Genomic DNA, 55699 nt, shown 5'->3' on the forward strand with positions numbered 1-55699 from the left:
GACGGCACCAATGTGCTGTGGAATCTGCCCAATGATTTCCCGCAGATGCTGGAAGACGAAGGCATCCGGTGCAAAATGTTCGCACCGATCAAACCGATTTTCTCACCTCATTACAATAATCGCGATCACCGGAAAATCCTGGTGGTGGACGGCAGAGTGGCTTTCACCGGCGGAATTAATCTGGCGGATGAATATATCAACGAGAAAGAACGTTTCGGCCACTGGAAGGACGTGGGCATTATGGTGCGGGGGGACGCGGTGGAGCGATTCACCTATATGTTCCTGGAAATGTGGAATGAGTCGGAGCGGGAACCGGATACCCGTGAAAAATATAAGCTTCCTTCAGACGCTTCCGTGTCCAGTGACGGGTATGCCATCCCTTACAGTGTCTGCCCGCTGGGGCCTGAGCGTGTGGGGGAGAGAGTCTATCTGGAGATTATCAATACCGCGCACACTTATGTACACATTATGACTCCCTATCTGATATTGGATTATCAGATGCTGATGGCGTTGATTTATGCTGCGAAAAGGGGAGTGGAGATTGTAATCATCATGCCGCATATACCGGATAAAAAGTATGCCTTTGTGCTGGCGAAGACTTATTATAATCAACTGCTGGAATCTGGTGTGAAGATTTATGAGTATGAACCTGGCTTTGTACATGCCAAAGTATTTGTGTCTGATGACGTCAAGGCAGTGGTGGGGACGGTTAACCTGGATTACCGCAGTCTGTATCATCATTTTGAGTGCGGCCTGATTCTGTATCGGAACTCCGAGATAGCCGTAATCGAAAAAGATGTACAGGATACGCTGAAAAAATGTATGGAAATGAACACGGAAGATTATAAGAAAATGAAGCTGATAGACAGGGCACTGGGAAGACTGATGCGGATTGTGGCTCCGCTGATGTGATGACGCTGCAGAGAGGAAGTTGTGTTGTACAGGTAAAGAAGAAACGGGGGCAGGTGACTACCTGCTCTTTTTCTTATCCGTCGTATTGTATGGATTTGAGTGAAAGATAAATCCGGCGGGGAACATTCGGCGGAGAATGTCGTTTATAAGGGTAAGGCAGTCACAGTACAGGAATCGGGAGGAGCAGAATTGAGAGATACGGAAATACTGGATTTGTATTGGGCAAGAGAGGAAAGGGCGATTTCCGAGACGCAGAATTCCTACGGAAATTATTGTTACAGTATAGCCTGGCATATTTTATATTCGAAGGAGGATTCCGACGAATGTGTAAACGATACCTGGCTGCGGGCATGGAATGCCATTCCGCCGAAGAGGCCGGGCCGTTTTGCTGTGTTTCTGGGAACAATCACAAGGAATCTGGCTTTGGACAGATGGAAGGAAAGACATACCATGAAGAGAGGAAACGGTGAAATGACAGTGGCTCTGGATGAGCTGGCAGAGTGTATTCCTGATGTGAGGAGTACGGAAGAGGCAGTGGAGGCAGCAGAGCTGGAACGGATGATGAATGAATTTCTGCGTACTTTGCCGGAGCGGGAGTGTAATGTATTTCTGAGGCGTTACTGGTATGTGGAAGAGTACAGTGAAATTGCAGAGCGATATGGCATGAAGCTGAACACAGTGAAGACTTCCCTTTTCCGCACACGGGCGAAACTTCGGAGCTATCTGGAAAGTGAGGGCGTGATCTTATGAGTCGGATTTACAACGGAGGAAAAAACATAGACGGTGCCATGCGGCTTATGGAAGTGCTGTCCGGGGTGGATGAGGAGCTTCTGGAGCGATGCAGGCGGGATGTGAGAACTGAGAAAGGAAGCGGCAGGAGGAAGCATGACAGAACTGTCAGCTATGATGTCAGTGGGGTTGTCAGCCACTCTGTCGGAGCAAATGACAGGAATGAAATCGCAGCTTTCGGAAGGAAGAGACGGAAATTCCCGGGAAGGTATGGGGGAACGTGGGCCGCGGTACTCTGCCTGGCTGTGGTGGGAGCTGTCAGCTGGGGAGGATATAAGTTGACTGGTGTAGTCAATGACAGTGCAGCCGGAGGACAGGGATACAATTCCGGAGCAGCGTCGGAAGCCATAGAGCTTGCACCGGAAGAGGGCGCAGGGCAGCAGACGGGAGACATGGTACAGGATATGTGTGCCAGTATGGTGGAAGACGGAGAAGGAATAGAGGTTACGGGAGGACAGGAGAGCGATGGGGCCGGTGCCCCGAACCCGGATAAGGAAGAAGCAGGACATTATGGTGTCAGCGGAGATTCCGGTGACGGAGACAAAGCGGCAGGCGAAGAAGCCGTCCCGGAGAAGGAAAGGGTACAGAATGAGGCCTGTCAGGAGAATCTGTCCGCAGAGAACACAACCGATTCGACGGCATGTAAAATCCCGGAACACACAAAGCTGACAGAGGAAGCGGCAAGAAGTATGGAGGGTCTGGGGGAGTTTATTCCCGGAAAGCTTCCGCAGGGATATGCTTTTGAAAGTGCCTGCTGCTATTCCGGGAGCCCGGAGATAAGTCTGGGAATTACCTGGACGAGGGGAATGGATTCCATTATGCTGTATCTTTCAGCACCGGAAACGGTACCTGCCTCTGTGGATATCAACAAACCGGAGACTTATGATGAAAGGCTTTATGAAATTCCCCATGCGGAGACAGTACCGCAGGAATACAGGGAGAGTATGAACGATCCCGTGTTTGCCTGGGAGGATATGAGTCTGGAGGTGGTCAGAAGCCGTGTCGTTGCGCGGGAAGATGCGGGAGATACAGATACTCCCCGGGGGAATTTCAGCGTGCTTTATTCCAATGGTGTGGTGCTGCGTTTCAGTGGACGGGGCACGGCGGAGGAAATCTGGGAGCTGTTGTGTTCCTGTGTGGATTCGGACTGACCTGAAAGGTAAAGTCTTAAGATTTTTTCACTTGCGTCTCTTTCGGAAGGTAGAGTACAATGATTAGCATGGACAGGAGCCCTGTATCTTTCTGATGAAGGTACAGGGCACAACCTGGATTGCGGCGCCGTGGCTGGCAGTCGGCGTGAATGGAGACAAAAGGATGAGAGAAGCTTTTCTGGATAAACTGAGAGTGGCAGCTACCTGTGCCGTGGTGCTGCTGCATACGGTTACCGGCGTGATGGACTCCGCTGACATGAGTCTGTACCCTACAGAGTACAAAATATTTCAGATGATATTGGATTTGGTCTGCTGGAGTGTTCCCATGTTCGTTATCATATCCGGCTATCTGTTTCTGAACCCGGCGCGTCGAATCGGCGTGGGTAAAATGCTGAAAAAATACTGCAGACGGATTGTGCTGGCATTGTTTCTGTTCGGGGTACCCTATGCCTGTATGGAGCAGATCGCGCTGGAAGGTGGCTTCCGATGGGGAATGATCGGGAAGGCATTTGTGATGGTGCTGAAAGGGCAGGGCTGGTCCCACATGTGGTATCTGTATCTGATTTTGATTCTGTATCTGCTGACTCCGGCACTCCGGTATCTGCTGGCACGGATTCCGAGAGCGGTCATTTGGGGAGCAGAGCTTGTGATCTTCACCGGATGCAGTGTCCTGCCCTGGGTATCCTGGGTCTGGGGGCTGGAATTGCAGCCGGTTTTACCGGATCAGGTAATTTATCTCTTCTATTATATATGCGGCTATTTATTTGTGACGGGGAGACAGGAAGGGCTTTTCGGGAAAGGCGGAAGGACTTTGCGGAAAAAAGGCATTGTCATGCCCGGCATTCTGCTGACGGGCATTCTCCTGTCGGCGGCGGGCATGGTCTGCAGCAGACTCTCGGGAACCTATACCGTACAGATGGCTTACGCCTATCCTTTTACGGCGCTGCTTGCTCTGCTGCTGTTCGGCTGGGGAATGACATGGCCGGCACAGAAAGAAGCGCAGAGGACAAAAGCCGCCGGCTTCTGGAAGCAGGCGGCAGCGCTGAGCTTCACAGTGTATCTGGTGCATCCTGTCTTTATCAATGTTGCCTATAAGGCGCTGCATGTGACGCCATTATCCTTTGCAGTGGGGATTTCGCTGCCGCTGTTTTTCCTGGGAACTTTGGTTTTGTCTGCCGCCTCCGCATGGATATTGCGCAGGACAGCGATTTTGCGCGATTATGTGCTGTAAATGTACAACGGCTCAGCTGTTCCGTGGGCTCCCCGGACGGCATCTATTTCCGCTGCCAGCGTCCGGCGGCTCCGCAGGGCAGAATCAGACCGCTCAGCTCCACAGGCAGACCGATTTCCTCCGCTTCCGCATGGCCGCCGAAAGGTTTTACAATGGCGGTATGCATCATATAGGAAAGTACTGCCGGCTGCAGGCCTGTGGTATAGGAATTGATCAGGAAAAACAGGGCGTCTTCGGACAGAAGCTGTGTGGAGAGACGGATAAAGTCCCAGATATTTTCTTCCATTTTCCAGATTTCACCTTTGGGTCCGCGGCCGTAAGAGGGCGGGTCCATAATGATTCCGTCGTATTTGTTGCCCCGCCGGATTTCCCGTTCCACGAATTTGACACAGTCGTCCACCAGCCAGCGGATGGGGGCTTCCCCCAGCCCGGAGGCTGCCGCGTTCTCTTTCGCCCAGCCAACCATGCCCTTTGACGCATCCACATGGGTTACGGCGGCGCCTGCCGCCGCGGCGGCGAGAGTGGCGCCGCCTGTATAGGCGAAGAGATTCAGGATCTTAACCGGCCTTCCGGTACGGACTTCCCTGCGGATAAGCCCGGAGAACCACTCCCAGTTCACAGCCTGTTCCGGGAAGAGGCCGGTGTGCTTGAAGCTGAAAGGCTTCAGACGGAAGGTCAGGGAAGCGCTCTCCGCCGTCTGTTCGGACGGAAGGTCAGTAAGGGGTTCCGCATTTTCCTTAAAGCGATAGGAGATACTCCACTCATCCGGCAGATGGAAGAATTCCCATTCTCCGCCGCCTTTTGCGCTTCTGTGATAATGGCCGTTTTTCCGTTTCCAGCCGCTGTGGTCATAAGGGGTGCGCCAGATGACCTGAGGGTCCGGCCGCACCAGAATATAGCTGCCCCACCTTTCCAGTTTTTCTCCGCCGGAGGCGTCCAGAACCGCGTAGTCTTTCCAGTTGTCTGCAATCCACATCATAGTTTATGTCTCCTGAAATCTGAAGTTGTAGTTTTCCGTTCGAAAAAACAGAATAAGAAACATTCAAAGCTTGAAATTTATTCCGCTTTGCTTCAAGACGGCATTTGCAGTGTGCCGTGACTTGATTTTTTTATCGACAGTGACATGCCGCCCTGAAAGCGGACTGTACCAGATATCATGGTCGCCTTTCCCATGTCTGACGAAGGTACATCCATTCTGTGAGAGGATATTGCGTACCCGTTTTTCATATTCAGCCATTTACTACCATCCTTTCGTGACGCTCTGACCTGAAGGTCAGGGAAAGGGGCTGGGCAGAGGGTGAATTCAGTTCCAGGAGTTCAGGCACTGCAAACCTTGTACGTTCCAGAAGTGCATCAAATGATCCTGATTCCAGGACAAGACCGGGGATATCGTTGCTGGTGGCAATCCATACACCGGATTCATCGTCCCACGTGAAATTAATAATATATTCCATAGTAAAATACCTCCAAACAAAGTTTTAAATGCTTTAAGTTTAACCATAACGAACAAGATTCATGCTTCATCCAGGTATGGGAGGATGAACACATCCACATTAAACACCATAGAGGGCGGACAGACATCGCCGACGCTGCGGCAGCCGGAAGCTGGTTCGGCATCGTGCCGGAGATGGGGACAGTCTACTGCGGGCTGTCCTTTTTATGTGACAGAGTTTCGCGGATATGTTTCTTCAGGGCTTCCCGGCATCCGGCATCCAGCGTCAGGTAGAATTCAATCAGCTGCCTGTCAAAGTCGTCCATGTTGTGCTGCCTGCACAATTCATCCAGAAACGTCTGCGGCAAGTCTGAAAACATTTCACCATCCCCGTACATGAGCCAGTCATAATTCACATTGAATTCCCGGCAGATTGCTTTCCGCATTTGTTCCGTGACATTGCGGTTCCCTTTTTCGATATTAGACATTGCGGCTTTTGTCACTCCGACTTTTGAGCCGAATTCTTCAAGCGTAAGCTTTAAGGCAATTCTGACTTCTCTTATTTTTTTGCCTTCACTCAAGGATATAACCTCCTTTCACATATGAGGGTAGCACAGAAAAAGAAAAAGGTCAATCAAAAAGTTTTCAATGAATACAAAAATGATTGGTAAAGTACATAAAGAATATCCTGATGTATTCAGGGAAAATCCTGTAGTAAAAAACAGGAGATAAAAGGATGAAGCTGGTAATTGGCGCGGAGAGAATAACGACGGAGCAGTCCGGACAGAACACTGAAGGATTGCAAAAAAATACAAAAAAAATACAAAATATGAAAAAAAGATATTGCAAAGTCAGGAATTTCCATGTATACTAATAAACGCTGTGGCATGATAGCTGTGAAGCGAGAGGTTGCCGGCTGCCAGCGATGACAGACGGGTTTTCCGTGGAGCGAATGTCAAGTTACAAAACTGACGACAAGTCACTGTACCAATTCAGGGTCTGCAAACAGGCAGAGACAGTGTGAGGCCGGAATTCGAGAAGGTTGCGTAAGAAATCAGGACACACACGGGAGAGTGTACAGTCACCGCTTGTCGTACTAAAAATGAAAATGTGAATTTTCATTTCGTTAAAAGTGCGAAAAGGAGGCGACTTTTTTTATGGCAAGTCAAGTAATGAGAATTACCCTGAAGGCATATGAGCATCAGTTGGTGGATGCTTCTGCGAAGAAGATTATCGAGACTGTGAAGAAGACCGGATCGGAGGTAAGCGGCCCCGTGCCCCTTCCTACCAAGAAAGAGGTTGTGACAATTCTGAGAGCCGTACACAAGTACAAGGACTCCAGAGAGCAGTTCGAGCAGAGAACTCACAAGAGACTGATTGATATCATTGCCCCGACACAGAAGACAGTGGATGCGCTGCAGAGACTGGAAATGCCTGCAGGCGTATACATTGACATTAAAATGAGAACCAAATAAGAAAATAAAACCTCTACTTAGACGTATGAACACATTCCCCGGAAGGGGAGGGCGCGGAGAATGCGCCTTCGCGGTTATGACGCAACGATAACTGTGTGGTCCGCTATGTAGATGAAGCCTCAGGGCAGAAAGAGAGGAAAAATGAAGAAGGCAATATTGGCGACAAAAGTCGGAATGACCCAGATTTTCGGCGAAGACGGCACTTTGATTCCGGTAACGGTTCTTCAGGCAGGACCCTGTGTGGTAACGCAGGTCAAGACTGAGGAGAACGACGGATACAGCGCAGTGCAGGTGGGATTTGTTGAGAAGAAGGAAAGAATTATCAATAAGGACGCAGGCGGCAGGAAAGAAGTGATCCACAGACACGGCGTGAACAAAGCCGAGCAGGGACATTTCAAGAAGGCCGGCGTAAGCGCCAGAAGATATGTGAGAGAGTTCAGATTTGAGAATGCCGGGGAGTATACCCTGGGTGCGGAAATCAAGGCCGATGTCTTCGCGCAGGGCGACAAAATTGACGCTTCCGCGATCTCCAAAGGTAAAGGTTTCCAGGGCGCAATCAAGAGACTGGGACAGCACAGAGGACCTATGAAGCACGGTTCCAAATTCCATCGTCATCAGGGTTCCAACGGCGCCTGCTCTTCCCCCAGCCGTGTGTTCAAGGGAAAAGGCATGCCCGGCCATATGGGATGCGTAAAAGTAACCGTACAGAATCTCGAGATTGTGAGAGTGGATGCCGAGAAGAACCTGCTTCTGGTAAAGGGTTCAGTGCCCGGACCCAGGAAGGGACTGGTAACCGTCAGAGAATCTGTTAAGGTAGAAAGCTAATTCGTGCGAAAGGAGGGCCAATTCAGATGGCAAGCGTATCTGTTTATAATATGGAAGGCAAGGAAGTCGGTACGATTGATTTGAATGATGCAGTATTCGGTGTTGAAGTAAACGAGCATCTGGTACACATGGCAGTTGTACAGCATCTTGCAAATATGCGTCAGGGAACGCAGAAGGCAAAAACCCGCGCTGAGGTATCCGGCGGCGGAAGAAAGCCCTGGAGACAGAAAGGAACCGGTCATGCAAGGCAGGGTTCAACCAGAGCTCCTCAGTGGAAGGGCGGCGGCGTAGTGTTCGCGCCCGTGCCCAGAGACTATTCCTTTAAGATCAACAGGAAGGAAAAGAGAGCGGCGCTGAAGTCAGTGCTGACCAGCAAAGTGCAGGGCGGTAATCTGATCGTGCTTGACGAGCTGAAGCTCGATGGAATTAAGACCAAAAACTTCGTGGCAGTGATGAACAACCTGAAGGTTCAGAAGGGGTTGGTGGTGATTGCCGAGAATGATACCAATGTGGTAATGTCCGCAAGGAATCTGCCGGATGTGAATACCGCGGCGGCAAATGCAATTAACGTGTATGATATTCTGAATGCGAAGACGGTGGTGCTGACAAAAGACGCCGTGACAAAGATCGAGGAGGTGTACGCATAATGGCAGACATCAAATACTATGACGTAATCCTCAAACCGGTGATTACCGAGAAGAGTATGAACGGTATGGCCAGGAAGGAATACACCTTCCTGGTACATCCGGAAGCAAATAAGAGTCAGATCAAGGAAGCTGTGGAGAAGATGTTCGAGGGCACGAAGGTAGAGCGTGTCAACACAATGAACTGCCAGGGCAAGAACAAGAGGCGGGGCATGGTGACCGGCAAGACAGCGAAGACCAAGAAGGCAATTGTGAAGCTGACTGCAGAGAGCAAGGATATCGAAATCTTCGCAGGTCTGTAATGGCCTTCCGGGTCAGAGGACAGAGCCGGCGGGAATACGTTCACCCGGTTCTGAACCATGACAGATTTAAGTATGCGGCCGGGTAAAGGGCCGCGCAAAGAATCATAGAAAAGGAGATATAAGAAAATGGGAATCAAGAAATATAATCCCTATACACCTTCCAGAAGGCATATGACGGGTTCTGATTTTTCCGAAATCACAAAGGATACCCCCGAGAAGAGTCTGTGCACTTCTCTGAAGAAGAATGCGGGACGCAACAATCAGGGTAAGATTACCGTGAGACATCACGGCGGCGGTTCCAGAAGGAAATACAGAATCATCGACTTCAAGAGAAAGAAAGACGGTATCATGGCCACTGTGGTCGGCATTGAGTATGATCCCAACAGATCCGCGAACATCGCGCTGATCTGCTATGAGGATGGCGAGAAGGCATATATCATCGCTCCTCAGGGACTGACAGACGGGATGAAGGTTATGAACGGGCCTCACGCTGAAGTGAGAGTGGGAAATTGCCTGCCTTTATCCGAGATCCCTGTAGGTACTCAGGTACACAATGTGGAACTGTATCCCGGCAAGGGCGGCCAGATGGTTCGCTCCGCAGGCAACAGTGCACAGCTGATGGCCAAGGAAGGAAAAAACGCAACGCTTCGTCTTCCCTCCGGCGAAATGAGAATGGTTCCCCTTGTATGTCGTGCAACTATCGGTGTTGTCGGAAACGGTGATCACAATCTGATTAATATCGGTAAGGCCGGTCGTAAGCGCCATATGGGCATCCGTCCCACGGTACGCGGTTCCGTGATGAACCCCAATGACCATCCTCACGGCGGCGGCGAGGGTAAGACCGGTATCGGACGTCCCGGTCCCAGCACCCCCTGGGGTAAGCCTGCTCTTGGTTATAAGACGCGTAAGGCTAAGAAGTCTTCCAACAAGATGATTGTGAGAAGACGCGACGGCAGGGCAATCAAGTAATAGTTGAGGAGGAGAGACAATGGCTAGATCACTTAAAAAAGGACCTTTCGCAGATGAAAGCCTGTTAAAGAAAATAGATGCTTTAAATGCTTCAGGACAGAAGCAGGTTATCAAGACCTGGTCCCGTCGTTCTACAATTTTCCCTTCTTTTGTGGGACACACGATTGCAGTTCATGACGGAAGAAAGCATGTGCCTGTATATGTTACCGAGGACATGGTTGGCCATAAGCTTGGCGAATTCGTCGCTACCAGAACCTATCGCGGTCACGGTAAGGACGAGAAGAAGTCCAAGGTAAGGTAATCGATAAGGAGGGTAAAATCTATGGCTAAAGGGCATAGAAGTCAGATTAAAAGAGAAAGAAATGCGCAGAAGGACACCAGACCTTCGGCAAAGTTATCTTATGCAAGAGTGTCTGTACAGAAGGCTTGTTTTGTACTGGATGCCATCAGAGGCAAAGATGTGGAGACAGCACTTGCTATTTTGGAATATAACCCCAGATATGCTTCCGGCCTGGTCAAGAAGCTGATTGAGTCGGCCGCTGCAAACGCCGAGAACAATAACGGTATGAACAGGGATAACCTCTATGTAGCCGAGTGCTATGCGAACAAGGGACCTACGATGAAGCGTATTCACCCCAGAGCACAGGGCAGGGCTTACAGAATCGAGAAGAGAACAAGTCATATCACTGTTGTACTGGATGAGAGGGAGTAGGGAAAGGAGCGGACGAATAAATGGGACAGAAAGTTAATCCTCATGGCTTAAGAGTCGGAGTTATTAAAGAATGGGATTCCAGATGGTACGCTGAAGGTGAGTTTTCAGATTATCTTGTCGAAGACTTTCAGATCAGAAAGTACCTGAAAAAGAAACTGTACAGCGCGGGTGTTTCCAAGATTGAGATTGAGAGAGCATCCGACAGAATAAGAGTCATCATTCATACTGCGAAACCCGGTGTGATCATCGGAAAGGGCGGCGCTGAAATCGAAGTTACCAGGACCGAACTGAGCAAGATGACCGATAAGAAGGTCCTGATTGACATCAAGGAAATCAAGAGACCGGACAAGGATGCTCAGCTGGTGGCGGAGAACATTGCGCAGCAGCTTGAAAACCGTATTTCTTTCAGACGTGCGATGAAGTCCTGCATGGGCAGATCCATGAAGGCCGGTTCGCTGGGAATCAAGGCATCCTGTTCCGGACGTCTGGGCGGCGCCGATATGGCACGTACAGAGTTCTACAGCGAGGGTACGATTCCTCTTCAGACACTGAGAGCAGATATTGACTATGGCTTTGCAGAGGCCGATACCACATATGGTAAGGTCGGTGTCAAAGTCTGGATTTATAAGGGCGAGATACTTCCTGCAAAAGGAAATCAGACGGAAGGGAGTGATAAATAATGTTAATGCCTAAAAGAGTGAAACATCGTAAACAGTTCCGCGGCAGTATGGCCGGGAAGGCTACAAGGGGCAACACCATCACTTACGGCGAGTACGGTCTGGTAGCTGCAGAGCCCTGCTGGGTGAAATCCAATCAGATTGAGGCTGCACGTATCGCTCTTACCCGTTATACAAAGCGTAACGGTCAGGTGTGGATTAAGATTTTCCCTGACAAGCCCGTTACAGCGAAGCCTGCGGAGACTCGTATGGGTTCCGGTAAGGGTTCCGTGGAATATTGGGTGGCAGTTGTAAAGCCCGGCCGTGTGATGTTTGAGATTGCCGGAGTGCCGGAGGAACAGGCAAAAGAGGCATTGCGTCTGGCAATGCATAAGCTTCCCTGCAAATGTAAAATCGTTGCAAAGGCAGATTTGGAAGGCGGTGTTGAATAATGAAATCCAGTAAATTTGTAGAAGAATTAAAGAGCAAATCCGCGGAAGAGCTGAACAGCGAGCTTGTTGCTGCCAAGAAAGAGCTTTTCAACTTGAGATTCCAGAACGCAACCAATCAGTTGGATAATACTGCAAGAATCAAGGAAGTAAGGAAGAACATTGCACGTATTCAGACAATTATTACCGAGAAGGCCAGGGCATAAATTGGCTGCGGCGTTCTTAATGCAAGCGGCAGTGAAAGGAGAGCAATCGTGGAAAGAAATTTGAGAAAAGTCCGTGTTGGTAAGGTTACCAGCAATAAAATGGATAAGACAATCGTTGTAGCCATTGAAAATCGTGTAAAACATCCCCTTTACAAAAAGGTTGTAAAGAGTACCTATAAGCTGAAGGCCCACGACGAGAAGAATGAGTGCAATATCGGAGATACTGTGAAGGTTATGGAAACGAGACCTTTGTCCAAGGATAAGAGATGGCGTCTCGTGGAAATCGTAGAGAGGGCAAAATAGGAGGAAGATCATGGTTCAGCAGGAAACAAGACTGAAGGTTGCCGATAATACCGGTGCAAAAGAATTGCTCTGCATCCGCGTTATGGGCGGCTCTACAAGAAGATATGCGCATATTGGCGATGTGATTGTTGCTACTGTGAAAGATGCAACACCAGGCGGCGTTGTAAAAAAGGGTGATGTCGTGAAGGCAGTTGTAGTCCGCACCGTAAAGGAGACCCGCCGGAAAGACGGTTCCTACATCAGGTTTGATGAGAATGCCGCTGTAATCATCAAGGAAGACAAGACACCCAGAGGAACCCGTATTTTTGGGCCCGTGGCGAGAGAGCTTCGTGAGAAACAGTTCATGAAGATCGTATCTCTTGCTCCGGAAGTATTATAAGGAGGTGCCGTATGTCAGCAATGAAGATTAAGAGGGGCGATACAGTGAAGGTAATCGCCGGCAAAGACTGTAATGCAGAAGGAAAGGTGATTTCCGTTGATATCAAAAAGCACAGAGTGACCGTAGAGGGCGTGAACATGATTACAAAGCATGCGAAACCTTCTCAGGCCAATCCCAACGGCGGTATCATTCAGAAGGAAGCTCCTATTGATATTTCCAATGTCATGCTTGTCTTCAAGGGAAAACCGACCAGAGTCGGCTTTAAGATGGAGGGAGACAGGAAAGTTCGTTTCGCCAAGGCTACCGGCGAAGTGATTGACTGAGTAACAGGAAGGAGGAGCAGAAAGTGGCAAGATTAAAAGATGTGTACCGCGAGACAATCGTGGACGCAATGATGAAGAAATTTGGATATAAGAATATAATGGAAGTTCCGAAGCTTGACAAAATCGTTGTCAACATGGGCATCGGTGAAGCGAAGGAAAATCCAAAGGTTCTTGAGAATGCCGTATCTGATATGGAGACAATTACCGGCCAGAAGGCTGTTCTCACCAAAGCCAAGAAGTCCGTGGCTAACTTTAAAATACGTGAGGGTATGAATATCGGCTGCAAGACTACTCTCCGCGGCGAGAAGATGTATGAGTTTCTCGACCGCCTGGTGAATCTGGCATTACCCCGTGTTCGTGACTTCAGAGGTGTCAATCCCAACGCGTTCGACGGCAGAGGAAATTATGCTCTGGGTATCAAGGAGCAGTTCATCTTCCCTGAGATCGAGTATGACAAGATTGACAAGACCAGAGGAATGGATGTAATCATCGTAACCACGGCCAGAACCGATGAAGAAGCGCGCGAGCTGTTGACACTGTTCAATATGCCTTTCGCAAAACAATAAGGAGGTAAATTTTACATGGCTAAGACATCACTGAAAATAAAGCAGCAGCGCAAACCCAGATTTTCCACTCAGGCTTATACGCGCTGCAAGATTTGCGGCCGTCCCCACGCTTATCTGAGAAAATATGGCATTTGCAGAGTTTGCTTCCGCGAACTGGCCTATAAGGGACAGATACCCGGTGTCAAGAAGGCAAGCTGGTAGGAAGGAGGAAAAAACAATGACAATGAGTGATCCTATTGCAGATATGCTTACAAGAATTCGTAACGCAAATTCTGCCAAGCATGATACAGTGGATATCCCTGCTTCCAAAATGAAGCTGGCAATTGCACAGATCCTTCTGGATGAGGGCTATATCAGCAAATATGATTTGATTGACGATGGTAATTTCAAAGCCATTCATATCACACTGAAGTACGGCGGCGACAAGAGTGAGAAGATTATTTCCGGTATCAAGAGAATTTCCAAGCCCGGCCTTCGGGTATATGCCGGTAAGGATGAACTGCCCAGAGTGCTCGGCGGTCTGGGAGTTGCCATCATCTCCACCAACCAGGGAGTTGTCACGGATAAGAAGGCCCGCGAACTGCAGGTTGGCGGCGAAGTTCTGGCGTTTGTCTGGTAACAGTGTGAGAAGATTTTCTAAGCGGTCAAAGGACGCCCGCTAAGAAAATCTATGTCTCACACGGAAGAATGCCAAGGACGGGCATTCTTCTGGAGTTGCAGCGGCTGTTGGATTTGCGGTAGCTGTGCGAGATAATGGAGAAGTAGATTCCATGGAAGATAGTTTTTATAAAATATAGGAGGTACGGGCATGTCACGTATAGGTAGAATGCCAATCGCGGTTCCCGCAGGTGTCACTGTGGAGATTGCAGAAAATAATAAAGTGACCGTCAAAGGTCCCAAGGGGACTCTGGAGAGAGTCTTACCCGCCGAGATGGAAATCAAGATGGAGGGTACGCAGATAGTGGTTAACAGACCCAATGATCTGAAGAAGATGAGATCGCTGCATGGTCTGACCAGAACCCTTATCAATAACATGGTAACAGGCGTTACCGCAGGCTATGAGAAGAAGCTGGAGGTAAACGGTGTGGGTTACAGAGCGGCCAAGGCCGGCAAGAAGCTGACCCTGAGCCTGGGCTATTCTCATCCCGTGGAAATGGAAGATCCCGCAGGCATTGAGACCGTTGTGGAAGGTCAGAACGTAATCATTGTCAAGGGGATTGACAAAGAAAAAGTTGGCCAATTCGCTGCTGAAATCAGAGACAAGAGGAGACCTGAACCTTATAAGGGCAAGGGTATCAAGTATGCCGATGAGACGATCAGACGTAAAGTTGGTAAGACCGGTAAGAAATAGCAGATAAGGAGAGTATGAAGATGGTTAACAAGAAATCAAGAAAAGAAGTTCGTGTTAAAAAACACATGAGAATTCGTAACCGCTTCAGTGGTACTGCAGAGAGACCCCGTCTTGCGGTATTCAGAAGCAATAATCATATGTATGCTCAAATTATCGATGATACTGTTGGGAATACATTAGTATCCGCTTCCACCCTGGAAAAGCCGATCAGGGAAGAGCTTACGAAAACCAATGACGTTGATGCGGCAGCATACCTGGGCACTGTAATCGGCAAGAGAGCAGTAGAAAAAGGTATCACCAAAGTTGTCTTTGACAGAGGCGGCTATATATATCAGGGTAAAGTTGCAGCATTAGCTGACGCAGCCAGAGAAGCTGGCCTGGAATTCTAGGAAAGGAAGAGGAATACACACCATGAAACACACAATCATAGATGCAAGCCAGTTTGAATTGACTGATAAGGTTGTAACCATCAAGCGTGTAACCAAAACCGTAAAGGGCGGACGTAACATGCGTTTTACCGCTCTGGTGGTTGTAGGCGATGGAAATGGTCATGTAGGCGCCGGGCTTGGCAAGGCAGTAGAGATTCCTGAAGCCATTCGTAAGGGAAAAGAAGATGCAATGAAGCATATAGTGGAAATTGCATTAGATGAAAATAATTCCATTACACATGATTTTATCGGTAAATACGGTTCTGCAAACGTTCTGCTGAAGAAGGCTCCGGATGGTACAGGTATCATCGCAGGCGGTCCTGCCCGTGTGGTATGTGAACTTGCGGGTATCAAGAACATTCGTACCAAGTCTCTTGGATCGAACAACAAGCAGAATGTGGTCCTGGCAACCATTACCGGTTTGAGTCAGCTGAAATCCCCGGAGGAAGTAGCTAAGAGCCGCGGCAAATCCGTTGAGGAAGTTCTGGCATAAGAAGCTTCCGAAGTTTGTAACAGTTCAGACAGGTTACAGAACTGTTAACGAAGTTTTGCAGTAGCTTTGAAAGGAGAATAGTAATGGAAGATAAAAAGTTAAAGATTACTCTGGTGAAGTCTACCATCGGCGCGGTACCGAAGAACAGGGCAATTGTCGAATCTATGGGACTCCGCAAGCTGGGCAGGTCCGTAATACTTCCTGACAATGACGCCACAAGAGGACAGATTCGCCTGGTCAGCCATTTGTTAAAAGTAGAAGAAGTATAAATGAAAAGGAGGTGTTAGAAATGGAATTATCCAATTTAAGACCTGCAGAGGGTTCCAAGCACAGCAATAATTTCAGGAGAGGCCGCGGGCATGCTTCCGGGAACGGCAAGACAGCCGGTAAGGGACACAAGGGCCAGAAAGCGCGTTCCGGGGCACCCAGAATCGGTTTCGAAGGCGGACAGATGCCTTTGTACAGACGTATCCCCAAGAGAGGATTTACCAACAGGAACTCAAAGGATATCGTTGCTGTCAATATAAATGTTCTGGAGCGTTTTGAAGAAGGCGCAACTGTGGATGTAAATGCACTTATTGAAGCTGGTATTATCAAAAATCCCAGAGACGGAGTAAAGATACTCGGAAATGGAGAACTTACCAAAAAGCTCAATGTAAAAGTAGATGCATTCAGTGCATCTGCGAAGGAAAAGATTGAGGCACTTGGTGGAACAGCAGAGGTGATGTAATGTTTACAACACTGAAAAACGCATTCAAAATTAAAGATCTGAGAGATAAGATCCTTTTTACCCTGGCCATGCTGATTGTGATTCGAATCGGATCACAGCTGCCTGTGCCGGGGGTAAACGGTGAATATTTTAAGAGCTGGTTTGATGCTCAGTCAGATGGTGCATTCAGCTTCTTTGATGCGATTACAGGTGGTTCGTTTATCAATATGTCCATTTTGGCGCTGAACATCAGTCCTTATATTACTTCCTCCATTATTATGCAGCTGCTGACAATCGCCATTCCCAAACTGGAGGAGATGCAGCGTGACGGTGATGACGGAAGGAAGAAAATTGCCTCCATCACAAGATATGTGACAATAGGACTGGCACTGATTCAGTCTACTGCGATGGCAATCAGCTTCGGCAGACAGGGGTATTTGACGGATTACGCTGTGATGAGTACAGGGGAACGGGCGTTAAGCATTACCTGTGCCGTGGCGACACTGACAGCCGGCAGTGCTTTCCTGATGTGGATCGGTGAGCGGATTACGGAAAGAGGCATAGGAAACGGTATTTCCATTGTCCTGGTGATTAATATCATCTCGAGACTTCCCGAAGATCTGGGCAACCTGTTCCAGCAGTTTGTGTTTGGAAAGGCACCTGCCACGGCGGTTCTGGCGGTGGTGATTATCTTTGCCGTGATTGTTGCCATGGTATTGCTGGTTATCATCCTGAATGACGGTGTCCGCCGGATTCCTGTACAGTATGCCAATAAAGTGCAGGGCAGGAAGATGGTGGGGGGACAGACTTCCAACATTCCCCTGAAGGTGAATACCGCGGGCGTGATTCCTGTTATCTTTGCACAGTCTTTGCTGCAGCTGCCCATAATCATTTCTTCTTTTACAGGATATTCGGGCACGGGAGTGTGGGGCGAGATTTTAAAGTATATGAATTCCAGCTATTGGTGCAGACCGGAACAGCTGAAATATACGGTTGGTCTGCTGGTTTATATCGTATTAATTGTTCTGTTTGCTTATTTTTATACCTCCATCACTTTCAATCCGCTTATGATAGCCGATAATATGAAGAAACAGGGCGGATTTATTCCGGGTATCAGACCCGGAAAGCCTACCAGTGATTATCTGAATAAGGTGCTCAATTATATCGTGTTTATTGGTGCCATAGGTCTGACAATCATTGCGGTACTGCCGTACTTTTTCAGCGGTGTATTCAATGCCAATGTGTCTTTCGGCGGCACCAGTCTTATCATTATTGTCAGTGTGGTACTTGAGACCATGAAGCAGGTGGAATCACAGATGCTTGTCCGCAATTATAAGGGCTTCCTGGAGAAATAAAGATTTGGTCTGCAGCAGATGCCGCGGACCTGAAACTGTGAAGGGTACAGGAGGAGCTTTCCCGTGATTCGGGAAAGCTCCTGTGATATCCGCAGATTATTTTATATCAGTGGAAAGCCGTAGGCCGGATGTCTGAAATCTGAATCCGGAGTAACACGGCATGTGGAGATGAGAAGAAATGAAAATTATTATGCTGGGCGCGCCTGGTGCCGGCAAGGGTACACAGGCCATTATGATTGCCGAGAAGTATGGTATTCCTCATGTGTCCACGGGGGATATTTTCCGTGCCAACATTAAAAATGGTACGGAGCTGGGAAAAGAGGCGAAGCAGTATATGGATAAGGGACTGCTTGTGCCGGATGAACTGACAGTGAAAATCCTGTTGGACAGAGTGGCACAGGAGGACTGTGGAAATGGCTATGTGCTGGATGGTTTTCCCAGGACCATACCCCAGGCTCAGGTGCTGGATGAAGCGCTGGAGAAGCTGAATGAAAAAATTGATTATGCGGTGGATGTGGATGTACCGGATGAAAGTATTGTGAAGAGAATGTCCGGCAGGCGTGCCTGCATAAAATGCGGCGCCACTTATCACACCGAACATGTTCCGCCCAGGCAGGATGGCGTGTGCGACAGCTGCGGCAGCGAGCTGGTGCTTCGGGAGGATGATAAGCCGGAGACGGTTCTGAACCGTTTAAAGGTATATCATGACCAGACACAGCCATTGATTGACTATTATACTCAAAAGGGAATTCTCCGTACAGTAGACGGGACAATGAGCATGCAGGACGTATTTCAGGCAATCACAGACATATTAGCATAGGAAGATATTTTATCATGGCAATTATAATCAAGACAGAAAAACAGATTGAACTGATTCGTGAGTCCTGCAGATTACTGGCTATTGTACATAAGGAGCTGGAGGAGTATATACGGCCGGGGATATCGACCAGAGAAATCGATATAAAGGGAGATACTCTGATCCGGAAGCTGGGAGGAATCCCCAATTTCCTTCATTATAACGGATTTCCGGCAAGCATATGTGTGTCTGTAAATGATGAAGTCGTACACGGCATTCCCAATAAACGCCGTATCCTGCAGGAGGGTGATATTGTCAGTCTGGACGCAGGGATGATTTACAAGGGATATCATTCCGACCAGGCCAGAACGCATGGGGTAGGAAAGATCAGCCCTGAGGCCAGGCAGCTCATTGATGTGACAAAAAACAGCTTTTTTGAAGGTATAAAAATGGCAAAAGCCGGAAATCATCTGTATGATATTTCCAATGCCATTGCTGCTTATATCAAACCCTATGGTTATGGAATCGTACGGGAACTGGTAGGGCATGGAGTGGGAACAAAGCTTCACGAGGATCCACAGATTCCACATTTTGCGCAGATTAAGAGAGGGCCCAGGCTTCGGCCGGGAATGACGCTGGCCATCGAACCCATGATCAATATGGGAAGAGCGGATGTGGAGTGGCTGGATGACAACTGGACAGTGGTGACGGAAGACGGTTCTCTGTCGGCGCACTATGAGAACACGATTCTGATTACGGAAGGGGAACCTGAAATTTTGACTTTGTATTAGGGGGAATGAAGGGAAGATGACAGGGCAGCTGGCGACATCAAGAGCAGGACATGACAGGGATACACTCTATGTGATTATAGCGGAGGAAGGCGATTTTGTGTATCTGTGCGACGGACGCCTGAAGCCGCCTGACAGACCGAAAAAAAAGCGGAGAAAACATATACAGCCCATTGACAGCTATGTGGATGAGAAATTGCTTTACAGGCTGCAGAAAGGGGAAAAAGTATATGCGGAGGAAATCAGGTATGCCTTAAAGCAGTATGGAAATACTGCGGCCGTCCCCGGGGACGGAGGAATAGTTGCGAATAGGTAAAATGGAGGAAATATATGTCTAAAAGTGATGTAATTGAAATCGAAGGTACCGTTGTGGAGAAACTTCCTAACACAATGTTTCAGGTTGAGCTGGAAAACGGACACAGAGTGCTGGCGCATATCAGCGGTAAACTCCGTCAGAACTTTATCAGGATTCTTCCGGGTGACAGAGTGACTCTGGAGCTTTCGCCCTACGATCTCAGCAAGGGACGTATCATCTGGAGAGATAAATAAGAAGAGAAATAATTGGAAAAAAGGGTTGCCAACAGGAAATCCTTATGTTACAATATAAAATGGTCTCTTTTGAAAGGAGGGTTTAACGTGAAGGTTAGATCATCAGTAAAGCCAATGTGCGAAAAGTGCAAGATCATTAAGAGAAAAGGACGCATCAGAGTAATCTGCGAGAATCCGAAACACAAGCAGAGACAAGGATAATCACCTCCTGCAGCTGTCTTCTTAAGAGACGAAGCAGGGTCAGTGAGTTCTTGTCCGGTTTATATGTGCGGCTGAACCAGTGCGGGAGTAAGACGTTGCCTGCATTGATTATCATAGAACTGGGATAGAGCTTACAGGAGATACTTCTTGATACCAAGACGAAAAGATTTTCTAAAATCATAAAGGACATGATTTAAGAAAATCTATGTTTCGTCTGTGAGAAATGTGCAGGCACATTTCTCATGGCGTAACTGTCATTTTATGCGTTTTGGAAAGATCGGATAGGATTCGGATGAGTGTCCGGTTGGGTGTAAGCCCCAATCAATTAGTAAAAAAACGGAGGAAATGTAAATGGCTCGTATCGCAGGTGTAGACTTACCCAGAGAGAAACGAATTGAAATCGGCTTGACCTATATTTACGGAATCGGCAGGACCACCTCTAACAAAATTCTGACAGAGGCAGGCGTCAATCCGGATACCAGGGTCAGAAATATTACCGATGATGAGGTAAAAAGGATTTCGGAAGCCATCGAGAAACTTGGAGTGACTGTAGAAGGTGATCTGAGACGTGAAGTCGCCTTGAATATCAAGAGACTTCAGGAGATCGGCTGCTATCGCGGAATTCGTCATCGTAAGGGGCTGCCCGTTCGCGGTCAGAACACGAAGAATAACGCGAGAACACGCAAGGGTCCCAAGAGAACCGTAGCAAACAAGAAAAAGTAACAAAATGATATGATCATTTTGTTGTCTGAACTTTTTGAATTTGCAAGGCAAATTTAAAAGGTTCCATGCGGATTTAGAAGTTTCCATGTAACTGCAAAAAGATGAGAAAGTAGGTTAGTTTAAAAATGGCGAAACAAGTTGCAAAAAAAGTAACAAAAAGGCGCGTTAAGAAAAACGTTGAACGCGGACAGGCACATATCCAGTCTTCCTTTAACAATACGATTGTTACTCTGACGGATACGGAAGGGAATGCTCTCAGCTGGGCAAGTGCCGGTGGTCTGGGATTTAGAGGTTCAAGGAAATCTACTCCATATGCTGCACAGATGGCTGCAGAGACAGCTACAAAGGCTGCCCTTGTGCATGGCCTGAAGACTGTGGATGTGTTTGTGAAGGGACCCGGTTCAGGACGTGAAGCTGCAATCAGGGCACTTTCCGCATGCGGTCTGGAGGTTGTCAGCATTCGTGACGTAACTCCTGTTCCTCATAACGGATGCCGCCCGCCCAAACGTCGTCGTGTCTGACGAATAATAGAATTTTCAGGGTGTATTTGAAATAAGCTGGAGGAAGGTACCGGAAGGTATTGTAAACAGACAGGAAAGAAAGGATAAATAAAATGGCAGTAAATCGTGTACCCGTATTGAAGAGATGCAGAGCTTTGGGATTGGAGCCTTCTTATCTGGGATATGATAAGAAGTCCAAAAGACAGAATACCAGAGCGGGAAAAAAGGTAAGTGAGTATGGACTGCAGCTTCGTGAGAAGCAGAAGGCAAAATTCATCTATGGCGTTCTGGAGAAGCCTTTCCGGAATTACTACAACAAGGCGGACAGAATGAAGGGCATGACCGGTGAAAACCTGATGATCATGCTGGAGAGAAGACTTGACAATATAGTCTTCAGAATGGGATTTGCCAGAACCAGAAGAGAAGCAAGGCAGGTTGTAGGACATAAGCATGTGCTGGTAAATGGTAAACCGGTGAATATTCCCTCTTACCTGATAAAAGCCGGCGATGTGATTGAAATCAGTGAAAAAGCAAAATCTCTGCAGAGATACAAGGACATCGTCGAAACGACCGGCGGCAGACTTGTACCTGAATGGATGGATGCCGATATTGAGAATTTAAAGGGAAGCATCAAGAATCTCCCCACCAGGGAAATGATCGATGTTCCTGTGGACGAAATGCTTATTGTCGAGTTGTACTCCAAGTAAGCCCTGCTGGCCTCTGAGGTCATATTTCTTCCGATTTGCCGGTGGAATATGGCTTCGGAGTGCTTGTGTCTAAATACAATGAAAGGCGCTTTGCACTTTTCATTGTCAGGAATAACATGAAAAAGGAGGGTATTCGAGTGTTTGATTTTGAGAGACCTAATATTGAGGTCGCTGAAATTTCAGAAGACAAGAAGTATGGCAGATTCGTGGTTGAGCCTTTGGAGAGAGGCTATGGCATCACCCTCGGTAACTCCCTGAGAAGAATTATGCTCTCTTCTCTGCCCGGAGCGGCAGTAAGCCAGATTAAGGTGGAGGGTGTTCTGCATGAGTTCAGTGCGATTCCCGGAGTAAAGGAAGACGTGACTGAGATTATCATGAATCTCAAGAGTCTTGCCATTAAGAACAGCAGCGAGACAAATGAAGCGAAGACCGCCTACATTGAGTATGAAGGTGAAGGCATTGTACATGCTTCCGATATTCAGGCTGATCAGGATATAGAGATTTTGAATCCGGATTTGGTAATCGCCACATTGAGCGGCAAGGATACGAAACTCTATATTGAGCTTACCATTACCAGAGGCCGCGGATATGTAAGCGCCGATAAGAACAAACACGAGGATTTACCGATTGGCGTGATCGCTATCGATTCCATATATACACCTGTGGAAAGGGTCAACGTGTCGGTTGAGAATACACGTGTGGGCCAGATTACAGATTATGATAAGCTGACGCTGGATGTGTTTACCAACGGGACTCTGGTTCCCGACGAAGCGGTCAGCCTGGCGGCAAAGGTATTGAGCGAACACCTGAATCTCTTCATTGATTTGTCCGAGAATGCAAAGACTGCGGAAGTCATGGTGGAGAAGGAAGACGATGAGAGAGAGAAGGTTCTTGAGATGAGTATCGATGAACTGGAGCTTTCTGTTCGTTCCTACAACTGCCTGAAGAGAGCCGGAATCAATACGGTAGAGGAACTGTGCAACAGGACTTCCGAGGATATGATGAAGGTACGTAACCTTGGACGCAAGTCTCTGGAGGAGGTTCTGGCAAAGCTGAAGGAATTGGGATTACAGTTGAATCCCAGCGAAGAATAGAAGATTATCCGCTGACGGTAAATCCGATGAGTGCGGCGGCGGTTTATCTCTAAATGGAAAAAATCTGCATTCGGTAAGTAAGACCAAAGAGCGTAGCCGGATGTACCATGAGTGGAGAAAGGAATAAAATTATGGCAAAGTACAGAAAGCTCGGCAGAACATCTTCACAGAGGAAGGCACTGTTGAGAAATCAGGTAACTGCATTATTGCAGCACGGAAAAATTGTGACAACTGAGGCGAGAGCCAAGGAAGTGCGGAAGATTGCAGAAAGACTGATTGCAATGGCCACGAAGGAGAGGGACAATTTTGAACTTGTAAAGGTTACAGCCAAAGTCCCCATGAAAGATAAGGACGGAAAGCGTGTAAAGGAAGTAGTGGACGGCAAGAAGGTTACCAAATTCGAAAATGTGGAAAAGGAAATCAAAAAGGATATGCCTTCCCGTATGCATGTAAGACGTCAGATTCTGAGAGTGCTTTATCCTGTTGTTTCTGTTCCCCAGGAGGCAGCTGGTCGGAAGAGAAATACAAAAGAAGTTGATCTGGTTGCGAAGCTTTTTGACGAATACGGACCCAAGTATGCAGACCGCAACGGCGGTTATACCAGGATTGTCAAGATCGGTCCCCGTAAGGGCGACGCGGCTATGGAAGTGATTCTGGAGTTGGTGTAAGGTAAGAGACGGGGCCAATGCGAAAGCATTGGTTCCGTTTTTCACAACATGAAAATATGTTCGTATGTTACGGAACGCAAACGGTAATATACGGAATCGGAACAGGTGAATGGGCATGTTTCAATATAAGAAAGAAGATATCAGTAAGACTTTGAATATGGCGTGGCCGGCGATGCTGGAGTCATTTTTTGCGGCATTTGCAGGACTTGTGGATTCTCTGATGGTCAGCTCGCTGGGCTATCACGCCGTGGCTGCGGTGGGATTGACGACACAGCCCAAGTTTCTGGGCCTTGCGCTTTTTATCGCGGCTAATGTGGCCATTTCGGCGCTGGTTGCCCGACGGAACGGGGAAGGGAAAAAGAGAGAGGCGAATCAGATATTTGCCACATTTCTGATTTTTATCGTGGCGGCGTCGATAATGCTGAGTGTTCTGCTGGTGGTCTTTGCAGACCCCATTATTCGTCTGTGCGGCTCAGAAGAACTGACCCATGACAGTGCGGTGCTTTATTTTCGGATTATCATGGGAGGCATGATTTTCAATGTCATCCAGATGGGCGTCAATTCCGCCCAGAGAGGTGCGGGCAATACCCGTATCACCATGCGGACGAATCTGGTGTCGAACACAGTGAATATCCTGTTCAATTACCTTTTGATTCAGGGGCATTTCGGATTTCCTGCGCTGGGAATTCGGGGAGCAGCTCTGGCCACTGTTCTGGGAACGGTGGTATCCAGCATCATGAGTGTAATGTCTGTCTGGAAGGAAGATAATTTTATCAGTATACCATATCTTCTGAAGGAAAAAATCATGCCTTCTCTGGAGGCCCTGAAGAATATCATCAAGGTGGGCTACAGTGTATTTGCGGAGCAGGTGCTGATGAGAATCGGCTTTATGCTCACGGCCATAATGGCAGCCGATCAGGGAACCTCCGCCATGGCGGCACATCAGGTGGGGATGAACATCATGGGACTGTCCTTTTCCTTCGGTGACGGCCTTCAGGCCACGGCAGTGGCTCTGATTGGGTACAGTCTGGGGGCAAAACAGCCTGAACAGGCGAAGCAATATGGAAAGACATGCCGTATGATAGGCGGAGTGATATCGGTCATTCTCGCGGCGATATACTTCGGCGGAGCGGGAGCGCTGATGCGATTATTTTTTGAAGAAGAGGAGATTGTCAGCATTGGCGTCAGCATTATGCATGTAATTATTTTTGTGGTGATTCTGCAGATTGCGCAGGTGATCTACATGGGATGCCTCCGGGGGGCAGGAGATACCCTTTATACAGCAATTGCCTCCACGGTCAGCGTTACCATTATGAGAACCCTGGGGTCATACTTCTTCGGTTACATACTGAACATGGGAATTACCGGGATCTGGTTCGGTGTTATTGCAGACCAGCTTTCCCGATTTATCCTGGCAAATATTCGTTTTCGTCAGGGAAAATGGACGGAAATCAAAATATAGCCGGCGGCTGCCTGGGGGACAGGCAGCAGAAATGCTGATTACTGCGGTATCTTCTGGAAATGCTGGTAATCTTTTACATTGTTCCAGTTGCCGCCCCAGGTAAAACCGTGTTGGATAAACAGTTTATAGCACAGATCATTTTCGTCAATCTTGTAGGGAAAGTTTACAGTGCGATCGGCATAATCTGCGGCCGACACAGGTAAAATATTCTCTGAGCCCTCTCTGTAAGTGATATAAGGATTGTAGAGCGGATTGATATCCACAGCCAGACCGAAAGCGTGTTTTGACAGATTTGCGCTGCCCTCCACAGGACGATAATTAAAGCAGGAGGTATTGTTATCCTCCATGGAGGCAGTGTCGTCGCCGTCGTATTCATCAATCAGCAGCACTTTTTCCAGCTGATATTCATTGCGGTAGAGCTCCTGGAAGATCTCTGTCAGATCCTGAGCGATGAATTCGTTGCAGATCAGCTCTCCCTCTGTAGAATTTCCTTCAAAGTCATAGTGCAGGATATGAACATAGCGAAGTTCTTCAAAGGTGATTTCCGGAGGGGCTGCATTCTCCTCCTCTGCGGCAGGATAGGAAATGCCGGTCATATAGCGGCGAAGATTGTCGGAGAGGGGTTCGTAATAAAAGCCTTCTGCCAGGGTACAGCGTTCTTCCAGCTGCGTATTGCCGTTCAGAGAGGCCCCGGTCAACTGTGAAGAGGGCGCAGGAGAAGCCTCTGTCTGGCTCTCAGCGGCAGGAGTGGATTCTTCCTGACTGCCGGCAGAAGAATCTGCAGAAGGACTGTTCTGACCGTCAGAATCAGAAGAAGATTCCGGCTGACTGTCGGAGGAGGGCTCCGGAGTGGAATCAGAGGGGCTTTCAAGGGGCAGATCATTGAGCTTTGCATATTCTGTCAGGCTCATGGAATTCTGACTCATAATTTTGGAAAGGCTGCCTGCTATAATGACGATTGCAGCCAGTATAACAACCATTTTGATAATTTTATCTCTATCCATAACAGATTCCTTTCAATGGGATGTATTTAGAATATCACAGCAGAGGATTTTTGTAAATCCGGGACTACAGGAAAGGCATTTGTAACAGGGTCGTATTGTGTCTGCCGCAAAATGCAGACATTTTACGGACAATGAAGCAGTGTGACTTACAATCATAAATGAAGGTCAGAATTTAAAGGAAAACAAATGGGAATTGTCAGAACTCAGGATTTAGTATATGAATATATCAGACGTGATGAGGAAGGGAATGTGGAGGGAATCACCACCGCCGTGGACCATGTGAACCTTGATATTGTGCCGGGTGAATTTATCGCCATTCTGGGACATAACGGTTCGGGTAAGTCAACCCTTGCCAAACATATCAATGCCATTTTGAATCCCACGGAGGGAACAGTCTGGGTGGACGGGATGGATACGTCAGAGGAAGAGCAGATCTGGGATATACGCCGGACTGCCGGCATGGTATTCCAGAATCCGGACAATCAGATTATCGGCCAGGTTGTGGAGGAAGATGTGGGGTTCGGGCCGGAAAATATGGGAATTCCCACCGCTGAAATCTGGGAGCGGGTGGAGGAAAGTCTGAAGGCGGTAGGAATGTATGAGTACCGCAGACATTCTCCCAACAAACTTTCCGGAGGGCAGAAGCAGAGAGTTTCCATTGCGGGAGTGCTGGCCATGCACCCCAAGTGCATTGTGCTGGATGAGCCTACTGCCATGCTGGATCCCAGGGGGCGCGGGGAAGTAATCCGGGCCATTCGAGGTCTGAACCAGGTAGAGGAGATCACGGTTATTCTGATCACCCATTATATGGAAGAAATCATTCATGCGGACAGAGTTTTCATTATGGATGGGGGCCATGTGGCCATGGAAGGGACACCCAGAGAGATCTTCTCCCAGGTGGAAAAGCTGCAGGAGCTTCGGCTGGATGTGCCGCAGGTGACCTTACTTTCGTATGAGCTGCAGAAGAGAGGACTTGCTTTGCCGGACGGGATTCTGACGGCCGGGGAATTGGCGGATGCATGTGAAAGGCTCAGACAGAAGGACTGGGGGAGGTAGATATGTCCATTATCTTAGATCATGTCAGCTATGTATATGGGGAAGGTACGCCGCTGGAAGTGAGAGCTCTGGATGATGTCAGCCTTCAGATTCCCGACGGACAGTTCGTGGGAGTCATCGGTCATACAGGTTCCGGCAAATCCACGCTGGTCCAGCATATGAATGGTCTGCTGCAGGCCACTTCCGGTCATATCTATTTTAACGGTGAGGATATATATGACAGAAGTTATAATCTGAAAAATCTGCGCAGTAAAGTGGGGCTGGTATTTCAGTACCCTGAACATCAGCTGTTCGAGATAGATGTATTCAGTGATGTGTGCTTCGGACCGAAGAATCTGGGCCTTGGGAAAAAGGAAACGGAGCTCAGAGCATTTGAGGCACTGCGCAGTGTGGGACTTCCGGAAGAACTGTATTATCAGTCTCCCTTTGAGATTTCCGGCGGTCAGAAGAGAAGAGCTGCCATTGCCGGCGTGCTGGCCATGGAGCCTGAGATTCTGATTCTGGATGAACCCACCGCGGGACTGGACCCGAAAGGACGGAAGGAAATTCTGGACCAGATCAGAAAGCTTCAGACGGGTACGGGAATAACGATTCTGCTGGTGTCCCACAGCATGGAAGATGTGGCGGAATATGTGGACAGAATCATTGTCATGAATAAGGGAAAAGTTATGTATGACGATGCGCCGAAAAAAGTTTTCGCCCGCTATCGGGAACTGGAAGAGGTGGGACTGGCGGCGCCTCAGGTGACCTATATTCTCCATGAGCTGAAGGACAGAGGATTTCACGTGAATACAGAAGCGACTACTGTCGGAGAAGCCGCGGAAACCATATACAGGGCAATCATGACAGAAGACTGATAGCAGGGGGCAATATGCTGAGAGACATTACATTGGGACAATATTATCAGACGGAATCGGTAATCCATAAGCTTGACCCCAGAGTGAAGCTGGGAGGAACGCTGCTGTATATCATTTCACTTTTTTTGTTCGGCTCTTATCTGGGGTACGTGATTGCCGCAGCGTTTCTGGCAATTGTGATCCGGCTTTCCCATGTGCCTTTTAAATTCATGGTAAAGGGGATGCGGGCCATTTTCTTCCTGCTGTTGATTACGGTGGGATTCAATCTGTTTCTGACACCGGGCAGGGAGCTGGTGTCCTTCTGGAAGCTGACCATCACTGCGGAGGGCGTCCGGATGGCTGTGACCATGGCTGTGCGTCTGACACTGCTGATTATCGGCTCTTCCGTCATGACTCTGACCACCACGCCCAACAATCTGACAGACGGCATGGAGAAAATGATGAAGCCGCTGAAAGTATTTCGCGTGCCTGTCCACGAGGTGGCCATGATTATGTCCATCGCGCTTCGATTCATCCCGATTCTGATGGAGGAGACAGACAAGATTATGAAGGCGCAGATTGCCAGAGGGGCGGATTTTGACAGCGGGAATCTGATTCAGCGCGCGAAAGCGCTGGTGCCGCTGCTGGTGCCGCTGTTTATCTCCGCATTCCGCAGGGCCAATGATCTGGCCATGGCTATGGAAGCCAGGTGCTATCGGGGCGGAGAGGGAAGAACAAAGATGAAACCGCTGATATATGGGAAAAGAGACAGGGTGGCATATCTGTGTATCTGTGTCTATCTGATTTCAGGCGTGGTGCTGAGCAGATTGATTGAAGTGACGGGTATCTGAAATCATTGCAGGTAATTATGGGGGGCCTGCAGATGCGGAACTATAATTGAGGAGAAAATATTGCCTTTCCCGGGGAGATGCGTTGTCAAAGGGGAGAGGCTTATACGGAGACGATATGGATATTCATACAAACATGGAAAAGGAAGCTGTCCCTGCTATGAAGAAACGTATCCGTATGACGGTTGCGTATGACGGAACGAATTATCATGGATGGCAGCAACAGAATAACGGAATTACGATTGAGGAAGAGTTGAACAGGCATTTGAGTGAGCTTCTGGAAGAACCCATTCAGGTGATTGGCGGAAGCCGCACGGACGCCGGTGTACATGCCATGGGAAATGTGGCTGTGTTTGACACCCGGAGCCGTATGCCGGCCCGGAAGGTTTCCTACGCGCTGAACCAGAAGCTGCCGAAGGATATCCGTGTGCAGAAATCGGAGGAGGTTCCCGCAGACTGGCATCCCAGACACTGCGAGAGCCGTAAAACCTATGAGTACAGAATTTACAGAGCAGAATTTCCCATGCCGGTAAAACGTCTGTATTCCTATTTTACCTATCATGCGCTGGATGTCAGAAGAATGAGAGAGGCGGCAGCCTATCTGGAAGGAGAGCATGACTTTAAGAGCTTTTGTCAGACAGGAGCGCAGGTGGAGAGTACAGTCCGGACAATCTACAGTCTCTGGGTGGAAGAGCAGGGGGCGGATCTGGTGATTCGTGTGTGCGGGAACGGATTCCTGTATAATATGGTGAGGATTATCGCGGGGACTCTGATTGAGGTGGGACAGGGGAAGCGGGAACCCGAGTCCATGCCGGAGATTCTGGCTGCAGGGAAGCGCAGTGCGGCCGGACCAACCGCGCCGGCCCATGGCCTGATGCTGATCAAGTATGAATGGCTGGACTGATTTTTCCCATATTTTCCGGAAAAAGTCATTGACATACAGGAAACCCTATAGTAGAATATACAAGTGTGACAAAGTTTCGAAATGCCCTGCCAAAGCCCCGGCGGAGCATTTGAAATAGAGAAAAGCGTTTCGGGGAAAGCATGGGAAGCAGCCGGACATCTGCCGAACATGATGGAGACGGAACCGGAATGAGTCTGCTGAAACTGACTCGAGGAAAATGCAATACGGAGGGAACATAATGAAAACATTTATGGCTAGTCCAGCTACAATCGATAGAAAATGGTATGTAGTAGACGCTGCGGGTATGACTTTGGGTCGCCTGGCCTCAGAGGTTGCGAAGATTTTAAGGGGAAAGAATAAGCCCATCTTCACTCCTCACCTTGATATGGGAGATTATGTAATTGTAATTAATGCGGAAAAGATCAACGTGACAGGCAAAAAGCTTGATCAGAAGGTATATTATCATCATTCCGGTTATGTGGGCGGACTGAAGGAAGTCACCCTGAAGGAAAAGATGAGCAAGAAGCCCGAGCAGGTAATCGAGCTTGCGGTTAAGGGAATGCTTCCCAAAGGACCTTTAGGAAGGCAGATGTACAAGAAGCTGTATGTATATGCAGGACCTGAGCATAAGCATGAGGCTCAGAAGCCTGAAGTACTGACATTCTAAAGGATAGGAGGATAAAAGAAATCATGGCTAAGTCTGAAAGATATTATGGCACAGGCAGAAGAAAGAAATCCATCGCAAGAGTGTATCTGACACCCGGAAAAGGCGATGTTGTAATTAATAAGAGAAGTATGGACGAGTATTTCGGTCTGGAGACCCTGAAGGTTATTGTTCGCCAGCCTTTTGCGGCTACCGGAACCACAGATAAATTCGATGTGCTGGTAAACGTGCGCGGCGGCGGTTATACAGGCCAGGCGGGTGCGATCAGACACGGAATTGCAAGAGCGCTGCTTCAGGCAGATGCGGAATACAGACCCGTTCTGAAGAAGGAAGGATTCCTGACCAGAGACCCTCGTATGAAGGAGAGAAAGAAGTACGGCTTGAAGGCTGCAAGACGTGCACCGCAGTTCAGCAAGCGATAAGCGGCATAATTATACAGATGCAAGAATATGGACTCCGCAGGTTATCCTGCGGAGTTTTTATCTTAACTTTTCAGGTGATTAGGGGTATAATAAATTTGATGTAATATGAACTATGGAGGTGCTGTTATGTGTGATGTTAAAAAGTATGAAAAAATCTATGAAGATATACAAAAGCTGCAGCCGGAAGACACTTTACAGCTTGTATTGGAGGCTGAAACAGAAGAACAAAGAAATTTTTATGAAATGGTTGGTGATTTTCTCCTGCAAAAGAAGCAAAGACAGGTAATCGAAAGGAATCTTTTTTAGTGAAAAAATATATTTTGATAGCAGGAGTTAATGGGGCAGGTAAATCAACATTGTATCAGTCATTGCAAAGTCTGCATGATATACCGAGAGTGAATACAGATGAAATATTGAGAGAATTTGGCGATTGGAGAAATATGACTGACATTATGACTGCGGGAAAAATGGCGGTAAAGAAGATAAATAGTTTTTTTGATGAAGGTATTACTTTTAATCAAGAGACAACATTGTGTGGAAAATCAATTTTAAATAATATTGCAGAGGCTAAAGAAAGAGATTATTTTATTGAATTACATTATATAGGTGTTGAGAGTGTAAACATTGCCAAGGAAAGGGTAGCTATGCGTGTAAAAAGAGGTGGTCATGGTATTTCCGAAAAGGATATTGAGAGAAGATATATTGACACATTTAGAAATTTGAAATTTGTTTTACCGGAATGTAATTTGGCGGCATTTTATGATAATACAATAGAATTTCGCAGATTTGCCATTTATAAAAATGGAAAGTTGGTAAGAGTCTCACATGAGATACCGCTGTGGTATGAGAAATTTATAGAGACTGTAAAATAGAGAGCGGTAATTTGTATGATAAAATGCCATTAGACATTACAAAATAGTATGGGTAAGTGACAGGTAACTAACAAATGTCTTGAAAATGTCGGAAAATAAGGGTTTGAAACTATGCAAGAGATAGGCAGTCCTTTGTGGACAGGAAAGATATGGAAGACCCACAGACAGTTTTTGTTTTGGTTTTTTGCATGACAAAGAAGAAATATGCAGGAGGTATACAGATGAAAATAGAAAAAATCATAACCAGGCGCCTGGTTTTACGCGGGTTTACCAGGGAAGATGCAGGATTCGCAATCAGCATCTGGAATGACCCGGAAATGGGAGAATACCTTGCGGATCCGGCTCTGGATGAAGGGGAGATTGATCCTGAATACCGGAGGGAAATAGAGTGTCTGGGGGAAGATGAAGAGTGCTGCTATCTGATTGCGGAAGACAGGCAGACCGGCGAGAGAACAGGTACCTGCAGCTTTATGCCATCCGAAGACGGAAAGGTATACGATATCGCTTACTGTGTACATAAGAGCCGCTGGAGACAGGGATACGTCACAGAAATGATTCAGGGGATGGTGGAATACGCCAGGGGCCGGGGAGCGGAAAAGATAACGGTCACTGTGGACAAGAGGAATACAGCCTCCAATGGGGTGTTGAAGAAACTTGGGTTCGGAATTGCCTCTGACGGGAAATATATGAAACGGGGAACCAATCAGGAATGCGCGGATTATAAGTATGAACTGTTGTTGTAAGACGGGGAAGTGACAGATATGCAAAAAGCAGGGAACCTCACGTGCGGTTTTCCTGCTTTTTGCATCGGGTTATTTTTTCAGGAATCCCTTTAAGGCATCTACGGAGTCTGAGACCTTATCTGCCGTCAGTTTGGCTTTTACGCCCTGAACCACCTGATCGATGATATCATCCGGTAAATCCACCCCCAAAACGCTCTCCAGGGCCTTGACAGGTTCCCTGCGGAACTGTTCCTGAAGCCCTTTATCCCTGGTGATTTTATCCACCGCTTTCGTAATCTGTTCTTTTACATCCATTGTTTTTCCCTCACTTTCTTTTTTCAATGTGTGATGCCTTAATGTATCTGAGATATGACGATTACAGGACAATTGTCATACATGGCCTGTCACTGCGAAAGATCTTCCAGAAGGCTGTCAATGAGTTCCTTCCAGTCCTCTTTTTCCCTGGCGCCTACCACAGTATCCAGAATGTTCCCTTCCTCATCCAGGAAAAAAGTAGTGGGAACAGCCGCCACATCTGTCAGGAGCGCGTTAAAGAGGGACTCGTTGAGATACAGATGGGGGTAAGCCGCACCGGTCTGCTCAATCAGACTTTTCGCTTTTGTCGTCTGCTTTTCTTCTGCCCCTTCCTGAACATTACTGATAATACCGATGATCTGGAAATCTGATTTATCGTATTCTCCGGCCAGCTGGCCCAGCTCGGGCATTTCCCTCAGACAGGGCTGACAGTAAGTAGCCCACACATTAATCATGGTAAGCCTGGATTCGGAGAAGATGTCGGAGGAAACGGTATTGCCCTCCGTGTCCTGAGCTTCGAAGACTGTCATATCCTTTACAGACTCCGATGAGGCAAGTTCGGACTCTCCGGATGCAATGGTTTCAGGAGAGCCGGCGGAGGGGACAGATTCTTTTTCAGATGTCTGTCCTGCGCAGCCTCCCAGGAGTACAATTGTCAGAATTCCTGTAACCAGGTATGCTTTAAAGTCAGCTTTCATAAATTTATCATTCCTTTCCTGACTGCAGTACGGAGAGAATGAGAATCTCCACACTCATAATATCATTCATTTTCCCTGTTTTGACGGATTCTTCCGCCTCCACACATTTTACCACAGCATTGCGGAGCTGGGAAGTCTTAAAATGTGCTGCCTGACTTAAATATTTTCCCGCGATAAAAGGGGCTACACCGATTTTGGAACCGATGGTGCGGTTATCATATCCTTTTTTCTTCAATTCCTTTGTCTGCAGCAGCATATTGCATTGCCTTGCGATGAGGAACAGAATGCGCATGGGCGGTTCCTTCAGGGCAAGCAGCTCATAATACAAATCCAGAGCCTGCTTCTGCCGGCCGGAGGAGATGGCGCTGATCATGTCGAAGATATGATTGGTGATTCGGGTGGTACAGACGGCTTCCACGTCCTCAGAGGTGACCATATCTCTGTCCATGCAGTAACAGATCAGCTTCTCCAGCTCCATCTGTATATTCTCCATATCGGTGCCGGTTCTGGACAGAATCAGCTGTACCGTATTCTCGGTGATTCGTTTGCCTTCCCGGGCAAGAATTCCGGCAATCCAGCGTTTCAGCGTGTTCTCGTCCTGTACGGTGAACTCAGATGCATACCCTTTTGTCTGTACTGTCTTATATAGTTTGCTTCTTTTATCCACTTCGTTTTCCAGGAAGATGAAGAAAGTGGTTTCACTGGGAGAAGCCAGATATTCTGCCATTTTTTCTCCGCCGGATTTGAAGAGGCCGCTACCGGTGATGAAGATGACCCGGCGGTCGCCGAAGAAAGGAAGGGTTTCGGCCAAATCGATGATTTCACCTACAGAGATATCCTTTCCTTCAAAAGAATGGATATTCATGGTGTCACAGCCTTCGCACAGAGCCTTGCGGAGCTTTTCGCGGTACTGTCTGCGCAGATAGCGCTCTTCTCCGTAAAGCAGGTAGACCTGACGGAATTTATTTTGCCTGATATCCTCGTTAATCTGCTTCATTTTGATTCTCCTTTCGTCTCTATTGTGCCTTTTGCCGGAAGGGATGTCAAGTGCTTTTCAGATGGAAGCAGATGAGGGACAGAGCTGCCATTAAGAAAAAAGAAAAATCATAGAATTTTTTGGAGAAATTTGACAATATACGCAGAACCGGCACGTCCTGTGGAATTTATTAGTATCTTCAGACGAAAATCGCGATGGTTTGGAGTTGCTGTTTCAAACACTTCTCTTTTATAATGGAAAAGGACGAATTTAGACAATTTGTGTGACAATTCAGCCAAATACATGGAAGCGCGGATTCGGGTGCCGGCTTTTTATGGCTGAAAATGAAAAAAAGCAGGGCGGAAAGTTCTGCGAGGAGGTAGGTTTGATGGAGCAACTGAATATTACGGCGACAAAGGATAATGAGAGAATATACAAAATCCTGGGAGATCTGATGAACGGAGATAAAGAATTCCAGATTATGATTACGGTACCTTCGGGGAAAACCGGGAATCAGCACGGACCTGTACAGGAAATACCGAAACCGGCGGTACGGCGTGATCTGGAACAGGATGTGACGGACATGATACATGAAATCGGTGTACCTGCACATATCAAAGGGTATCAGTATCTGAGAGAAGCGATTATGATGTCCGTGGAAGATCCGGGAATGATCAGCTCAATTACCAAGATTCTGTATCCTACCATAGCCAAACGTTTTCAGACCACACCAAGTCGTGTGGAGCGTGCAATCCGCCATGCCATTGAGGTGGCGTGGAGCAGAGGGAGAATGGAAACGTTGGATGCGCTGTTCGGATATACCATTGATACCGGCAAGGGTAAACCTACCAACTCGGAATTTATTGCACTGATTGCCGACAGAATACGTCTTTCATATCGTGTGCAGTAAAGGGGAAAGGGCCGGTTTTGGGAAAAAAAGGTAAAGAAATGCTTTCCACTGAACCAATCTTGTTGTATAATAAAAAATGTACCCGTATTGATTAGTGCTCAGTGGAGGTTCCAATGAAAAAAATTCTTTTTGCGGCATCAGAGGGGGTTCCTTTTATTAAGACAGGCGGATTGGCCGATGTTGTGGGTTCCCTGCCGAAGTGTATTGACAAGCAGTATTTTGATGTGAGGGTCGTTATCCCGAAATACGCCTGCATCAGGCAGGAAATGAAGGATAAAATGCGGTATGTAAATCATTTCTACATGGATTTTAACTGGACAAGTGTATATGTGGGGATTTTTGAGGCGGAAGAAGAAGGCGTACATTATTATTTTATCGACAACGAGTATTATTTCAGCGGCGGTAAGGTTTACAGTGATGATCCCAAATGGGAGATTGAGCGTTATGCCTTTTTCTCAAAGGCTGCACTGTCTATGCTTCCCACGGTAAATTTTCAGCCGGATATCATTCATTGCCATGACTGGCAGACGGGGCTGATTCCTGTATACATGAAGGAGCGCTTCCGCGGAGGAGATTTTTACAGCAGAATGAAGTCGGTCATTACCATTCATAATCTGAAATTTCAGGGGAAATGGGATACCAAAACAGTTCGGAGCATTACCGGACTGTCAGATTACTTTTTTACGCCGGATAAACTGGAGGCATACAAGGATGCAAATCTGTTAAAGGGCGGGATCGTGTATGCTGATGCTGTGACAACGGTGAGCAGCACTTATGCGGAGGAAATCAAGACACCTTTTTATGGAGAGGGCCTTGACGGTCTGCTTCGGGCCAGAAAAGGCGATCTGCGAGGTATTGTAAACGGGATTGATTACACAGATTTCAATCCGGAATCGGATAAGCAGATTGTCAATCCTTACAACGCGGTGAACTTCCGCAAGGAAAAAGTGAAGAACAAGCGTGCTCTTCAGCAGGAGCTGGGACTCAGACAGGATGATAAGAAGATGATGATCGGCATTGTGTCCAGACTGACGGACCAGAAGGGCTTTGACCTGATTGCCTATATTATGGATGAGCTCTGTCAGGATGACGTGCAGCTGGTCATTCTGGGAACCGGTGAGGAGAGATACGAGAATATGTTCCGGCACTTTGACTGGAAATACAATGATAAAGTGTCCGCTAATATATATTATTCCGATCCTCTGTCACATAAGATTTATGCTTCCTGCGATGCGTTTCTGATGCCGTCGCTGTTTGAGCCCTGCGGGCTGAGCCAGCTGATGGCGCTGCGTTACGGAACGATTCCCATTGTGCGGGAGACAGGCGGTCTGAAGGACACGGTAGAACCTTACAATGAATACGAGAGCACCGGCACCGGTTTCAGCTTTACCAACTATAATGCCCATGAAATGCTGAATGCCATTCGCTATGCGGAGCATATCTATTATGATAAGAAGCGTGAGTGGAACAAGATGGTTGACAGGGCAATGGCCGCGGACTTTTCCTGGCATGTGTCAGCGGCGAAATATCAGGAAATGTATGACTGGCTGACAGGTTGAAACTATGGCGGATAACAGCAGCAGGAAAAACAGCTTTATAATACAGGCGGGGATTCTGGCAGCCGCCGGGATTATCAGCAGAATTATAGGGCTCCTTTACAGGGGCCCTTTACATCGTGTCATCGGAGATCTGGGACTGGGATATTATCAGTCTGCCCATAATTACTACACCATTGTCCTGCTGATTTCCTCTTACAGCATTCCTTCCGCCATATCAAAAGTGATCGCGCAGAAACTGGCATTGCGGGAGTACCGCAGTGCGCACAGAGTATTTAAGAGTGCGCTTATATACGTGCTGGCGGTGGGCGGAGCAGCCAGTCTGCTTCTGTTTTTTGGTGCGGATTTCCTCTGTAAGATGGAACTGCTGGGAGAAAATGAGGTGTTGGTGCTGCAGGCATTTGCTCCGACTATCTTTATATATGGCATTTTAGGGGTGCTGCGGGGATATTTTCAGGCTCACGGCAGTATGGTGCAGACTTCCGTGTCCCAGATATTGGAGCAGATTGCCAACGCCATTGTCAGTGTGGGGGCGGCGTATCTGCTGATACGGGGAACCATGGGGACCCTTGAGATTCCGGCAGATGAAGCGGGCAGGGTGACCCGCGCCACCTATGGGGCCGTGGGAAGTGCGCTGGGAGCCGGGGCCGGTGTGCTGACAGCGCTGTTGTTCATGGTGGGAGTCTACATGCTGAATCGGGGGACAATAGACAAAAGGATTCAGAATGACAGACATGTGGGGACGGATTCCTATAAATCCATCATGCGGACCATTGTGATGGTGGTTACGCCGTTCATTCTGAGCACGGCTATATACAATCTCAGCGCTACGGTCAACAATACGGTATATACACAGATATTTCCGTCTCTGCGGGAGCTGGATGAAGTGGCAGTATTTTCCAGATGGGGAGTTTTTTCGGGGCAGGCGCTGACGATTTCCAATATTCCCATCGCCTTTGCTTCCGCCATGGCTTCCGCGGTGATTCCTTCCATGGCGCAGATGGCGGCGGCAGGAGACATGAAAGGTGTCAAAGAGAAGAACACCCTGGCGATGAAGACCATTATGCTGATTTCCATTCCCTGTGCGGTGGGATTGTTTGTGCTGGCACGGCCGATGACGGGACTTTTGTTTCACAATGTGCAGGAGACGGAGGACCTGGTCACAGGCCTTCTGATGGCACTTTCACTTTCGGTGGTGTTCTATGCGCTGTCCACTCTGAACAGTTCGGTTCTGCAGGGGCTGGGTAAGGTAAATACACCCATAATAAATGCAGGGATTGCGCTGGTGATACAGACTGTTGCGGCGCTGTTGCTGCTTCTCTTTACAGAGCTGGATTTGTACAGTATGGCAATTGCCGTCACGCTTTATGCCGGCGTCATGTGTCTGCTGAATCAATGGGCGGTGCGCCGGGCCACAGGATACCGGCAGGAGATTGTGAAGACATTTCTGATTCCCACACTGGCTTCGGGCTGCATGGGAGCTGTGGCCTGGGCGACTTACGAGGCCTTTCTGATGATGACATCCTCCCCCAGGATATCGGTGATAATAGCGATACCGGTGGGGGCCTGTGTATATTTTCTGATGCTGCTTCTCCTCCGGGGAATCTCGGAACAGGAGCTCAGGGCTTTCCCGAAAGGGTACCTGCTGGTAAGGCTGGCCAGGAAATGCAGGCTGATGAAATAAAAATGGGGCTGTCGCATGGCTGATTACCTAATCATTGATGCGACAGCCCCATTTGGTATTTTGGAAACTGTCGAAACCGAAATTATTTATCCGCAGGACGGATGCCGGAGATGTCACTGTCAATAGCCATGGAGAAATTGGTATAATAGACCACGAATCCCGGCTTCGCGCCGTTGGGCTTTTTGACATGCTTTTTCTGGATATAATCTATTTCTACCTTTTCCTGACCTCTTCCTCTGGAGTAGTATGCGGCAAGCTTTGCCGCTTCCTCGAAGGTGCGGTCAGGCAATTCCTCTGCATTCCCCAGTCGGACGATCACATGGGAACCGGGCATCTGCTTTGCGTGGAACCACCAGTCGTTTCCGGTGGCAAATTTAAAAGTCAGTTCATCGTTCTGATAATTGTTTTTCCCCACATACATGTGAAAGCCGTCGCTGCTGATATAATGATAGGGCCTGCTGGTGATTTTCTGCTTTTTGGCATTGCCTTTTCTGCGGATGTAACCGCTTTCCGTCAGTTCTTCCTTAATCTGTGCCAGGTCCTCTTCGTACAGAGCAATATCCAGAGCGGCGGAAATCGACTCCAGATGCTCGATTTCTGCTTTGACTTCCTTAGTCAGGCTGCTCAGTGCCTCATAGGTTCTCTTTAATTTCCCATATTTCTCAAAATACTTTTTTGCGTTTTCCGTAGCGCTCAAAGTGGGATCCAGAGGAATGACGACAGTGTCGTCAGTGTAATAATTCAGTGCTTTCAGGGATTTTGCCCCCGGTTGTGCATCATAGCCGTAGGTGTTCAGCAGTTCTCCGTAAATGCGAAAGGTTTCCCGCTTTTCCGTATCCTTTATCTGACGCTGCTGCAGATCATATTTTTTCACATTTCTCTCCAGAGCTGTCTGGACGATTCTGCGCAGATCGGCGGACTTCTGGCGAATGCGGGTCAAAGTATTTTTTTCCGCATAGTAATGTTCCAGAAGAGCGGACATGGTTGGATAGGAGACAGTTCTGCCATTGCCACAGGCGTACACAGTCAAAGGCAGAGCGCAGAATTCGACAGGCGTGTCACCCTTGTAAGCGATGTTGGGAGCGAAATTTTCCTCCAGAATAGCTGTCATCATATGGCGGAAGGCATGATAGAGCCTGTCATAATCCGTGTCGGTCAACGCGGCAGTGGGAAGCTCTCCGTCCACACCGGCCTCATAACAGAGCTCCTGAGCCAGAATGGGAGAGATACCGGTAAAGCTGCCGTATATAGCCTTGAAGACAGGCTGCGGACAGGAGGCGAGAGCCGTTTGGAAGGCCTCCTTCTCCGTTCGGAGAGCGTCCAGCTTGTTCTGGGTTTGGGCCACGAAGTAAGGCTTTCCCGGCAACACTTCCCGGAGAGAACTTACCGCGGCGGAGACATGCTTGATGCTGTCTATTATGATGTCATTTTCATCGCAGAAAATGATATTGCTGTGTTTGCCCATGATTTCCACAATCAGTGTCTTGCGCCGCAGATCACCCATCTCGTCCAGATGCTCGATTTCAATGCGAATTATGCGCTCCAGGCCCGGCTGAGAAATCTCAGTAATCCGGCCGTTCTGTAAATGCTTGCGCAGCAGCATGCAGAAATTAGGGGCTGTCATGGGACTGGGTTTGTTGGTTTCCGTCAGGTAGATCAGAGGCAGAGAGGCCTCCGCGGAAAGGAACAGACGTTTCTGGCCCGTGGGCTGTTTTATGGTCAGAAGCAGCTCGTCCTCCTCCGGCTGGGCAATTTTATTCAGGCGCCCGCCCAGTAGTTCTTTTTTCAGTTCAGATATTACATTTGCTATGGTTACTCCGTCGAATGCCATTTTTATATTCTCCTGTTCCGGTTCTGCCATATACATGCCTTCGCTGTATATGTATGTCCTCTGCACTCTTTGCACTGTACACGAGTGCTCTTCCTGCTGTATGTGCGTGCTCCCCGCGCCATTTGTCCATCCGGCCGCATACTTACATTTCCATGGGGACACCCTTTGACTTCAGAAATGCGATGATCCCGCTGGCGTTCTGGGTACGGAAATCGTCAAAGGTAATGAGCTTTTTTCCGTCTCTGGTATAAATGATATATGACCGGCCGCCCATGGAAACTTTCTCAAGATCGCTGTAGAAGAGAAGCTTTGTGGCACCCAGAGGCGGTGTGTATACCAGGCCGTCATCATTGAGGACCAGATCGCTGCGGCGTGTCCTGATGACCATGAAGATACTGACAATAAAGACAACGACATATACGGGGGCCATGATGACTGTAAGAAAGGACAGTTCTTCCGTTCCGCCCATGAACAGCATCAAAGCCACGAAAAGGATTCTGAGGCCGGAGAGGATCAGAAGGAAAATGAAAATGGTACCCAGGAGAGATGTCTGTCTGATTTTGTAGGAATTCATATCGGTTACTCCTTGTGCTTGATTTGACATTCCTAATTGTAGCATAAGCGCCGGGCATTTGAAAGTACAAATTCGTATGGGATGAAATTGCATCCGGCATCTTGTGTGTGTTATAATATCAGGAACAATGAAAAGAGAAACCTGTTCTGACAGGCGAGGAGAAATGAATATGAGAATAAACTTTGCAAAAATGCTGAAATCTTTACCTGCAGAAACCTGGCACTCTGAAACGGTCAATATACAGCCCATCCGTGATGACGATGATCTGTGGTATGCCACGGCTGAATGCCGTCTGTATCCGGAGCAGGAGGATTATGTCAATCCTGCCGGCTTTTCTATCGGAAGAGCCTGGCTGAATCCCGATGACAACCTGCCCTGCATCATCCGCGATTCCAGAGGAAAGCGGATTGGTTACATTATTCTGCGGAAATGGCTGGCAGAAGGCGAGGAAGCCCTGAACTGGAGCTTTTACCTGGACAGAGCCTCCCAGGGAATGGGCTTCGGCAGGGCTGCGGCAAAGCTGGCGGTGAAGATCCTGAAAACGGCAGCTCCGGATGTGCCCATTAAGTTGTCCGCGGAAACGGACAATGTCAAAGCCCAGAGACTGTATCTGTCCATAGGCTTCGTGAAAACGGATGAGATGGACGGAGATGATTTTGTCTTCCGCCTCTGAAAAGGAATTGGGGTACTGTTGGGAGATGAGTTGTAAAAGGGAAAAAACTCTCTCTCCAGGACAGCTTTGTGTTGAATCCGTGGTGTAAATCTGGTACAATAGAACCTATGATTCAATGGAACCACAGTTTCTATTGAATCATAGGTTCATCAGAATGTAAGATTCAATGGAATGTCAAATCCATTAGAGTGAAAGATTCTGACAGACAGAGCACAGAGAGGTAGAATTGTAGTGAAAATAATCGATAAAGTATTCGGCACACGCAGTGAGAGAGAGCTCAAAAGAATTATGCATCAGGTGGATGAGGTCGAAAGCCTGCGTCCAAAGATGCAGGCTCTCTCCGACGAGGAGCTGAAGGGGAAGACCGCTGAATTCAAGAAGAGGCTGGAGGAGGGGGCAACGCTGGACGACCTGCTTCCGGAGGCCTATGCCACAGTGCGGGAAGCCGCAAAGCGAGTGCTGAATATGGAGCATTTCCGGGTGCAGGTGATGGGCGGCATCATCCTGCATCAGGGACGGATTGCAGAGATGCGCACCGGTGAAGGTAAAACTTTGGTCTCCACGCTGCCGGCCTACCTGAATGCCCTGGAGGGCAAGGGTGTTCATGTGGTGACTGTGAATGATTATCTGGCAAAGCGTGACGCCGAGTGGATGGGGCAGGTGCATGAGTTTCTGGGGCTTTCCGTGGGGGTGGTGCTGAACAGTATGACTTCCGAAGAGCGCCAGAAAGCCTATCAGTGCGACATTACTTATGTGACCAACAACGAACTGGGCTTTGATTATCTGCGGGATAATATGGTGATTTACAAGGAGCAGCTGGTTCTGCGGGGACTGCACTACTGTATCATTGACGAGGTGGACTCCGTTCTCATTGACGAAGCCAGGACCCCTCTGATTATTTCCGGCCAGAGCGGCAAGTCCACCGCGCTCTATGAGATGTGCGATCTGCTGGCACGCCGGATGCACAGAGGCGAGGATATGCAGGAGCTGACCAAGATGGATGCCATCATGGGAGTGGTGCAGGAGGAGACAGGTGATTTCATTGTCAATGAGAAGGACAAGGTGGTCAACCTCACCGCGGCCGGCGTGAAGAAGGTGGAGGAATTTTTCCACATTGAAAATTATGCTGATTCGGAGAATCTGGAAATCCAGCACAATATTATCCTGGCTCTGAGGGCGCACAATCTGATGTTCCGGGATCAGGACTATGTGGTGAAGGATGACCAGGTGCTGATTGTGGATCAGTTCACCGGACGTATCATGCCGGGACGGCGCTATTCCGACGGACTGCATCAGGCCATAGAGGCGAAGGAACATGTGAAGGTAAAGCGGGAGAGCAAGACACTGGCTACCATCACATTCCAGAACTTCTTTAATTTATTTGAGAAGAAATGCGGTATGACCGGTACCGCACTCACGGAGGAGAAGGAATTTCGGGAGATTTACGGTATGGACGTGGTGGAAATTCCCACCAATGTGCCTGTTATCCGTAAGGACTTGCAGGATGCGGTATATAAGACAAGAGCGGAGAAGCTGAATGCCATTGTGGCGGCAGTGGAGGAGGCGCATGCAAAGGGACAGCCTGTGCTGGTGGGTACCATTACCATTGAAGCCAGTGAGGAACTGAGCAGAATGCTGACAAAGCGGGGGATTCAGCACAAGGTGCTGAATGCGAAGTTCCATGAGCTGGAGGCGGAAATTGTGGCGGATGCCGGTGTCCACGGTGCAGTTACCATTGCGACCAACATGGCAGGCCGTGGTACAGATATCAAGCTGGACGAGGACTCCAGAGCGGCAGGCGGTCTGAAGATTATCGGTACAGAGCGCCATGAATCCAGGCGTATCGACAATCAGCTGCGCGGTCGTTCCGGGCGTCAGGGGGATCCCGGCGAGTCCAAATTCTATATCTCACTGGAGGACGATCTGATGAGACTGTTCGGCTCTGAGCGGCTTATCGGTATGTTCAATACCCTCGGTGTGCCCGAAGGACAGGAAATTGAGCACAAGGCGCTTACCAATGCCATCGAATCGGCCCAGAAGAAGATTGAGAACAACCATTTCGGCGTGCGTAAAAATCTGCTGGAATATGACCGCGTGATGAGTGAGCAGAGGGAAATCATTTATGAGGAGCGTCTCCATGTACTGAATGGAGAGAGCATGCGGGACTTTATCTTCAAGATGATTACTGATATCACGGAGAGCTGTGTGGATATCAGTATCAATGATGATGCGGATGTGGCAGAGTGGAATTTCAATGAATTGAATACACTTCTGATTCCCACGATTCCCCTGGAGCCGGTGACGCCGGAGCGGGTGGAGAAGCCGAAGAAGAACAGTCTGAAGCAGCAGCTGAAGGAAGAGGCAGTGAAGCTGTACGAGAGCAAGGAGGCGGAATTCCCCAATGCGGAAGCAATCCGGGAGTTGGAGCGCGTGATTCTGCTGAAAGTTATCGACAGAAAGTGGATGGACCATATCGACGACATGGAACAGCTTCGTCAGGGTATCGGTCTGCAGGCTTACGGCCAGAGAGACCCTCTGGTGGAATATAAGATGAGCGGCTATGACATGTTCGATGAGATGACGCAGAATATCAAGGAAGAGACAGTAAGGCTTCTGTTCCATATCAAAGTGGAGCAGAAGGTGGAGCGGGAGCAGGTGGCGAAAGTAACCGGCACGAACAAGGATGACAGTGTGGCGAAGACACCTGCAAAGCGCAGCAATGCGAAGATTTATCCCAATGCTCCCTGCCCCTGCGGAAGCGGGAAGAAATATAAGCAGTGCTGTGGACGCAAGGCATAAAAAAGCGTAAAGAGTTTCTAAGGCTATAAAGTACATAGCCTTAGAAACTCTATGTTACGCTTGCCAGAATCGCGGGGCGATTCTGGCGGTTACCTGGAGAGTTGTGGAGGGCTTTTCGGGGGCAGCTTTGCGGGGGGCTTTCTGGGAACAGGAGAGGTGTTTTTCGAAATAAAGGAGAAGGCAGATGGAGGTTGTACAGGATATGGGAATGACAGATCTGCAGTTTAAAAGCTGGCTGAAACAGATTATCAGAGGACTTGAAAGTGCAAAAGAAAAGGGTACCAAAGAGGAAACGGATAAGGAGCTGGATGAGCTGCTGAAGGATCTGAAAGAGGATTTGCAGGGCTGAAAGCGTAAAGAGTTTCTAAGGCCATAAAGTACATAGCCTAAGAAACTCTATGTTACGCTTACCAGAATCGCAGGGCGATTCTGGCGGTTACCTGGAAAGTCGTGAAGTATAAAATAAGCATAGGAAAGAGGTGACGTTAAGTGGTAGAATTAGATCAGATGAAGACAGAAATTCTGTCTTACGAAACTCCATTAGCGGAAGTGAGGGATTCACTTTAACACTGCTGACAAGGAGAAGCGGATTGAAGAACTGGAGATGGAGATGGAGGCGCCCGGTTTCTGGGACGACCCGGACAGTTCTAATCAGAAGATGAAGGAACTGAAGGAACTGAAAAATGTGGTGGAGGGATGTAAAAAGCTTTTCACCCAGTATGAAGACATTCTTACGCTGATTGAGATGGGGTATGAGGAAAATGATGCTTCGCTGATCCCCGATATTCGTGCCGAACTGGATGAATTTGTGGAGGAGTTCGAGGCGTTGCGTCTGAGTACGCTGCTGTCCGGCGAGTATGACAAAAATAATGCCATTCTGAAATTGAATGCGGGCGCAGGAGGCACCGAGAGCTGTGACTGGTGCAGTATGCTTTACCGCATGTATACCCGCTGGGCTGAGCGCAAGGGTTTCAGCGTGGAGGTGCTTGACTTCCTGGATGGAGATGAGGCAGGGATCAAGTCAGTGACTTTTCAGGTCAATGGCACCAATGCATACGGTTATCTGAAATCGGAAAAGGGAGTGCACAGACTGGTGAGAATCTCTCCTTTTAATGCCCAGGGCAAGAGGCAGACTTCCTTTGTGTCTCTGGATGTCATGCCGGATATCGATGAAGATCTGGATGTGGAGATTGATGAGAAAGATCTGCGCATCGACACCTATCGAAGCAGCGGCGCCGGAGGACAGCATATCAATAAGACTTCCTCTGCCATTCGGATTACCCATATCCCCACAGGGACTGTGGTGCAGTGCCAGAATGAGCGCAGCCAGTTCCAGAATAAGGACAAGGCCATGCAGATGCTGAAGGCGAAGCTGTACTTGCTGAAGCAGGAGGCCAATGTGGAGAAGCTTTCCGATATCAGGGGTGAGGTGAAGGAAATCGGATGGGGCAATCAGATTCGCTCCTATGTGCTGCAGCCTTATAAGCTGGTGAAGGATCTGCGCACGGATGTGGAGACCGGAAATGCGGACGCAGTGCTGGATGGCGCTCTGGATCCCTTTATTAACGGTTATCTGAAATGGATTAATATCAAAGCGGCACAGCAGCCATCATAGGCCAGCCGTTTTCGGAAATGGCAGCAAGTTCAGAAAAGAGCATTAATCTGTCAGCCGTTCACGATGGGATGAGATATTGAAAGTTCTATAATATGAAAAGAGGGAAATAAAATGGCTGTGAATCGATATGAACTTGTAAGCAGACATAATCCCGTGCTGAGGGAGGCGGATACGGCCTCCCCTTTGTCTGTGGGGAACGGAAATCTGGCCTATACGGCGGACATTACGGGAATGCAGACTCTGTACGGATTATATGAGGATACCCTTCCGCTGTGTACCATGACACAGTGGGGCTGGCATACGAAGCCGGTCAGGGAAGAGCGGTATGAATATCTGCCGGAAGAGGTGGAGATGACAGCATATCAGTTTCAGGGCAGAACGGTGCGGTATGCGGTGGAGAAGAAAAAAGGAAATGAGGAAATCTATGACTGGCTGCGCCAGAACCCGCACAGACTGAACCTGGCCAGGATTGGCTTGAAAAAGGACGGCGCGGAAATCGGGGCAGAGCGGATCAGCGATATCCGGCAGGAGCTTCGCCTGTATGAAGGAATTCTGGACAGCCGTTTTGCATTGGATGGCGAATGCTGTCATGTGGTGACTGCGGCGGACGGAGAGACTGATACACTTGCTTTTCAGGTGGAGTCAGGGCTGTGGAAAAAGGGGCTGACGGCGGAAATTGCTTTTCCCTATGGAAGCCCGTTGATTTCAGCTTCCAACTGGGAGGCTGAGGATGCGCATCTGACTGAGATAGTCAATGGAGAAGTGAAAAAACTGGTGCTAAAGCGGACACTGGACAAGGATGTCTATTATGTGACAATCCGTATGGAAGGGTGCAGGTGGGAAAACTGTGGCAGGCATGCTTTTCATCTGATTCCCCTTTCGGAGAAAATGACATTTTCTGTAAGCTTTGTGAAAGCGCAGCAGGAGGCGCAGGCGGGAGCAGCACCGGGAAACGTGTTGGAGAACAGCAGGAAGTACTGGAAGCATTTCTGGGAAAAGGGAGGCGCCATAGATTTGCATCGAAGCAGGGACCCCAGGGCTATGGAGCTGGAACGCAGAATTGTGCTGTCACAATATCTGCTGGCGATTCAGTCTGCCGGAAAGGTACCGCCTCAGGAGACCGGTCTGACCTGTAACAGTTGGTATGGGAAGTTTCATCTGGAGATGTACCTGTGGCATGAGGCGTACCTGCCTCTGTGGAACCATACGGAGCTGCTGGAGAGGAGTCTGGTCTGGTATCAGGAGCATCTGCCCCAGGCACGTCTGAATGCCGCGCGAAATGGATACAAAGGGGCACGGTGGCCGAAGATGGTTGCGGAGGATGCGCTGGACAGTCCTTCTTCTATTGCTGTGCTGTTGGTGTGGCAGCAGCCCCATATTATTTATATGCTGGAAATGGCATATGGAAGCGGCGAGGAGACCGCATTTCTGGAAAAGTATTATGAGCTGGTGGAAGAGACGGCGGAATTTATGGCGGATTTTGCCGCGTATAATGAAGAAAGAAAAGTATATGAATTGTTGGGACCGTTGATTCCGGCACAGGAATGCCATGACCCAATGGTGACCAGGAATCCTTCCTTTGAGGTAGAGTACTGGAGCCTGACGCTGAAAATGGCTGCGGAATGGGCAAAGCGACTGGGCAGGAAAATACCTGAGAAATGGCTGCATGTAGCGGAAAATATGGCACCCATGGCAGTGGGAGAGGGAAAATACCTGGCGCATGAGCAATGTCCTGACACCTATACTGCATTTGCCGAGGATCACCCGTCCATGCTCTGCTCCTATGGGTTGATTGACAGTGGGCGGACTGATCGGGAAATTATGGGAAATTCACTGCGGGAGGTGGAAAAATGCTGGAATTATCCGTCTCTCTGGGGCTGGGATTTCGCGGTTATGTGTATGACGGCTGTCCGTCTGGGAGAGCCGGAACATGCGATTGAACTGCTTTTGAAAGATACGGAGAAGAATTCTTATGTGGCAAGCGGCAATAATTACCAGAGAGGCAGAAGTGATCTGCCCCTGTATCTGCCGGGAAACGGCTCTCTTCTTCTGGCGGCGGCACTGATGACCGCCGGATATCCGGGAAGCGGAGAACTGCCGGGATTTCCCCGGAATGGACAATGGGAAGTGGAATTTGAGGGGATTCGGCCTTTTCCCTGCTGAGGTAGGTGACGGCGTTATCCTGGTTCAGGCCGTTTTTTCAGGGGTCATGAGATCCAGAAAAAAGTAGGTATAAGTCATCTGCATATAGGGCATTAACCACAGGAAACCTATACCGAAGCTTAAAATACATAAAAACATCAGGGGAAGGAAGCTCAGTTCGAGACAAAAAAGCCTTCCCCTCTGTCCTTTCATGATATGCCAGCACCGGATCAGAATTTCCCTTCCGGTACTTTGAGGAAAATCAAGAGCCAGGTAAAAAGACATGGCAATTCCCAGAGACACAGGAACATAAATGCACAAGCCGATTGCAGCGGCAGCCAGCGCATACAGCAGCCATTTTTCTTCTCTGGTGCGCAGATAAGTCCCGCACAGGTACTGGAAGGGGCCAAGGCACAACGTCTGGCAGAGCACCACAGCGCCGGAGATAAGCAGAATTTTTTTGGAATCCGTTTTATATCCATAGAAAAGATCCTTTACAAGAAAGGATTCTCCGCAGGCGACTTTCAGAAAATAGAATGAGATTCCGGCATTCATGACACCGAGAATAATATCTGCCAACAGCAGCAGTGCATCAAAGATGAAGGACATTCCTGTGGCGGCGGAGGAAGAGCCGGTCATTGAGTAGATACTGTTTATGGTGTTACTGCCCACTGAATTGATAATCAGATGGACAACGCCGGTAATCAGCATATTTAAAAGGAAGAGGCGGATAGTTACGCCGTACTTGCCTTCCAGTTTGTCCTTTGCCGTATTTTTCAGTTCAAAAAGCTTCCTGTGCTGTCTCATAAGTCAGAAAATTCTCCTCTATTCTCCTGAAATCAAATGCGCCTTTTACTGCTCTTATACCGCATAATCCAAATTCATGCCCGCATATTTGATTTTGTCCGCATTCTTTAAATCCTGTTGGTAGGGATTCTCTTCATTATAATACTTTATCTGGGTGCGCGTGGTGCCGCCGGCCACATAAGAACGTCCGCATTCAGGACAGATTTCCGTGCGGATGGACACTGACGCGGAGACCACCTTGCCGTTTTCCTTTGCGGCTTTTTTATAAGCGTTGGATACATGCTCCTGTTCATGGGCACGTACTGCGGAAGCGGCCCTCTCGGGAGAGACGTGCTGGGCGCTTTTAAACGAGACCATTTCGTTGGAACCGTCTTTATACTTGCGGTTCTTACAGGTCTGGCATTCCTCCTGGGGATCCTGGACGCCGCGGTTTTTTCCGGAAGCGTTTCTGTCACCGGGAAGTTGTCTGCCATTGATGGAACTGTCATCCCTGCCGGGGAAATTTGCCGTCCGCTCACTGCCTGTGCCGGATGGAATGCTGTTATAATAAGGATCGTAGCTGTTGCTTATCGGGGATATCATATCGTTTTAACCTCCTGATTTCAGTCGCCCCAGGGCGGTTCTAAAGGGGAAAATCTCAATTTTAATCAAAGAGCCGGAATGTCCCGCCGGACTATTCCTCAAAAGAATATCCATAATATTCTTCCATCAGGTCCGTAAAATTGATGCCGTACATTCGTTCCGTCATGGTATTGATCTGATTCCGGAAGGTCTCATCTCTCATGAGAACCGGCATCATCACAAGTGAGTAAACCATCATTACCACGGCGAATGTCAGCCCGGCAGCAGAGAATACCAGTCCTGCGGTGCAGGTCCCGTTCATCTTTTTCCCTTTTCGGCGGGCGAGGATGGCAAACAGAATGCCCAGCGCCCCCAGAGGCAGAGACAGAACAATAGTACAGGAAGTGGTTACAGATAACAGACCGCACACCGCGGCGGCAATGGAAAAGGTCTGACCATAAGGCCTGTGTGTGGGCTGATTATAGTAACTGCTGTTGGAAGCATTGCTGTTCCACCGGTCCCACTGTCCGTTGCCGCCGCTCTGATTGTTCCAGCCGTTCTGCTGATTGTCCATGGTGAAAGCTCCTTGTCAAAATAATTCTCTCTTAATACATGTGTTCATTATAACAAGAACAGGAGATATTTTCCACTGTTTTTTGAAAAAGGACAGCTTTCGTTTTTTGGAATATCCGGGAAAATGGGTGAAGATACGGCAAAAGGAGGGGATCACCTTAAGGCTTGACATACCTGTATATGGGCTGTATCATGGAAACGGAAGCATATGAAACATGTACACGAGAGCAGGAATAGTAGGGAGGTATCCTCATGATCCAATTTGGAACCGGCGGCTGGAGAGCTGTCATCGGAGACGGATTCACGAAACAGAACATTCAAATCCTGGCCAGAGCCCTGTGTGGAAAAATGAAGGATGAGGGCGTGGAAGAGCGGGGAATCGTTATGGGGTATGACAGGCGTTTCCTGTCAAAGGAGGCCATGCAGTGGGCGGCCTGTGTTTTTGCGGCGGAAGGGGTGCGCTCCTATCTGATCAATAAATCCTGCCCCACGCCTTTGGTTATGTACTATGTAGAAAAGCGGGGGTTTTCGTATGGAATGATGATAACAGCCAGTCACAATCCGGCGATTTACAACGGGATTAAGGTGTTTACTGCAGGAGGCAGAGATGCAGATGAAAGCCAGACCAGACAGATCGAGGACTATGCCGCCGGGGTGGAGCTTCCTGTGAAGGAGCTGGAATATAATAAGGCAAAGGAACAAGGGCTGATCCGTGAAATTTATCCCCTGAATGAGTATCTGGATGATCTGATGGGAACCATCAATATGGAGGTGATCCGGAGCAGCGGTCTCAGGATAGTGCTGGATCCCATGTACGGGGTTTCCGAAACTTCTCTGCGCACAATTCTCCAGACAGCCCGCTGTGAGGTGGAAGTGATCCATGACAGGCATGATACACTGTTTGGAGGCCGTCTGCCGGCGCCGTCTGCGGCTACGCTGCGTATGCTCCAGACCTGTGTGACGGACGGGCATTATGATATCGGCATCGCCACGGACGGAGATGCGGACAGGCTGGGGATTATTGATGATACAGGACGTTTTCTCCATCCCAATGAGATCCTGGTGCTTTTGTATTATTATCTGAAAAAGTATAAAAACTGGCAGGGGCCGGCAGTCCGCAATATCTGTACCACCCATGTGCTGGATCAGGTGGCGGAGGCCTTCGGCGAGAAATGCTATGAGGTTCCGGTTGGCTTTAAATATATTTCTGCAAAGATGAATGAAACCGACGCGGTCATCGGCGGAGAGTCCTCCGGCGGTCTCACCGTGAGAGGGCATATCAAGGGGAAGGACGGCATTTATGCAGCTATGCTGCTGGTGGAAATGATCGCCGTGTCCGGAAAAAAGCTTTCCCGAATCATTGCCGACGTGGAAGAGGAGTACGGCCTGATTGATATGGAGGAGAGAGATTATCGCTTCGATCAGGAAAAGAAGCAGGAGATTCTTCATATTCTGCTGGAAGAGAAAAAGCTTCCGGAGCTTCCTTTTGAGATTGACAGGGTCAGCTATCTGGACGGATCCAAGGTGTACTTTACAAACGGCGGCTGGGTTATTGCCCGGTTTTCCGGTACGGAGCCCCTGCTTCGAATTTTCTGCGAGATGCCCAGATCCCGGGATGCGGTCAATATATGTGAGATTTATGAGCGTTTTCTGGGATTAAGCAGATGAGCTGATTTTTAAGTGTCGTAACAGTTCAGACAGGGCACTGAACTGTTACTGAGTGTCAAAACAGTGAAAAGGATTAAGTTGCAGTTTCCGTATTTTTCCGGTATAATCAATACTGCCGGCGCAACAGTCCGACAGATTGCGGACTGTTGTCCAGGCAATGCAATGAGAAAGGCAAGGTTATACAATGGATATTTATCTGACAATCAAAGAGGAACTGAAAGTAGAAAAGTGGCAGGTGGAAGCGGCCGTTAAATTGATTGACGAGGGCTGCACCATCCCCTTTATTTCCCGATACAGAAAGGAAGCAACAGGCTCTCTGAACGACGAGCAGCTCAGGGACCTTCACGAGAGGCTGATTTATCTGCGGAATCTGGAAGAGAAGAAGACACAGGTACTGAACAGCATTGAGGAACAGGGAAAACTGACTGACGAACTGAAGGATAAGATTCTTGCCGCCCAGACATTGGTGGTGGTGGAGGACCTGTATCGGCCTTATCGCCCCAAGAGGAAGACCAGAGCCAGTGTGGCCCGGGAGAAGGGACTGGAAGGACTGGCCAGGTATATTCTGGAGCAGGAGGCCCGGACACCTGTGGAGGAAGAGGCTGCAAAGTACGTGACTGACAGCGATACGGAGGCGGAGAAGCAGGTGAAGACGCCCCGGGAAGCACTGCAGGGGGCAAAGGATATCATTGCGGAGGATACTTCTGACAACGCGGATTATCGAAGCTATATACGCGAAATTACAGTGGAAGAAGGCACTGTCACCAGCGAGGCCAAGGATGAGAAGGCCCAAAGCGTATATGAGATGTACTATCATTACGAAGAACCGGTGAAGAAAATGGCAGGACACCGAATCCTGGCGCTGAACAGAGGAGAGGCGGAGAAGATTCTGACTGTAAAGGTCAATGCGCCGGCAGAGCGGATTCTGCGCTATCTGGAGAAGAAAACCATCACTTCGGAGAACCCTTACACCACGCCGCTGCTGAAGGAAGCGCTGGAGGACAGTTATGAGCGGCTCATAGCCCCGGCCATAGAGAGAGAAATCCGAAACGAACTGACAGAGAAGGCGGAGGATGGCGCCATTGCCGTATTCGGCAAGAATCTGGAACAGCTTCTGCTGCAGCCGCCCATTGCGGGGAAGGTGGTTCTGGGCTGGGATCCAGCATTTCGTACGGGCTGTAAGCTGGCTGTGGTGGATTCCACGGGAAAGGTCCTTGACACGAAGGTTATTTACCCCACCCAGCCTCAGAATAAGGTAGAGGAAGCAAAGCGTGAACTGAAGAATTTGTTTCAGAAATATCATGTGGATTTGATTGCGCTGGGCAACGGCACTGCTTCCCGGGAGTCCGAGCAGATTATTGTGGATCTGCTGAAGGAGCTGAACAGTCCGATTCAATATGTCATTGTCAGTGAGGCGGGAGCCAGCGTGTATTCCGCCAGCAAGCTGGCCACGGAAGAATTTCCGAATTTTGATGTGGGGCAGAGAAGCGCTGCTTCCATCGCCAGAAGATTGCAGGACCCTCTGGCGGAACTGGTGAAAATTGAGCCCAAAGCCATTGGTGTGGGACAGTATCAGCATGACATGAATCAGAAGAAGCTGGGAGAAGCGCTGAGCGGCGTGGTGGAGGACAGTGTGAACAAGGTGGGCGTGGACCTGAATACCGCGTCGGCCTCTCTTCTGGAATACATATCCGGAATCAACAAAACCATTGCCAGGAATATTGTGGATTACCGTGAGACAAATGGCCGTTTTTCCAACAGAAAGCAACTGCTGAAGGTGGCAAAGCTGGGACCGAAAGCATTTGAACAGTGTGCGGGATTTATGCGGATACAGGATGGGGACAATCCGCTGGATGCCACCAGTGTCCATCCGGAGTCCTATGAGGCGGCCATGAAGCTGCTGGACAGACTGGGACTTACTATGGAGGATGTCAGAAAAGCGCAGAAGAACGCCGCGTTAAAGCGTGCTGCTCAGAAACAGGATACTTCCGTGAAGGCGGCGGGAAAAAGCGGAGAAAAGGCAGGGGAGCTGAAGAACACAGGATCTGCAGCCGCAATGTCGAAGAGACAGCAGAAGTCCATCCGTGTATCCAATACCAATACCGCCATGGGCAGGGCGCTGGCGGCCGCCATGGGCGGCATGAATATGGAAAGCGCAGGAAAAGCCGATGATGCGGCGGTGCGAAAGGCGGAAACCATGCCTCAGGCTCAGACCGGCTCCGACAATGGCGGCAGGAATGCTGTGAGTGACGGGGCCTTGTCCGGACTGGAGAAACGGATCAGAGATAAGAAAAAACTGGCCGAAGAGCTGGGAATCGGAGAGATTACACTCACGGATATCCTGAAAGAGCTGGAGAAACCGGCCAGAGATCCCAGAGACGATATGCCCAGGCCCATCCTGCGCAGCGATGTGCTGGAAATGAAGGACCTGAAACCCGGCATGATTCTGAAAGGGACTGTCCGCAATATCACGGATTTCGGTGCTTTTGTGGATATCGGTGTTCATCAGGACGGCCTGGTGCACATCTCAGAGATCACGGACCGGTTCATTAAGCATCCGCTGGATGTACTCAGTGTAGGGGATATCGTGGAGGTGCAGGTGATGGCAGTGGACACGGCGAAGAAGCGCATTGGCCTCACCATGAAGCTGCATAAAGACAGGAAGTCGGATTGAGTCCCGCTTTTTACGGTAAATGGAAATCTGTGAAATGCCGCAAAGAAAGGAATATGCTTTGCGGCATTTTTGTCGTATAATAGGTTTTTACAGCAGAATTCCGCAGAAAATACCAGTACAGTCAGCTGAAAGCATATTCAGGTACCGGAGCAGGGCTGTCAGGGGCAGATGACTGTTGAATTATAGTAAAATACAATTAAAGCAGATTTTCTCAGCATTCAACATCTGAATATCAAAAAAAGGTTGACAAAAACAAAAGATGTTAGTACACTAACAATGTAGTTAGTGTGCTAACATCTTTGCTTATAAGCGTGTATTTCAGTATTTGCGGCCAATTACCTGTGATCAGATATCTGCAGCCATAGAGTTTGGGCAGGGCAGGATTGCGCCGCCTGAGACTGGATACAGGGAAGGAATTTATGGAACGGGAAATGAGAATTGCTTTTGTATTGCGGGAGATTCACAATCTGTGCAAGCTGGCCATACATAAGGGATCGCCCAGGTTTGAGAAGGGACCGAAGAGTCAGCTGCAGGGAGGGATTCTGGGGTATCTGTATCATCATACGGGGGGGCCTGTATATCAGAAGGATCTGGAAAAGGAGTTCCGGATATCACGGGCCACGGCCACCAATACGCTGCAGGTGATGGAACGGGAAGGATTGATTGTGCGCAGGGCGCTGGATAAGGACGCCAGATTGAAGCGGATTCAGATGACAGAGGAGGCCTATCAGAATCATTGTCAGATAGAGGACTATATGAATATGATGGATAGACGTATGCTGGAAGGTATGTCGAAAGACGAGACGGCGGAGCTGCGCAGGCTGCTGGGAATTGTGATGCGGAATCTGGAGGCACTTACGGAGGAGTTCGGCAGGTATAGCGGGGAGGACAGCGAAAACGGGAGAAAGAGCCCGGTTGCGGATGCCGGAGGCTGTGGAAACGACGAGGAGCCCGGAGGAATGCGGCCGGAGAAAGACGGAATGAAAGAAGTTCGCGGAGCTCCCATGCCAATGATGCGGAATCCTTCCGGAGAAAATGACACAGGTCAGAAAAACTGACACCATAAAATTGACATAACAGGGAAAGGCAGGAGAGGAAATATGCTGAAAACACTTGGAGCCCAGATTAAGGAATTCAAGAGAGACTCCATTCTGACCCCGGTCTTTA

Annotated in this window: 70 protein-coding genes and 1 pseudogene (2 of these 71 only partly in view); 58 read left to right on the forward strand and 13 right to left on the reverse strand. The window is 48.7% G+C overall.

The features are described from left to right. From cls to NSB25_RS05005, 4 genes are all read left to right on the forward strand, one after another. Positions 1-912: the 3' portion of a cardiolipin synthase gene (gene cls, locus NSB25_RS04990; RefSeq protein WP_103238333.1), read on the forward strand. 648 nt of this gene lie to the left of the window's left edge; only the last 912 of its 1560 coding nucleotides appear in the window; the start codon falls outside the window, past its left edge; it ends in the stop codon at positions 910-912. Between the two features lie 189 nt (positions 913-1101). Beyond that, a complete protein-coding gene (locus NSB25_RS04995; RefSeq protein ID WP_103238481.1) occupies positions 1102-1662 on the forward strand; it encodes an RNA polymerase sigma factor in 561 nt (186 codons plus the stop codon). Beyond that, positions 1659-2852: a hypothetical protein gene (locus tag NSB25_RS05000; RefSeq protein ID WP_103238334.1), complete on the forward strand. Its 1194-nt coding sequence runs from the start codon at positions 1659-1661 to the stop codon at positions 2850-2852. The genes NSB25_RS04995 and NSB25_RS05000 overlap by 4 nt, the downstream gene beginning before the upstream one ends. Positions 2853-2946: 94 nt before the next feature. Further along, positions 2947-4083 (forward strand): acyltransferase, encoded by a 1137-nt coding sequence (locus NSB25_RS05005; RefSeq protein ID WP_103238335.1) that lies wholly within the window; start codon positions 2947-2949, stop codon positions 4081-4083. A 43-nt stretch (positions 4084-4126) separates the two neighbouring features. On the opposite strand, the gene NSB25_RS05010 is transcribed toward NSB25_RS05005, so the two are convergent. The 4 genes from NSB25_RS05010 to NSB25_RS05025 form a co-directional block, all read right to left on the reverse strand. Beyond that, a complete protein-coding gene (locus tag NSB25_RS05010) occupies positions 4127-5059 on the reverse strand; it encodes a class I SAM-dependent methyltransferase (RefSeq protein WP_103238482.1) in 933 nt (310 codons plus the stop codon). 66 nt (positions 5060-5125) lie between these two features. Further along, positions 5126-5320 carry a type II toxin-antitoxin system HicA family toxin gene (locus NSB25_RS05015; RefSeq protein ID WP_103238336.1) on the reverse strand — a complete coding sequence of 65 codons (195 nt, stop codon included), beginning with the start codon at positions 5318-5320 and terminating at the stop codon, positions 5126-5128. After that, positions 5313-5537 carry a DUF1902 domain-containing protein gene (locus tag NSB25_RS05020; protein ID WP_103238337.1) on the reverse strand — a complete coding sequence of 75 codons (225 nt, stop codon included), beginning with the start codon at positions 5535-5537 and terminating at the stop codon, positions 5313-5315. The genes NSB25_RS05015 and NSB25_RS05020 overlap by 8 nt, the downstream gene beginning before the upstream one ends. A 184-nt stretch (positions 5538-5721) precedes the next feature. After that, positions 5722-6096 carry a helix-turn-helix domain-containing protein gene (locus NSB25_RS05025; protein WP_103238338.1) on the reverse strand — a complete coding sequence of 125 codons (375 nt, stop codon included), beginning with the start codon at positions 6094-6096 and terminating at the stop codon, positions 5722-5724. A gap of 576 nt (positions 6097-6672) precedes the next feature. On the opposite strand from NSB25_RS05025, the gene rpsJ reads away from it, so the two are divergent. The 33 genes from rpsJ (at position 6673) to NSB25_RS05190 (ending at position 25148) form a co-directional block, all read left to right on the forward strand. Next, positions 6673-6990, forward strand: a complete 318-nt coding sequence (gene rpsJ / locus NSB25_RS05030; RefSeq protein ID WP_103238339.1) for a 30S ribosomal protein S10 — start codon at positions 6673-6675, stop codon at positions 6988-6990. Between the two features lie 141 nt (positions 6991-7131). Continuing rightward, a complete protein-coding gene (gene rplC / locus NSB25_RS05035; RefSeq protein ID WP_103238340.1) occupies positions 7132-7815 on the forward strand; it encodes a 50S ribosomal protein L3 in 684 nt (227 codons plus the stop codon). A 26-nt stretch (positions 7816-7841) separates the two neighbouring features. Further along, the gene (gene rplD, locus NSB25_RS05040; protein ID WP_103238341.1) at positions 7842-8462 is read left to right on the forward strand and encodes a 50S ribosomal protein L4; all 621 of its coding nucleotides are present in this window, start codon (positions 7842-7844) and stop codon (positions 8460-8462) included. Then, the gene (gene rplW, locus NSB25_RS05045) at positions 8462-8761 is read left to right on the forward strand and encodes a 50S ribosomal protein L23 (protein WP_103238342.1); all 300 of its coding nucleotides are present in this window, start codon (positions 8462-8464) and stop codon (positions 8759-8761) included. The genes rplD and rplW overlap by 1 nt, the downstream gene beginning before the upstream one ends. Positions 8762-8887: 126 nt before the next feature. Then, positions 8888-9730 carry a 50S ribosomal protein L2 gene (gene rplB / locus NSB25_RS05050; RefSeq protein WP_103238343.1) on the forward strand — a complete coding sequence of 281 codons (843 nt, stop codon included), beginning with the start codon at positions 8888-8890 and terminating at the stop codon, positions 9728-9730. Between the two features lie 19 nt (positions 9731-9749). Continuing rightward, positions 9750-10031: a 30S ribosomal protein S19 gene (gene rpsS, locus NSB25_RS05055; protein ID WP_103238344.1), complete on the forward strand. Its 282-nt coding sequence runs from the start codon at positions 9750-9752 to the stop codon at positions 10029-10031. 21 nt (positions 10032-10052) lie between these two features. Then, entirely contained in the window at positions 10053-10442 is a 390-nt protein-coding gene (gene rplV / locus NSB25_RS05060) for a 50S ribosomal protein L22 (RefSeq protein WP_103238345.1), read from the forward strand. Between the two features lie 20 nt (positions 10443-10462). Continuing rightward, complete coding sequence (gene rpsC, locus NSB25_RS05065; protein ID WP_103238346.1) at positions 10463-11122, forward strand: 30S ribosomal protein S3; 660 nt, start codon at positions 10463-10465, stop codon at positions 11120-11122. Next, the gene (gene rplP / locus NSB25_RS05070) at positions 11122-11550 is read left to right on the forward strand and encodes a 50S ribosomal protein L16 (RefSeq protein ID WP_103238347.1); all 429 of its coding nucleotides are present in this window, start codon (positions 11122-11124) and stop codon (positions 11548-11550) included. Before rpsC ends, rplP begins: the two co-directional genes overlap by 1 nt. Next, positions 11550-11753 (forward strand): 50S ribosomal protein L29, encoded by a 204-nt coding sequence (gene rpmC / locus NSB25_RS05075; protein ID WP_103238348.1) that lies wholly within the window; start codon positions 11550-11552, stop codon positions 11751-11753. Before rplP ends, rpmC begins: the two co-directional genes overlap by 1 nt. Positions 11754-11801: 48 nt before the next feature. Next, positions 11802-12056 carry a 30S ribosomal protein S17 gene (rpsQ, locus tag NSB25_RS05080; protein WP_103238349.1) on the forward strand — a complete coding sequence of 85 codons (255 nt, stop codon included), beginning with the start codon at positions 11802-11804 and terminating at the stop codon, positions 12054-12056. A 10-nt stretch (positions 12057-12066) separates the two neighbouring features. Next, positions 12067-12435: a 50S ribosomal protein L14 gene (gene rplN, locus NSB25_RS05085; RefSeq protein ID WP_103238350.1), complete on the forward strand. Its 369-nt coding sequence runs from the start codon at positions 12067-12069 to the stop codon at positions 12433-12435. An 11-nt stretch (positions 12436-12446) separates the two neighbouring features. Further along, positions 12447-12758: a 50S ribosomal protein L24 gene (gene rplX, locus NSB25_RS05090; RefSeq protein WP_103238351.1), complete on the forward strand. Its 312-nt coding sequence runs from the start codon at positions 12447-12449 to the stop codon at positions 12756-12758. A 23-nt stretch (positions 12759-12781) separates the two neighbouring features. Further along, positions 12782-13324, forward strand: coding sequence for a 50S ribosomal protein L5 (gene rplE / locus NSB25_RS05095; protein WP_103238352.1), 543 nt, complete (start codon positions 12782-12784; stop codon positions 13322-13324). Between the two features lie 15 nt (positions 13325-13339). After that, positions 13340-13525 (forward strand): type Z 30S ribosomal protein S14, encoded by a 186-nt coding sequence (locus NSB25_RS05100; protein WP_103238353.1) that lies wholly within the window; start codon positions 13340-13342, stop codon positions 13523-13525. A gap of 16 nt (positions 13526-13541) precedes the next feature. Next, the gene (rpsH, locus tag NSB25_RS05105; protein WP_103238354.1) at positions 13542-13943 is read left to right on the forward strand and encodes a 30S ribosomal protein S8; all 402 of its coding nucleotides are present in this window, start codon (positions 13542-13544) and stop codon (positions 13941-13943) included. A 189-nt stretch (positions 13944-14132) separates the two neighbouring features. Continuing rightward, entirely contained in the window at positions 14133-14675 is a 543-nt protein-coding gene (gene rplF, locus NSB25_RS05110; RefSeq protein WP_103238355.1) for a 50S ribosomal protein L6, read from the forward strand. 20 nt (positions 14676-14695) lie between these two features. Then, positions 14696-15064 (forward strand): 50S ribosomal protein L18, encoded by a 369-nt coding sequence (gene rplR, locus NSB25_RS05115; RefSeq protein ID WP_103238483.1) that lies wholly within the window; start codon positions 14696-14698, stop codon positions 15062-15064. Positions 15065-15086: 22 nt separating this feature from the next. Next, a complete protein-coding gene (gene rpsE, locus NSB25_RS05120) occupies positions 15087-15596 on the forward strand; it encodes a 30S ribosomal protein S5 (RefSeq protein ID WP_103238356.1) in 510 nt (169 codons plus the stop codon). A gap of 83 nt (positions 15597-15679) precedes the next feature. Further along, complete coding sequence (gene rpmD, locus NSB25_RS05125; RefSeq protein ID WP_103238357.1) at positions 15680-15865, forward strand: 50S ribosomal protein L30; 186 nt, start codon at positions 15680-15682, stop codon at positions 15863-15865. 20 nt (positions 15866-15885) lie between these two features. After that, positions 15886-16326 (forward strand): 50S ribosomal protein L15, encoded by a 441-nt coding sequence (rplO, locus tag NSB25_RS05130; RefSeq protein ID WP_103238358.1) that lies wholly within the window; start codon positions 15886-15888, stop codon positions 16324-16326. Then, positions 16326-17660: a preprotein translocase subunit SecY gene (gene secY / locus NSB25_RS05135; RefSeq protein WP_103238359.1), complete on the forward strand. Its 1335-nt coding sequence runs from the start codon at positions 16326-16328 to the stop codon at positions 17658-17660. The genes rplO and secY overlap by 1 nt, the downstream gene beginning before the upstream one ends. A 178-nt stretch (positions 17661-17838) precedes the next feature. Beyond that, on the forward strand, positions 17839-18480 hold the full coding sequence (locus NSB25_RS05140; protein WP_103238360.1) for an adenylate kinase: 642 nt from the start codon (positions 17839-17841) through the stop codon (positions 18478-18480). 14 nt (positions 18481-18494) lie between these two features. Continuing rightward, on the forward strand, positions 18495-19247 hold the full coding sequence (gene map, locus NSB25_RS05145; protein WP_103238361.1) for a type I methionyl aminopeptidase: 753 nt from the start codon (positions 18495-18497) through the stop codon (positions 19245-19247). 16 nt (positions 19248-19263) lie between these two features. Then, entirely contained in the window at positions 19264-19560 is a 297-nt protein-coding gene (locus NSB25_RS05150) for a KOW domain-containing RNA-binding protein (protein WP_103238362.1), read from the forward strand. A gap of 14 nt (positions 19561-19574) precedes the next feature. Continuing rightward, positions 19575-19793: a translation initiation factor IF-1 gene (gene infA, locus NSB25_RS05155; RefSeq protein ID WP_103238363.1), complete on the forward strand. Its 219-nt coding sequence runs from the start codon at positions 19575-19577 to the stop codon at positions 19791-19793. A gap of 87 nt (positions 19794-19880) precedes the next feature. Then, positions 19881-19994, forward strand: coding sequence for a 50S ribosomal protein L36 (rpmJ, locus tag NSB25_RS05160; protein ID WP_103238484.1), 114 nt, complete (start codon positions 19881-19883; stop codon positions 19992-19994). A 351-nt stretch (positions 19995-20345) separates the two neighbouring features. Continuing rightward, complete coding sequence (gene rpsM / locus NSB25_RS05165; RefSeq protein WP_103238364.1) at positions 20346-20717, forward strand: 30S ribosomal protein S13; 372 nt, start codon at positions 20346-20348, stop codon at positions 20715-20717. Positions 20718-20842: 125 nt separating this feature from the next. Continuing rightward, the gene (rpsK, locus tag NSB25_RS05170) at positions 20843-21238 is read left to right on the forward strand and encodes a 30S ribosomal protein S11 (RefSeq protein WP_103238365.1); all 396 of its coding nucleotides are present in this window, start codon (positions 20843-20845) and stop codon (positions 21236-21238) included. A 92-nt stretch (positions 21239-21330) separates the two neighbouring features. Further along, positions 21331-21924 carry a 30S ribosomal protein S4 gene (rpsD, locus tag NSB25_RS05175; RefSeq protein ID WP_103238366.1) on the forward strand — a complete coding sequence of 198 codons (594 nt, stop codon included), beginning with the start codon at positions 21331-21333 and terminating at the stop codon, positions 21922-21924. 137 nt (positions 21925-22061) lie between these two features. After that, positions 22062-23018, forward strand: coding sequence for a DNA-directed RNA polymerase subunit alpha (locus tag NSB25_RS05180; RefSeq protein WP_103238485.1), 957 nt, complete (start codon positions 22062-22064; stop codon positions 23016-23018). Between the two features lie 131 nt (positions 23019-23149). Further along, complete coding sequence (locus NSB25_RS05185) at positions 23150-23686, forward strand: bL17 family ribosomal protein (protein ID WP_103238367.1); 537 nt, start codon at positions 23150-23152, stop codon at positions 23684-23686. 115 nt (positions 23687-23801) lie between these two features. Beyond that, on the forward strand, positions 23802-25148 hold the full coding sequence (locus NSB25_RS05190) for an MATE family efflux transporter (RefSeq protein WP_103238368.1): 1347 nt from the start codon (positions 23802-23804) through the stop codon (positions 25146-25148). A 38-nt stretch (positions 25149-25186) separates the two neighbouring features. Here NSB25_RS05190 and NSB25_RS05195 read toward each other — a convergent pair whose 3' ends face one another. After that, positions 25187-26152, reverse strand: a complete 966-nt coding sequence (locus NSB25_RS05195; RefSeq protein ID WP_242982302.1) for a M15 family metallopeptidase — start codon at positions 26150-26152, stop codon at positions 25187-25189. Between the two features lie 186 nt (positions 26153-26338). Between NSB25_RS05195 and NSB25_RS05200 the strand changes: the two genes are divergently transcribed. The 9 genes from NSB25_RS05200 (at position 26339) to NSB25_RS05240 (ending at position 32497) form a co-directional block, all read left to right on the forward strand. Then, on the forward strand, positions 26339-27208 hold the full coding sequence (locus NSB25_RS05200; RefSeq protein WP_103238369.1) for an energy-coupling factor transporter ATPase: 870 nt from the start codon (positions 26339-26341) through the stop codon (positions 27206-27208). Positions 27209-27210: 2 nt separating this feature from the next. Next, complete coding sequence (locus tag NSB25_RS05205) at positions 27211-28065, forward strand: energy-coupling factor transporter ATPase (RefSeq protein ID WP_103238370.1); 855 nt, start codon at positions 27211-27213, stop codon at positions 28063-28065. 14 nt (positions 28066-28079) lie between these two features. After that, positions 28080-28895, forward strand: a complete 816-nt coding sequence (locus NSB25_RS05210) for an energy-coupling factor transporter transmembrane component T family protein (protein ID WP_103238371.1) — start codon at positions 28080-28082, stop codon at positions 28893-28895. Between the two features lie 115 nt (positions 28896-29010). Then, positions 29011-29796 carry a tRNA pseudouridine(38-40) synthase TruA gene (gene truA, locus NSB25_RS05215; RefSeq protein WP_242982303.1) on the forward strand — a complete coding sequence of 262 codons (786 nt, stop codon included), beginning with the start codon at positions 29011-29013 and terminating at the stop codon, positions 29794-29796. 238 nt (positions 29797-30034) lie between these two features. Beyond that, positions 30035-30463, forward strand: a complete 429-nt coding sequence (gene rplM / locus NSB25_RS05220) for a 50S ribosomal protein L13 (RefSeq protein ID WP_103238372.1) — start codon at positions 30035-30037, stop codon at positions 30461-30463. A 23-nt stretch (positions 30464-30486) separates the two neighbouring features. Next, on the forward strand, positions 30487-30882 hold the full coding sequence (gene rpsI, locus NSB25_RS05225; RefSeq protein ID WP_103238373.1) for a 30S ribosomal protein S9: 396 nt from the start codon (positions 30487-30489) through the stop codon (positions 30880-30882). A 126-nt stretch (positions 30883-31008) separates the two neighbouring features. Then, positions 31009-31188 carry a hypothetical protein gene (locus tag NSB25_RS05230; protein WP_004078250.1) on the forward strand — a complete coding sequence of 60 codons (180 nt, stop codon included), beginning with the start codon at positions 31009-31011 and terminating at the stop codon, positions 31186-31188. After that, a complete protein-coding gene (locus NSB25_RS05235; protein ID WP_103238374.1) occupies positions 31188-31754 on the forward strand; it encodes an ATPase in 567 nt (188 codons plus the stop codon). The genes NSB25_RS05230 and NSB25_RS05235 overlap by 1 nt, the downstream gene beginning before the upstream one ends. A gap of 221 nt (positions 31755-31975) precedes the next feature. Continuing rightward, positions 31976-32497, forward strand: a complete 522-nt coding sequence (locus tag NSB25_RS05240; protein ID WP_103238488.1) for a GNAT family N-acetyltransferase — start codon at positions 31976-31978, stop codon at positions 32495-32497. 69 nt (positions 32498-32566) lie between these two features. Here the strand turns inward: NSB25_RS05240 and NSB25_RS05245 are convergent, their stop codons facing one another. The 3 genes from NSB25_RS05245 to holA form a co-directional block, all read right to left on the reverse strand. Beyond that, entirely contained in the window at positions 32567-32791 is a 225-nt protein-coding gene (locus tag NSB25_RS05245; RefSeq protein ID WP_103238489.1) for a hypothetical protein, read from the reverse strand. 89 nt (positions 32792-32880) lie between these two features. Continuing rightward, entirely contained in the window at positions 32881-33489 is a 609-nt protein-coding gene (locus NSB25_RS05250; protein ID WP_103238375.1) for a TlpA family protein disulfide reductase, read from the reverse strand. Between the two features lie 7 nt (positions 33490-33496). After that, complete coding sequence (holA, locus tag NSB25_RS05255; protein ID WP_103238376.1) at positions 33497-34486, reverse strand: DNA polymerase III subunit delta; 990 nt, start codon at positions 34484-34486, stop codon at positions 33497-33499. A 535-nt stretch (positions 34487-35021) separates the two neighbouring features. On the opposite strand from holA, the pseudogene NSB25_RS05260 reads away from it, so the two are divergent. The 3 genes and pseudogenes from NSB25_RS05260 to NSB25_RS05270 all read left to right on the forward strand — a co-directional run. Beyond that, positions 35022-35375 (forward strand): annotated as a pseudogene (locus tag NSB25_RS05260) (sporulation initiation factor Spo0A C-terminal domain-containing protein); the annotation flags it as partial. 113 nt (positions 35376-35488) lie between these two features. Further along, positions 35489-36934: a glycogen synthase GlgA gene (gene glgA, locus NSB25_RS05265; protein WP_103238377.1), complete on the forward strand. Its 1446-nt coding sequence runs from the start codon at positions 35489-35491 to the stop codon at positions 36932-36934. A gap of 4 nt (positions 36935-36938) precedes the next feature. After that, positions 36939-38615, forward strand: a complete 1677-nt coding sequence (locus NSB25_RS05270) for a putative polysaccharide biosynthesis protein (protein ID WP_103238378.1) — start codon at positions 36939-36941, stop codon at positions 38613-38615. An 82-nt stretch (positions 38616-38697) separates the two neighbouring features. Here the strand turns inward: NSB25_RS05270 and NSB25_RS05275 are convergent, their stop codons facing one another. Continuing rightward, positions 38698-40446 carry an Rqc2 family fibronectin-binding protein gene (locus NSB25_RS05275; protein ID WP_103238491.1) on the reverse strand — a complete coding sequence of 583 codons (1749 nt, stop codon included), beginning with the start codon at positions 40444-40446 and terminating at the stop codon, positions 38698-38700. A 142-nt stretch (positions 40447-40588) separates the two neighbouring features. Next, on the reverse strand, positions 40589-41020 hold the full coding sequence (locus NSB25_RS05280) for a DUF6560 family protein (RefSeq protein WP_103238379.1): 432 nt from the start codon (positions 41018-41020) through the stop codon (positions 40589-40591). A gap of 169 nt (positions 41021-41189) precedes the next feature. Here NSB25_RS05280 and NSB25_RS05285 point away from each other — a divergent pair, with 169 nt between their 5' ends. The 5 genes from NSB25_RS05285 (at position 41190) to NSB25_RS05305 (ending at position 48270) form a co-directional block, all read left to right on the forward strand. Then, positions 41190-41693: a GNAT family N-acetyltransferase gene (locus NSB25_RS05285; RefSeq protein WP_172454955.1), complete on the forward strand. Its 504-nt coding sequence runs from the start codon at positions 41190-41192 to the stop codon at positions 41691-41693. 231 nt (positions 41694-41924) lie between these two features. Further along, positions 41925-44492: a preprotein translocase subunit SecA gene (gene secA / locus NSB25_RS05290; protein ID WP_103238381.1), complete on the forward strand. Its 2568-nt coding sequence runs from the start codon at positions 41925-41927 to the stop codon at positions 44490-44492. A gap of 184 nt (positions 44493-44676) precedes the next feature. Next, entirely contained in the window at positions 44677-44841 is a 165-nt protein-coding gene (locus NSB25_RS05295) for a hypothetical protein (RefSeq protein ID WP_172454956.1), read from the forward strand. 140 nt (positions 44842-44981) lie between these two features. Then, positions 44982-46107, forward strand: a protein-coding gene (gene prfB, locus NSB25_RS05300) for a peptide chain release factor 2 (protein WP_416385565.1) whose coding sequence is annotated in 2 segments (ribosomal slippage) — positions 44982-45053 and positions 45055-46107 — 1125 coding nt in all. Because the reading frame shifts where the segments join, the coding sequence is not laid out codon by codon here. A gap of 111 nt (positions 46108-46218) precedes the next feature. Next, on the forward strand, positions 46219-48270 hold the full coding sequence (locus tag NSB25_RS05305; RefSeq protein WP_103238383.1) for a glycoside hydrolase family 65 protein: 2052 nt from the start codon (positions 46219-46221) through the stop codon (positions 48268-48270). Between the two features lie 24 nt (positions 48271-48294). Here the strand turns inward: NSB25_RS05305 and NSB25_RS05310 are convergent, their stop codons facing one another. From NSB25_RS05310 to NSB25_RS05320, 3 genes are all read right to left on the reverse strand, one after another. After that, the gene (locus NSB25_RS05310; protein WP_103238384.1) at positions 48295-49056 is read right to left on the reverse strand and encodes a DUF975 family protein; all 762 of its coding nucleotides are present in this window, start codon (positions 49054-49056) and stop codon (positions 48295-48297) included. Positions 49057-49110: 54 nt separating this feature from the next. Next, complete coding sequence (locus tag NSB25_RS05315; RefSeq protein ID WP_242982304.1) at positions 49111-49638, reverse strand: hypothetical protein; 528 nt, start codon at positions 49636-49638, stop codon at positions 49111-49113. Between the two features lie 91 nt (positions 49639-49729). Continuing rightward, positions 49730-50191 (reverse strand): DUF4190 domain-containing protein, encoded by a 462-nt coding sequence (locus NSB25_RS05320; RefSeq protein WP_103238385.1) that lies wholly within the window; start codon positions 50189-50191, stop codon positions 49730-49732. 251 nt (positions 50192-50442) lie between these two features. Here NSB25_RS05320 and NSB25_RS05325 point away from each other — a divergent pair, with 251 nt between their 5' ends. The 4 genes from NSB25_RS05325 to NSB25_RS05340 form a co-directional block, all read left to right on the forward strand. Next, entirely contained in the window at positions 50443-51858 is a 1416-nt protein-coding gene (locus NSB25_RS05325; protein WP_103238386.1) for a phosphoglucomutase/phosphomannomutase family protein, read from the forward strand. A 184-nt stretch (positions 51859-52042) separates the two neighbouring features. Further along, positions 52043-54532, forward strand: coding sequence for a Tex family protein (locus NSB25_RS05330; RefSeq protein ID WP_103238387.1), 2490 nt, complete (start codon positions 52043-52045; stop codon positions 54530-54532). 419 nt (positions 54533-54951) lie between these two features. Further along, positions 54952-55590: a MarR family winged helix-turn-helix transcriptional regulator gene (locus NSB25_RS05335; protein ID WP_146039979.1), complete on the forward strand. Its 639-nt coding sequence runs from the start codon at positions 54952-54954 to the stop codon at positions 55588-55590. Positions 55591-55632: 42 nt separating this feature from the next. Further along, on the forward strand, positions 55633-55699 hold the beginning of the coding sequence (locus tag NSB25_RS05340) for an ABC transporter ATP-binding protein (RefSeq protein WP_103238389.1). 1670 nt of this gene lie beyond the right edge of the window; 67 of the gene's 1737 nt are visible here — the first part of the coding sequence; it begins with the start codon at positions 55633-55635; its stop codon lies beyond the right edge, outside the window.

Origin of the sequence: Acetatifactor muris (assembly GCF_024623325.1) — a bacterium.
Classification (GTDB): Bacteria; Bacillota; Clostridia; order Lachnospirales; family Lachnospiraceae; genus Acetatifactor; species Acetatifactor muris.

Coding starts and splice junctions, on each gene's coding strand:
- NSB25_RS05295 (WP_172454956.1), top strand. CDS start 44,677: ATGGAGGTTGTACAGGATATGGGAATGACAGATCTGCAGTTTAAAAGC.
- rplX (WP_103238351.1), top strand. CDS start 12,447: ATGTCAGCAATGAAGATTAAGAGGGGCGATACAGTGAAGGTAATCGCC.
- rplB (WP_103238343.1), top strand. CDS start 8,888: ATGGGAATCAAGAAATATAATCCCTATACACCTTCCAGAAGGCATATG.
- rplR (WP_103238483.1), top strand. CDS start 14,696: ATGGTTAACAAGAAATCAAGAAAAGAAGTTCGTGTTAAAAAACACATG.
- NSB25_RS05285 (WP_172454955.1), top strand. CDS start 41,190: ATGAGAATAAACTTTGCAAAAATGCTGAAATCTTTACCTGCAGAAACC.
- NSB25_RS05330 (WP_103238387.1), top strand. CDS start 52,043: ATGGATATTTATCTGACAATCAAAGAGGAACTGAAAGTAGAAAAGTGG.
- rpsD (WP_103238366.1), top strand. CDS start 21,331: ATGGCAGTAAATCGTGTACCCGTATTGAAGAGATGCAGAGCTTTGGGA.
- NSB25_RS05280 (WP_103238379.1), bottom strand. CDS start 41,020: ATGAATTCCTACAAAATCAGACAGACATCTCTCCTGGGTACCATTTTC.
- rpsC (WP_103238346.1), top strand. CDS start 10,463: ATGGGACAGAAAGTTAATCCTCATGGCTTAAGAGTCGGAGTTATTAAA.
- rpsJ (WP_103238339.1), top strand. CDS start 6,673: ATGGCAAGTCAAGTAATGAGAATTACCCTGAAGGCATATGAGCATCAG.
- NSB25_RS05325 (WP_103238386.1), top strand. CDS start 50,443: ATGATCCAATTTGGAACCGGCGGCTGGAGAGCTGTCATCGGAGACGGA.
- rplC (WP_103238340.1), top strand. CDS start 7,132: ATGAAGAAGGCAATATTGGCGACAAAAGTCGGAATGACCCAGATTTTC.
- NSB25_RS05100 (WP_103238353.1), top strand. CDS start 13,340: ATGGCTAAGACATCACTGAAAATAAAGCAGCAGCGCAAACCCAGATTT.
- rplF (WP_103238355.1), top strand. CDS start 14,133: ATGTCACGTATAGGTAGAATGCCAATCGCGGTTCCCGCAGGTGTCACT.
- rpsE (WP_103238356.1), top strand. CDS start 15,087: ATGAAACACACAATCATAGATGCAAGCCAGTTTGAATTGACTGATAAG.
- rpmD (WP_103238357.1), top strand. CDS start 15,680: ATGGAAGATAAAAAGTTAAAGATTACTCTGGTGAAGTCTACCATCGGC.
- rpsI (WP_103238373.1), top strand. CDS start 30,487: ATGGCTAAGTCTGAAAGATATTATGGCACAGGCAGAAGAAAGAAATCC.
- NSB25_RS05210 (WP_103238371.1), top strand. CDS start 28,080: ATGCTGAGAGACATTACATTGGGACAATATTATCAGACGGAATCGGTA.
- NSB25_RS05020 (WP_103238337.1), bottom strand. CDS start 5,537: ATGGAATATATTATTAATTTCACGTGGGACGATGAATCCGGTGTATGG.
- NSB25_RS05185 (WP_103238367.1), top strand. CDS start 23,150: ATGGCAAAGTACAGAAAGCTCGGCAGAACATCTTCACAGAGGAAGGCA.
- NSB25_RS05000 (WP_103238334.1), top strand. CDS start 1,659: ATGAGTCGGATTTACAACGGAGGAAAAAACATAGACGGTGCCATGCGG.
- NSB25_RS05245 (WP_103238489.1), bottom strand. CDS start 32,791: ATGGATGTAAAAGAACAGATTACGAAAGCGGTGGATAAAATCACCAGG.
- NSB25_RS05150 (WP_103238362.1), top strand. CDS start 19,264: ATGACAGGGCAGCTGGCGACATCAAGAGCAGGACATGACAGGGATACA.
- NSB25_RS05275 (WP_103238491.1), bottom strand. CDS start 40,446: ATGGCATTCGACGGAGTAACCATAGCAAATGTAATATCTGAACTGAAA.
- NSB25_RS05230 (WP_004078250.1), top strand. CDS start 31,009: ATGTGTGATGTTAAAAAGTATGAAAAAATCTATGAAGATATACAAAAG.
- rplW (WP_103238342.1), top strand. CDS start 8,462: ATGGCAGACATCAAATACTATGACGTAATCCTCAAACCGGTGATTACC.
- NSB25_RS05140 (WP_103238360.1), top strand. CDS start 17,839: ATGAAAATTATTATGCTGGGCGCGCCTGGTGCCGGCAAGGGTACACAG.
- rplD (WP_103238341.1), top strand. CDS start 7,842: ATGGCAAGCGTATCTGTTTATAATATGGAAGGCAAGGAAGTCGGTACG.
- rplM (WP_103238372.1), top strand. CDS start 30,035: ATGAAAACATTTATGGCTAGTCCAGCTACAATCGATAGAAAATGGTAT.
- NSB25_RS05310 (WP_103238384.1), bottom strand. CDS start 49,056: ATGAGACAGCACAGGAAGCTTTTTGAACTGAAAAATACGGCAAAGGAC.
- NSB25_RS05190 (WP_103238368.1), top strand. CDS start 23,802: ATGTTTCAATATAAGAAAGAAGATATCAGTAAGACTTTGAATATGGCG.
- NSB25_RS05240 (WP_103238488.1), top strand. CDS start 31,976: ATGAAAATAGAAAAAATCATAACCAGGCGCCTGGTTTTACGCGGGTTT.
- holA (WP_103238376.1), bottom strand. CDS start 34,486: ATGAAGCAGATTAACGAGGATATCAGGCAAAATAAATTCCGTCAGGTC.
- NSB25_RS05320 (WP_103238385.1), bottom strand. CDS start 50,191: ATGGACAATCAGCAGAACGGCTGGAACAATCAGAGCGGCGGCAACGGA.
- rpsM (WP_103238364.1), top strand. CDS start 20,346: ATGGCTCGTATCGCAGGTGTAGACTTACCCAGAGAGAAACGAATTGAA.
- rpsH (WP_103238354.1), top strand. CDS start 13,542: ATGACAATGAGTGATCCTATTGCAGATATGCTTACAAGAATTCGTAAC.
- NSB25_RS05315 (WP_242982304.1), bottom strand. CDS start 49,638: ATGATATCCCCGATAAGCAACAGCTACGATCCTTATTATAACAGCATT.
- rplV (WP_103238345.1), top strand. CDS start 10,053: ATGGCTAAAGGGCATAGAAGTCAGATTAAAAGAGAAAGAAATGCGCAG.
- rplP (WP_103238347.1), top strand. CDS start 11,122: ATGTTAATGCCTAAAAGAGTGAAACATCGTAAACAGTTCCGCGGCAGT.
- rpsS (WP_103238344.1), top strand. CDS start 9,750: ATGGCTAGATCACTTAAAAAAGGACCTTTCGCAGATGAAAGCCTGTTA.
- NSB25_RS05195 (WP_242982302.1), bottom strand. CDS start 26,152: ATGGATAGAGATAAAATTATCAAAATGGTTGTTATACTGGCTGCAATC.
- map (WP_103238361.1), top strand. CDS start 18,495: ATGGCAATTATAATCAAGACAGAAAAACAGATTGAACTGATTCGTGAG.
- NSB25_RS05005 (WP_103238335.1), top strand. CDS start 2,947: ATGAAGGTACAGGGCACAACCTGGATTGCGGCGCCGTGGCTGGCAGTC.
- rplO (WP_103238358.1), top strand. CDS start 15,886: ATGGAATTATCCAATTTAAGACCTGCAGAGGGTTCCAAGCACAGCAAT.
- truA (WP_242982303.1), top strand. CDS start 29,011: ATGGATATTCATACAAACATGGAAAAGGAAGCTGTCCCTGCTATGAAG.
- rplN (WP_103238350.1), top strand. CDS start 12,067: ATGGTTCAGCAGGAAACAAGACTGAAGGTTGCCGATAATACCGGTGCA.
- NSB25_RS05250 (WP_103238375.1), bottom strand. CDS start 33,489: ATGAAAGCTGACTTTAAAGCATACCTGGTTACAGGAATTCTGACAATT.
- infA (WP_103238363.1), top strand. CDS start 19,575: ATGTCTAAAAGTGATGTAATTGAAATCGAAGGTACCGTTGTGGAGAAA.
- NSB25_RS05200 (WP_103238369.1), top strand. CDS start 26,339: ATGGGAATTGTCAGAACTCAGGATTTAGTATATGAATATATCAGACGT.
- rpmC (WP_103238348.1), top strand. CDS start 11,550: ATGAAATCCAGTAAATTTGTAGAAGAATTAAAGAGCAAATCCGCGGAA.
- glgA (WP_103238377.1), top strand. CDS start 35,489: ATGAAAAAAATTCTTTTTGCGGCATCAGAGGGGGTTCCTTTTATTAAG.
- NSB25_RS05270 (WP_103238378.1), top strand. CDS start 36,939: ATGGCGGATAACAGCAGCAGGAAAAACAGCTTTATAATACAGGCGGGG.
- NSB25_RS05205 (WP_103238370.1), top strand. CDS start 27,211: ATGTCCATTATCTTAGATCATGTCAGCTATGTATATGGGGAAGGTACG.
- NSB25_RS05335 (WP_146039979.1), top strand. CDS start 54,952: ATGGAACGGGAAATGAGAATTGCTTTTGTATTGCGGGAGATTCACAAT.
- NSB25_RS05015 (WP_103238336.1), bottom strand. CDS start 5,320: ATGGCTGAATATGAAAAACGGGTACGCAATATCCTCTCACAGAATGGA.
- secY (WP_103238359.1), top strand. CDS start 16,326: ATGTTTACAACACTGAAAAACGCATTCAAAATTAAAGATCTGAGAGAT.
- rpsK (WP_103238365.1), top strand. CDS start 20,843: ATGGCGAAACAAGTTGCAAAAAAAGTAACAAAAAGGCGCGTTAAGAAA.
- NSB25_RS05010 (WP_103238482.1), bottom strand. CDS start 5,059: ATGTGGATTGCAGACAACTGGAAAGACTACGCGGTTCTGGACGCCTCC.
- NSB25_RS05305 (WP_103238383.1), top strand. CDS start 46,219: ATGGCTGTGAATCGATATGAACTTGTAAGCAGACATAATCCCGTGCTG.